43 protein-coding genes and 5 pseudogenes are annotated in these 47,132 nt (G+C 71.0%); 22 read left to right on the top strand and 26 right to left on the bottom strand.

The features are described 5' to 3' along the window. The 4 genes from JM949_RS08230 to dapE all read right to left on the bottom strand — a co-directional run. Window positions 1-1,482 (bottom strand): ATP-dependent helicase (locus JM949_RS08230; protein ID WP_203147840.1); only part of this gene is annotated, 1,482 nt, incomplete at its 3' end. Window positions 1,483-1,631: 149 nt separating this feature from the next. Continuing rightward, a complete protein-coding gene (locus JM949_RS08235; protein ID WP_203147841.1) occupies window positions 1,632-2,177 on the bottom strand; it encodes an LOG family protein in 546 nt (181 codons plus the stop codon). Beyond that, complete coding sequence (locus JM949_RS08240) at window positions 2,177-3,043, bottom strand: LOG family protein (RefSeq protein ID WP_203147842.1); 867 nt, start codon at window positions 3,041-3,043, stop codon at window positions 2,177-2,179. Before JM949_RS08240 ends, JM949_RS08235 begins: the two co-directional genes overlap by 1 nt. A gap of 380 nt (window positions 3,044-3,423) precedes the next feature. Then, window positions 3,424-4,497: a succinyl-diaminopimelate desuccinylase gene (gene dapE, locus JM949_RS08245; protein ID WP_203147843.1), complete on the bottom strand. Its 1,074-nt coding sequence runs from the start codon at window positions 4,495-4,497 to the stop codon at window positions 3,424-3,426. 76 nt (window positions 4,498-4,573) lie between these two features. On the opposite strand from dapE, the gene dapD reads away from it, so the two are divergent. Further along, window positions 4,574-5,533, top strand: a complete 960-nt coding sequence (gene dapD / locus JM949_RS08250; RefSeq protein WP_203147844.1) for a 2,3,4,5-tetrahydropyridine-2,6-dicarboxylate N-succinyltransferase — start codon at window positions 4,574-4,576, stop codon at window positions 5,531-5,533. Between the two features lie 49 nt (window positions 5,534-5,582). Here the strand turns inward: dapD and JM949_RS08255 are convergent. After that, a pseudogene (locus tag JM949_RS08255) lies at window positions 5,583-8,934 on the bottom strand (S8 family serine peptidase). 135 nt (window positions 8,935-9,069) lie between these two features. Between JM949_RS08255 and JM949_RS08260 the strand changes: the two are divergent. Then, window positions 9,070-9,627 carry a sugar O-acetyltransferase gene (locus JM949_RS08260; protein WP_309232060.1) on the top strand — a complete coding sequence of 186 codons (558 nt, stop codon included), beginning with the start codon at window positions 9,070-9,072 and terminating at the stop codon, window positions 9,625-9,627. On the opposite strand, the gene JM949_RS08265 is transcribed toward JM949_RS08260, so the two are convergent. From JM949_RS08265 to fdxA, 5 genes are read right to left on the bottom strand one after another with little or no spacing between them, the layout of a single operon-like run. Further along, window positions 9,624-10,271, bottom strand: a complete 648-nt coding sequence (locus JM949_RS08265) for a nucleoside/nucleotide kinase family protein (protein WP_203147845.1) — start codon at window positions 10,269-10,271, stop codon at window positions 9,624-9,626. The two genes, JM949_RS08260 and JM949_RS08265, sit on opposite strands and share 4 nt — an antisense overlap. After that, window positions 10,271-10,921 carry an SIMPL domain-containing protein gene (locus JM949_RS08270; RefSeq protein WP_203147846.1) on the bottom strand — a complete coding sequence of 217 codons (651 nt, stop codon included), beginning with the start codon at window positions 10,919-10,921 and terminating at the stop codon, window positions 10,271-10,273. Before JM949_RS08270 ends, JM949_RS08265 begins: the two co-directional genes overlap by 1 nt. 10 nt (window positions 10,922-10,931) lie before the next feature. After that, window positions 10,932-11,957 (bottom strand): prephenate dehydrogenase, encoded by a 1,026-nt coding sequence (locus JM949_RS08275; protein ID WP_203147847.1) that lies wholly within the window; start codon window positions 11,955-11,957, stop codon window positions 10,932-10,934. A 17-nt stretch (window positions 11,958-11,974) separates the two neighbouring features. After that, on the bottom strand, window positions 11,975-13,081 hold the full coding sequence (gene dapC, locus JM949_RS08280) for a succinyldiaminopimelate transaminase (protein ID WP_305070584.1): 1,107 nt from the start codon (window positions 13,079-13,081) through the stop codon (window positions 11,975-11,977). Further along, window positions 13,078-13,404, bottom strand: coding sequence for a ferredoxin (fdxA, locus tag JM949_RS08285; protein WP_110563518.1), 327 nt, complete (start codon window positions 13,402-13,404; stop codon window positions 13,078-13,080). The genes dapC and fdxA overlap by 4 nt, the downstream gene beginning before the upstream one ends. 78 nt (window positions 13,405-13,482) lie before the next feature. Between fdxA and JM949_RS08290 the strand changes: the two are divergent. After that, window positions 13,483-14,516, top strand: a pseudogene (locus JM949_RS08290) (GNAT family N-acetyltransferase). A 228-nt stretch (window positions 14,517-14,744) separates the two neighbouring features. Here the strand turns inward: JM949_RS08290 and JM949_RS08295 are convergent. The 3 genes from JM949_RS08295 to mshB all read right to left on the bottom strand — a co-directional run bounded on the left by JM949_RS08295 (window position 14,745) and on the right by mshB (window position 16,736). Continuing rightward, complete coding sequence (locus JM949_RS08295) at window positions 14,745-15,221, bottom strand: hypothetical protein (RefSeq protein ID WP_203147848.1); 477 nt, start codon at window positions 15,219-15,221, stop codon at window positions 14,745-14,747. 82 nt (window positions 15,222-15,303) lie between these two features. Beyond that, entirely contained in the window at window positions 15,304-15,738 is a 435-nt protein-coding gene (locus JM949_RS08300) for a hypothetical protein (protein WP_203147849.1), read from the bottom strand. A 17-nt stretch (window positions 15,739-15,755) separates the two neighbouring features. Then, window positions 15,756-16,736 (bottom strand): N-acetyl-1-D-myo-inositol-2-amino-2-deoxy-alpha-D-glucopyranoside deacetylase, encoded by a 981-nt coding sequence (gene mshB / locus JM949_RS08305; RefSeq protein ID WP_203147850.1) that lies wholly within the window; start codon window positions 16,734-16,736, stop codon window positions 15,756-15,758. Between the two features lie 87 nt (window positions 16,737-16,823). Between mshB and JM949_RS08310 the strand changes: the two are divergent. Further along, window positions 16,824-18,966, top strand: a pseudogene (locus JM949_RS08310) (prolyl oligopeptidase family serine peptidase). A 62-nt stretch (window positions 18,967-19,028) separates the two neighbouring features. On the opposite strand, the gene JM949_RS08315 reads toward JM949_RS08310, so the two are convergent. The 6 genes from JM949_RS08315 to JM949_RS08340 all read right to left on the bottom strand — a co-directional run bounded on the left by JM949_RS08315 (window position 19,029) and on the right by JM949_RS08340 (window position 26,158). Beyond that, window positions 19,029-19,898, bottom strand: coding sequence for an AraC family transcriptional regulator (locus JM949_RS08315; protein ID WP_203147851.1), 870 nt, complete (start codon window positions 19,896-19,898; stop codon window positions 19,029-19,031). 156 nt (window positions 19,899-20,054) lie between these two features. After that, the gene (locus JM949_RS08320) at window positions 20,055-21,797 is read right to left on the bottom strand and encodes an ABC transporter substrate-binding protein (protein WP_203147852.1); all 1,743 of its coding nucleotides are present in this window, start codon (window positions 21,795-21,797) and stop codon (window positions 20,055-20,057) included. Window positions 21,798-21,944: 147 nt separating this feature from the next. Continuing rightward, window positions 21,945-22,931 carry an ABC transporter permease gene (locus JM949_RS08325; protein WP_203147853.1) on the bottom strand — a complete coding sequence of 329 codons (987 nt, stop codon included), beginning with the start codon at window positions 22,929-22,931 and terminating at the stop codon, window positions 21,945-21,947. 10 nt (window positions 22,932-22,941) lie between these two features. Beyond that, window positions 22,942-23,949 carry an ABC transporter permease gene (locus tag JM949_RS08330; RefSeq protein ID WP_203147854.1) on the bottom strand — a complete coding sequence of 336 codons (1,008 nt, stop codon included), beginning with the start codon at window positions 23,947-23,949 and terminating at the stop codon, window positions 22,942-22,944. Next, entirely contained in the window at window positions 23,946-25,037 is a 1,092-nt protein-coding gene (locus tag JM949_RS08335; RefSeq protein WP_203147855.1) for an ABC transporter ATP-binding protein, read from the bottom strand. The genes JM949_RS08330 and JM949_RS08335 overlap by 4 nt, the downstream gene beginning before the upstream one ends. Continuing rightward, window positions 25,034-26,158: an ABC transporter ATP-binding protein gene (locus JM949_RS08340; protein ID WP_407664715.1), complete on the bottom strand. Its 1,125-nt coding sequence runs from the start codon at window positions 26,156-26,158 to the stop codon at window positions 25,034-25,036. Before JM949_RS08340 ends, JM949_RS08335 begins: the two co-directional genes overlap by 4 nt. A 217-nt stretch (window positions 26,159-26,375) precedes the next feature. Between JM949_RS08340 and JM949_RS08345 the strand changes: the two genes are divergently transcribed. The 6 genes from JM949_RS08345 to JM949_RS08370 all read left to right on the top strand — a co-directional run bounded on the left by JM949_RS08345 (window position 26,376) and on the right by JM949_RS08370 (window position 33,857). Continuing rightward, window positions 26,376-26,960 carry a Uma2 family endonuclease gene (locus JM949_RS08345; RefSeq protein ID WP_238432801.1) on the top strand — a complete coding sequence of 195 codons (585 nt, stop codon included), beginning with the start codon at window positions 26,376-26,378 and terminating at the stop codon, window positions 26,958-26,960. Continuing rightward, window positions 26,957-28,393, top strand: coding sequence for a TldD/PmbA family protein (locus tag JM949_RS08350; protein ID WP_203147856.1), 1,437 nt, complete (start codon window positions 26,957-26,959; stop codon window positions 28,391-28,393). Before JM949_RS08345 ends, JM949_RS08350 begins: the two co-directional genes overlap by 4 nt. Further along, entirely contained in the window at window positions 28,390-29,796 is a 1,407-nt protein-coding gene (locus JM949_RS08355) for a TldD/PmbA family protein (RefSeq protein WP_203147857.1), read from the top strand. The genes JM949_RS08350 and JM949_RS08355 overlap by 4 nt, the downstream gene beginning before the upstream one ends. A 255-nt stretch (window positions 29,797-30,051) precedes the next feature. Beyond that, window positions 30,052-30,858: a hypothetical protein gene (locus tag JM949_RS08360; RefSeq protein WP_203147858.1), complete on the top strand. Its 807-nt coding sequence runs from the start codon at window positions 30,052-30,054 to the stop codon at window positions 30,856-30,858. 12 nt (window positions 30,859-30,870) lie between these two features. Further along, window positions 30,871-32,799 carry a fumarate reductase/succinate dehydrogenase flavoprotein subunit gene (locus JM949_RS08365; protein ID WP_203147859.1) on the top strand — a complete coding sequence of 643 codons (1,929 nt, stop codon included), beginning with the start codon at window positions 30,871-30,873 and terminating at the stop codon, window positions 32,797-32,799. Then, window positions 32,796-33,857 (top strand): succinate dehydrogenase/fumarate reductase iron-sulfur subunit, encoded by a 1,062-nt coding sequence (locus JM949_RS08370; protein WP_203147860.1) that lies wholly within the window; start codon window positions 32,796-32,798, stop codon window positions 33,855-33,857. Before JM949_RS08365 ends, JM949_RS08370 begins: the two co-directional genes overlap by 4 nt. 96 nt (window positions 33,858-33,953) lie before the next feature. Here JM949_RS08370 and JM949_RS08375 read toward each other — a convergent pair whose 3' ends face one another. After that, window positions 33,954-34,394, bottom strand: a complete 441-nt coding sequence (locus tag JM949_RS08375) for a (deoxy)nucleoside triphosphate pyrophosphohydrolase (RefSeq protein WP_203147861.1) — start codon at window positions 34,392-34,394, stop codon at window positions 33,954-33,956. A 183-nt stretch (window positions 34,395-34,577) separates the two neighbouring features. Between JM949_RS08375 and JM949_RS08380 the strand changes: the two genes are divergently transcribed. The 5 genes from JM949_RS08380 (at window position 34,578) to JM949_RS08400 (ending at window position 38,238) form a co-directional block, all read left to right on the top strand. Next, window positions 34,578-34,886 carry a 4a-hydroxytetrahydrobiopterin dehydratase gene (locus tag JM949_RS08380; protein WP_203147862.1) on the top strand — a complete coding sequence of 103 codons (309 nt, stop codon included), beginning with the start codon at window positions 34,578-34,580 and terminating at the stop codon, window positions 34,884-34,886. A 119-nt stretch (window positions 34,887-35,005) separates the two neighbouring features. Further along, the gene (locus JM949_RS08385; protein ID WP_203147863.1) at window positions 35,006-35,317 is read left to right on the top strand and encodes a hypothetical protein; all 312 of its coding nucleotides are present in this window, start codon (window positions 35,006-35,008) and stop codon (window positions 35,315-35,317) included. Between the two features lie 136 nt (window positions 35,318-35,453). Then, window positions 35,454-35,816, top strand: a complete 363-nt coding sequence (locus JM949_RS08390; RefSeq protein ID WP_203147864.1) for a PH domain-containing protein — start codon at window positions 35,454-35,456, stop codon at window positions 35,814-35,816. A 223-nt stretch (window positions 35,817-36,039) separates the two neighbouring features. Next, the gene (locus JM949_RS08395) at window positions 36,040-36,771 is read left to right on the top strand and encodes a class I SAM-dependent methyltransferase (RefSeq protein WP_203147865.1); all 732 of its coding nucleotides are present in this window, start codon (window positions 36,040-36,042) and stop codon (window positions 36,769-36,771) included. A gap of 186 nt (window positions 36,772-36,957) precedes the next feature. Continuing rightward, window positions 36,958-38,238 (top strand): MFS transporter, encoded by a 1,281-nt coding sequence (locus tag JM949_RS08400; RefSeq protein WP_203147866.1) that lies wholly within the window; start codon window positions 36,958-36,960, stop codon window positions 38,236-38,238. A 54-nt stretch (window positions 38,239-38,292) separates the two neighbouring features. Here JM949_RS08400 and JM949_RS08405 read toward each other — a convergent pair whose 3' ends face one another. Both JM949_RS08405 and JM949_RS08410 read right to left on the bottom strand, forming a co-directional pair. Then, window positions 38,293-38,643 (bottom strand): ArsR/SmtB family transcription factor, encoded by a 351-nt coding sequence (locus JM949_RS08405; protein ID WP_203147867.1) that lies wholly within the window; start codon window positions 38,641-38,643, stop codon window positions 38,293-38,295. Next, window positions 38,640-39,098 (bottom strand): SRPBCC domain-containing protein, encoded by a 459-nt coding sequence (locus JM949_RS08410; protein ID WP_203147868.1) that lies wholly within the window; start codon window positions 39,096-39,098, stop codon window positions 38,640-38,642. Before JM949_RS08410 ends, JM949_RS08405 begins: the two co-directional genes overlap by 4 nt. Before the next feature lie 116 nt (window positions 39,099-39,214). Between JM949_RS08410 and JM949_RS08415 the strand changes: the two genes are divergently transcribed. Then, window positions 39,215-39,589: a VOC family protein gene (locus tag JM949_RS08415; protein ID WP_203147869.1), complete on the top strand. Its 375-nt coding sequence runs from the start codon at window positions 39,215-39,217 to the stop codon at window positions 39,587-39,589. A 236-nt stretch (window positions 39,590-39,825) separates the two neighbouring features. After that, window positions 39,826-41,481 (top strand): hypothetical protein, encoded by a 1,656-nt coding sequence (locus tag JM949_RS08420; RefSeq protein WP_203147870.1) that lies wholly within the window; start codon window positions 39,826-39,828, stop codon window positions 41,479-41,481. A 150-nt stretch (window positions 41,482-41,631) separates the two neighbouring features. Here JM949_RS08420 and JM949_RS08425 read toward each other — a convergent pair whose 3' ends face one another. Next, on the bottom strand, window positions 41,632-42,402 hold the full coding sequence (locus JM949_RS08425; RefSeq protein ID WP_203147871.1) for a class I SAM-dependent methyltransferase: 771 nt from the start codon (window positions 42,400-42,402) through the stop codon (window positions 41,632-41,634). 40 nt (window positions 42,403-42,442) lie between these two features. Here JM949_RS08425 and JM949_RS08430 point away from each other — a divergent pair, with 40 nt between their 5' ends. Further along, a complete protein-coding gene (locus tag JM949_RS08430; protein WP_238432795.1) occupies window positions 42,443-42,730 on the top strand; it encodes a hypothetical protein in 288 nt (95 codons plus the stop codon). Between the two features lie 219 nt (window positions 42,731-42,949). Here JM949_RS08430 and JM949_RS08435 read toward each other — a convergent pair whose 3' ends face one another. Then, complete coding sequence (locus JM949_RS08435) at window positions 42,950-43,570, bottom strand: GrpB family protein (protein ID WP_238432796.1); 621 nt, start codon at window positions 43,568-43,570, stop codon at window positions 42,950-42,952. A gap of 16 nt (window positions 43,571-43,586) precedes the next feature. On the opposite strand from JM949_RS08435, the pseudogene JM949_RS08440 reads away from it, so the two are divergent. Beyond that, window positions 43,587-44,149: pseudogene (locus tag JM949_RS08440) on the top strand (DinB family protein). Between the two features lie 64 nt (window positions 44,150-44,213). Here the strand turns inward: JM949_RS08440 and ychF are convergent. Then, window positions 44,214-45,299, bottom strand: a complete 1,086-nt coding sequence (ychF, locus tag JM949_RS08445) for a redox-regulated ATPase YchF (RefSeq protein WP_203147874.1) — start codon at window positions 45,297-45,299, stop codon at window positions 44,214-44,216. 83 nt (window positions 45,300-45,382) lie between these two features. Here ychF and JM949_RS08450 point away from each other — a divergent pair, with 83 nt between their 5' ends. Next, window positions 45,383-45,739, top strand: a complete 357-nt coding sequence (locus tag JM949_RS08450; protein ID WP_203147875.1) for a hypothetical protein — start codon at window positions 45,383-45,385, stop codon at window positions 45,737-45,739. Window positions 45,740-45,755: 16 nt separating this feature from the next. On the opposite strand, the gene JM949_RS08455 is transcribed toward JM949_RS08450, so the two are convergent. Next, entirely contained in the window at window positions 45,756-46,250 is a 495-nt protein-coding gene (locus JM949_RS08455) for a hypothetical protein (protein WP_203147876.1), read from the bottom strand. 139 nt (window positions 46,251-46,389) lie between these two features. Between JM949_RS08455 and JM949_RS08460 the strand changes: the two genes are divergently transcribed. Both JM949_RS08460 and JM949_RS08465 read left to right on the top strand, forming a co-directional pair. Continuing rightward, the gene (locus JM949_RS08460; RefSeq protein ID WP_203147877.1) at window positions 46,390-46,899 is read left to right on the top strand and encodes a SigE family RNA polymerase sigma factor; all 510 of its coding nucleotides are present in this window, start codon (window positions 46,390-46,392) and stop codon (window positions 46,897-46,899) included. Continuing rightward, a pseudogene (locus tag JM949_RS08465) lies at window positions 46,896-47,132 on the top strand (hypothetical protein); the annotation flags it as partial. The gene JM949_RS08460 and the pseudogene JM949_RS08465, both read left to right, overlap by 4 nt.

The raw sequence follows: 47,132 nt of genomic DNA on the forward strand, positions 1-47,132 counted from the left end.
CTGCCGCAGCCGCCGCTCGGCCAGTGGGTCGGCGCCGCCCAGCGGCGAGTGCAGCAGCGCGACGGCCGCCTCCTCGTCGAGTCGCTCCGGCTCCAGCGCGCAGCGCAGCAGAAGCAGCAGCGGCGCGACCGCCGGTTGCAGGTGCAGGGGCAGGTCCTCGCCGTGCACCACGGTGGGTACGCCGGCCGCGTGCAGCGCCCGCCGCAGGGTGGGTAGCTGCAACGCGGTGGACCGCACCAGCACCGCCATCCGCGACCAGGGCACGCCGTCGAGCAGGTGGGCCGAGCGCAGCGCGTGGGCCAGCCAGGCGGCCTCGCTGGTCGCCGAGCGGAACGTGTGCACCTCGACCACGCCGGGCGGCGCGTCCGGCAGTGGGTGCAGTCGACGGTGCGCGGCCGGACCACGCAGCCGGCGGCCCAGCCGGGCGATCGCGGCGAGCAGACCCGGCCCGGCCCGGTACGACGTGGTCAGCAGCACCTGCGCGGCCGGTGCGCCGGAAGTCGTCCGGAAGCGGTGCGGGAAGGTCGCCACCCCGGCCGGATCGGCGCCCCGGAAGGCGTACGTGGAGGAATCCGGGTCGGCGAACGCGACAAGCGACGTGCCGCCGCCGGCGATGACCGAGAGCAGCTCCAGCTGGGCGGGGTCGGTGTCGGCCAACTCGTCGAGGTACACGTGGGCGAGTCGACGACGCTCGGCGGCCAGCAACTCCTCGTCGTCGCGGAGCAGCCCGGTGGCCGCCCGGACCAGTTCGGCCGGGTCGTACGCGATCGAGCCCCGGTTGCTGACGTCGCGCAGCGCGAGGACGGCGACGTACTCCCGGAGGAAGCGGGCGGCGGCGGGCCAGTCGGCGCGGCCGAGCTTCTCGCCCAGCCGGGCCAGGTCGACCGGGCCCACGCCCCGCTCGGCGGCGCGCATCAGCAGGTCGCGTAGCTGGCCGGCGAACGCCCGGGTCCGCAGCGCCGGGCGCAGATCGGTCGGCCAGCCGACCGGGTCGTCCTCAGGCTCCTCACCGACGACGTCCAGCAGCTCGCGGATGATCAGATCCTGCTCGGGGCCGGTGAGTAGCCGAGGCGAGGGCTCACCCCGTTCGGCGGCGGCTCGGCGGAGCAACCCGAAGGCGTACGCCGGGAAGGTGCGCACCAGCGGCTCGCGCAGCACCCGGTGGCCGTCCTGGGCGATCCGGGCCTCGATGCGCTGGCGCAGTGCGCTGGCACCTCGACGACCGAAGGTCAGCACCAGGATCCGTTCGGGGTCGACGCCCTCGGCCACCCGGGCGGCGACCGCCTCGACCAGGGTGCTGGTCTTGCCGGTGCCCGGTCCGCCGAGCACGAGCATCGGCCCGTCGGTGTGCCCGACCACCTCCGTCTGCACCGGGTCGGCAAGCCGATCGCCAGCGGCGACGGGCGCGGCGCTGTCAGCGGGCGCTCCCCCGTCCCCCGGCGGCGGCCCCGCGGACCGCCGCACCAACCGGTACGCCTGCATCAGCTCATCCCATCAGACCCGTACGACACCCACCCAGACCCCACCCCACCAGACCCCGTTGATCATGAAGTTGTTGCCGCGACACGCCGACGTCGAGGGCGACAACTTCATGATCAAGGCGGCAGGACCCGGCGGTCCGGCGGGGGTGGTCAGGTTAGGCGGGACTCCAGGGCGGTCAGCGCCTCGTCCACGGAGGTGGCCACTGTCAGCAGGTCGCGGCCGGCGGTCTTGAGGAAGTGCTGGTCGGCCAGCGCGTCCAGCCAGTCCAGCAGCGGACGGTAGAACCCGTCGGTGTCGATCAGCACCATCGGCTTGGCGTGCAGGGCGAGCGTGGCGGTGGTCCAGACCTCGAACAACTCGTCCAGGGTGCCCAACCCGCCGGGCAGGGTGAGGAAGGCGTCCGACTTGTCGATCATCAGGGTCTTGCGGCTGGCCATCGAGTCGGTCACCAGCAGCTCGTCCGAGGCCAGGTCCGCGACCTCCAGATCGACCAACGACTGGGGGATCACGCCCACGGTGCGCCCACCGGCGGACCGGGCACCGTCGGCCAGCGCGCCCATCATGCCGACGCAACCGCCACCGCTGACCAGGGTGTGCCCACGCCGGGCCAGCGCAGCGCCGGTCTCGCTGGCCAGATCCAGCCAGCGCTGGTTAAGCGTGCGGGAGGAGGCGCAGAAGACGCAGATCGCCGCCATCAGGCGTCGTCCCGCGACTGCTCGGCGGCCTCTTCGGCGGCGGCCTGCTGGTCGGCGGCGGTACGCGCGACAGCCTCCTCGCGGACCGCCTCCTGCTCGGCGGAGAGCGCGGCCTCCGCCGCGACGATGTGCCGGACCGCCGCGTTGACGTCGTCGGTGAGGCAGATCAGATCCAGGTCGACCGGGCCGATCTTGCCGGTGGCGGCCATCGTGTCGCGCAACCAGTCGAGCAGCCCCTGCCAGTAGGCGACCCCCATGAGCACCACCGGGAACCGGGTGACCTTGCCGGTCTGCACCAGGGTGAGCGCCTCGAACAACTCGTCCATGGTGCCGAACCCACCGGGCAGCACGACGAACGCCTGGGCGTACTTGACGAACATCGTCTTGCGGGCGAAGAAGTAGCGGAAGTCGATGGCCAGGTCGACCCACTCGTTGATGCCCTGCTCGAACGGAAGCTCGATGCCCAGCCCCACGGAGAGCCCGCCGGCCTCGCTGGCGCCACGGTTGGCGGCCTCCATCACACCGGGGCCGCCACCGGTGATCACCGCGTAGCCGGCCCGGGCCAGCGCGCCACCCAGCTGCTCGGCCAGCTGGCACTCGGCGCTGTCCGGCCCGCTGCGCGCGGACCCGAAGACGCTTACCGCCGGCGGCAGATCAGCGAGGGTGTCGAAGCCCTCGACGAACTCGGAGAGGATGCGCAGGGCGCGCCAGGCGTCCTTGGTCTTCCAGTCGCCGCGCCCACGTGAATCGAGCAACCGCTGATCGGCGGTGCTGCTCGGGATCGCTCCTCGGCGCAGCGTGACCGCGCCGCGATGACGTTCCATTCCCGGACCGCGACCGGCCTCCCGTCCGTTGCTCTCGCTCATGGGGCAACCGTAGTGGAGCCGAACCGCTCGGGTGCGCGGGGCGCGGACGCCGAGAAATAGTTCGCGATCATGGGCAACTATTCGGCCCTCCCGCACGTCTTACTATTCACATACCGGGTATGCCCCGGCGCGCGCCTTCGGGGGAGGAGACAGCGTGATCAGTAACAGCGAGATGATCCGGATCCGTCGCCAGATGCAGCGACGGATCCGAGACGTGGTGGCCGAACGCCGCCGCACCCGGGACCTGAACCCCTCCCCCGCAGCACCCGTCCCATCCGGAGCTGATCAAGAGGTTTGCGTCGCCGACAACGGGCCCGGCTGACGCAAACCTCTTGATCACCGGCGGGGGCCGGACCCGGACGACCGGACCCGGGGGTGAGTCAGGCCGGGGCCAGCCAGCGGTGCAGGGTCGCCGCGCCGTCCCGGATCTTGCTGATCTCGACGTGCTCATCCGGGTGGTGGGCGAGGTTCGGGTCACCCGGGCCGAAGTTCAGCGCGGGGATCCCCATGGCCGCGAAGCGGGCCACGTCCGTCCAGCCCAGCTTGCCGATCGGCGCGGCGCCGACCGCCGCCAGGAACTCCTTCGCCGGAGCGGCGGTCAGCCCCGGCGCGGCGCCGGCGACCGAGTCGGTGACGGCCACCTCGAAGCCGGCGAACACCTCACGCAGGTGCGCCTCCGCCTCGGCGGGAGTGCGATCCGGAGCGAACCGGTAGTTGACCTCGACCTCACACAGGTCCGGGACCACGTTGCCGGCCACCCCGCCGTTGATCCGCACCGCGTTCATGCCCTCGCGGTAGTCGCAGCCGTCGATGGTGACCCGGCGCGCCTCGTACGTCTGGAGCCGGCGCAGCACCTCGGCGGCGGCGTGGATGGCGTTCGCGCCGTGCCAGGAGCGCGCCGAGTGGGCGCGCACCCCGGTCGTGGTGACCACCGAGCGCATGGTGCCCTGGCAGCCCGCCTCGACAATGCCGTACGTCGGCTCCAGCAGCACGGCGAAGTCCGCCTCCAGCCACTCCGGGTACGCCTGGGCGACCAGGTTGAGCCCGTTGTACCGGGACTCGATCTCCTCGGCCTCGTAGAAGAAGTACGTCACGTCGTAGCGCGGATCGGGCAGCGTCACGGCCAGGTGCAGCGCGTACGCGGTGCCGGACTTCATGTCGGAGGTGCCGCAGCCGTACATCAGGTCGCCGCGCATGGTCGACGGGAAGTTGTTGTTCAGCGGCACCGTGTCGAGATGCCCGGCCAACACGACACGCTGCGACCGACCGAGGTCGGTGCGCGCCATCACCGTGTTGCCGTGCCGGTGGGTGGTCAGGTGCGGTACGCCCCGCAGCACCTCTTCGACACAGTCGGCGATCGCCTTCTCGTTCAGGGACACGGACTCTATGTCGACCAGAGCGCGGGTCAGCTGCACCGGATCGGCGAGGACCTCGGGGGTCAGCGGGTTCTCCATGGTTCGCACGGTACCTTCAGGTCTGTCAGCGCGAGGAGTGAGCTGAGGCCAGCCGGCCGTGACGAGAGGTGTAACAGTGACGTCCGCAGATTCCGCTTGGGGCATCGGCCTGGCCACGGTCACGGCAGACGAGCAGGTGCTCGACACCTGGTACCCGACCGGCAAGCTGGGCCTGGGCGAGTTGCCGCTGGTGGCCGGCGAGGACAAGGCGGACGTGCTCGACCTGCCGCCGGCCGCGCTCGGTGACCGGTCCCTGCCCGGTCTGCGTACCGTCCAGGTGGTCACCGTGATCGGTTCGCTGGACGAACCGATCAAGGACGCCCCGGACGCGTACCTCCGGTTGCACCTGCTCTCGCACCGCCTGGTCCGGCCCAACGAGCTCAATCTGGACGGCATCTTCGGCAAGCTGGCCAACGTGGCCTGGACGTCCGCCGGGCCGTGCCCGCCGGAGCGGGTGGACGAGCTGCGGGTGATCGAGCGGGCCGCCGGTCGCCACCTGGCGGTCTACGGGGTGGACAAGTTCCCCCGGATGACCGACTACGTGGTGCCCTCCGGCGTGCGGATCGCCGACGCCGACCGGGTCCGCCTCGGCGCGCACCTGGCCGCCGGCACGACAGTGATGCACGAGGGCTTCGTCAACTTCAATGCCGGCACCGTGGGCACCTCGATGGTGGAGGGCCGGATCGTGCAGGGCGTGCTGGTCGGTGACGGCTCCGACGTCGGGGGCGGCGCCTCGATCATGGGCACGCTCTCCGGTGGCGGCACCGAGAAGGTGAGCATCGGCGAGCGGAGCCTGATCGGCGCGAACGCCGGCGTCGGCATCTCCCTGGGCGACGACTGCGTGGTCGAGGCCGGCTGCTACATCACGGCCGCCTCCAAGATCACCCTGCCGGACGGCCGGGTGGTCAAGGCCCGCGAGCTGTCCGGCGTCGACGGCCTGCTGTTCTGGCGCAACTCGGTCACCGGCGCGTTGGAGGCCCGGCCGCGCACCGGCCGGGGCATCGAGCTGAACGCCGCGCTGCACGCCAACGACTGACGAACCGTCCGGGTCCGCGGCGCTCGGCCGCGACCGGACGGGGTACGCCTCAGCGCAACCGGTACGCCTGGATGATCCGCTCGGTCACCGTGTTGCCGGCGGAGTCCCGGGCGGTGGCCCGCAGCGACGCGTACCCGGCCCCGACGGGATGCTGGACGGTGGCGGTCCAGCCGTGCCCGCCGTCCCGCACCCGGGCGGCCTGCCAGGTCTTGCCGCCGTCGTAGGAGACGTCCACGGTCAGCTTGGTCACCCGGACGGACGGCGCACCGGGCTGCCGTTGCACCTGCACCGGGACGACGAAGCTCCGCCCGGCCGGGGCGCTGCTGTCGATGCCCAGCGGTGGCGCGAAACGCACCGCCATCAACGGCAGGCGGGCCGGCGTGTCACCGGCGACGTGCCTCGACCGGAAGGTCCAGCTGGACTCCACCTCGGTGCTCAGGTCGGTGAAGCTTCGCGTGGCCGACGTGACGAGCCGGTAGTCCACCGCACCCGCCGGCACGGTGAACTCTCCGTAGCCGGCGTACTCGCTCTCGCCGACCAGCTTGCCGTTGCGCCAGAGGTCGGTTCGCCCGCTGCCGGTCAGCGAGCCGCCCGGGTGCCCGGCGGCGTCACTGAACATCGGCAGGTCGACCAGGATGGTGTCACCGGTGCGGGTGACACTCTGCTCCGGCCAGCGCGGGGTGGGGAACGACGGTGCGAACGGGGCCTGGCTCCAGGTCTCCCGCACCACCCGTCCGGCCCGGTACGCGGTGGGCGTCGAGAAGAGCACCGCCTGCGGTTCCAACCAGCCCTCGTCGTCCCGCGTTCCGAAGTAGATCTCGGACTCCCAGCGCACGCCAGTGGTGTTGTAGTACTCGACCCGCTGGCCGGGCACGACGGTGGGCAGGACCAGGGCGGAGCCGCCGACGTTGTACTCCAGGACGGGATACACGCTCCGCTCGGTCTCGGTGCCGGTGTAGCCACCGCGGAACCGGTGCACGACGGTGGCCAGGTCCCGTCGGCCATAGTCGCGGACGAACCCCGTGGGCATCCGGCCAGGGATCGCTTCGGCCAGCGCGTACAGGTACGGGCTGTTGGCCGTGTCCGGCTCGATCCACTGGCTGCTGACGGTGGCGACGAACTGGTCGGCGGAGACCGGCTTGCCGAGCTGACCGCTGGTCAGGCCGGTGAAGGTGTCCGCCCAGAGCCCGACGCCGTACGCACTGCCGTCGTCGGCGGTGAAGTTGCCGCTGAGGTCGATCAGTTGCGGGGTGGCGTTCCGGTCCGGAACGGTCATCCGTACCGGCTTGGCCCGGCGGGCGTCCACCACGATCCGGGTGTCCCGGTCGACGGTCAGTAGCGGCTGCGCCAGCAGGGACATCCCGCGCTGCTCATCCTCCGGTCCGGGCTCGAAGACGAGGCCAGTCAGGCCGTAGTGCCCCTTGGGCACCCGCACGGTGGCCACCCCGTCGGGGCTGACGAGATCCCAGTAGGCGAAGGTGTCCATGCCGAGCAGGGTGGTCCAGTGGTCCGACGTGCGCTCGCCGGCGCGGTTCAGGTGCTCCACGGTCAGCGTGTAGCTCTCCACCTCCCGGTGCACGGCCAGCGGGGTGACGGCGACCGTCGCCCCGGAGCGGGCCACGATCCGCCCGGTCCAGTAGCCGTCGGCGTCGCCGAGCCGGGTGTTCACGGTGACGGTGGTGGCGGCCGTACCGCCAGCCGGCACGGTGAGCTGGCCGGTGCCCAACTGGAACAGGCCGGCCGGCAGCGCTCGACCGCCGGGGCCAGCGCCCTCGATGGTCAGGTCCACAGTGACCGGGGCCGGACCGTCGTTGCGCCAGGTCACCGTGCGGGTGATCGGGGCGTCGTCACCGTGCGGCCAGAGCGTACGCCCGAACGAGACGCTCACCGGGTCGGTGCTGACCTGCTGGGTGATCGCGTGTGCGACGTCGACCCGTCCGGCCCCCTGCTGGTAGGCGGTCTGGTCCTGGTGCGGCTTGGCGGCGGCCATCAGGGTCGCCTTGAGCCGGTCGGCCCGCCATCCCGGGTGCTGCTGGGCCAGCAGTGCGGCCGACCCGGCCACGTGCGGGGTGGCCATCGAGGTGCCGGAGATCGTCACGTAGCGGTCCCCCACCGGGTCGCCGATGACGCCGTTGGCCGACCTGGCGGCGACGATGTCGACGCCGGGCGCGGTGATGTCCGGCTTCAGCGCGTCGTCACCGACCCGAGGGCCCCGGCTGGAAAAGTCGGCCAACTCGTCGTCGCGGTCCACAGCGCCCACGGCGAGCCCGGCGTCGGCGCTGGCCGGCGAGCCGACCGAGCCGTCCGAGCCGTCGTTGCCGGCGGCGAGACGAAGAGCGTGCCGGTCTGCGCGGTCAGGGTCTGCACCGCCTCCTCCAGCGGGTCGACCTCCGGGGTGTCCCAGCCGCTGAGGCTCATGTTGACAACGGCGGCCTTCTTCTCGACCGCGGCCCACTGCATGCCGGCGAGGATGGCCGAGTCGCTACAGCCGGTGTTCTCACAGACCTTGCCGTCCAGCAGCGTCGCGTCCGGTGCCACGCCCCGGTACCGGCCGTCGGAGGCCGCGCCGGAGCCGGCGATGGTCGAGGCCACGTGGGTGCCGTGGCCGACCGTGTCCCGAGCGTCGGTCACCTCGGTGAAGTTGCGCGCCTCGGCCACCTTGCCAGCCAGATCCGGGTGGGTGGCGTCGACGCCGGTGTCCAGCACGGCCACGGACACCCCCTTACCGGTGAACCCGGCCGCCCAGGCGGCAGGCGCACCGATCTGGGGCACGCTGTGGTCGAGGGTCACCCGGCGGCGACCGTCCAGCCAGATCCGCTCGACGCCCCCCGCCGCGCCGAGCCGGGCCGCGCTGGACCCGGTGGTGACCGTCGCCCAGACCGCGCCGAGAGAGGACTTGCCGGTGGCCAGGGCGACACCGCGAATCGCCGCCAGGTCACGGGTCACCCGGGTGCCGGGCAGCGCGGCCGGGGCACGCCGGCTGGCGCCCGTCGAGCCGTACGTCACCAGTAGCGGCAGGCTGTCCCGCTGGGCGTCGTCGTAACCGGCCTCGATCAGCCCGGTGACGTCGAAGAGTCGTCGGTCCACCCGACCCGAGCGCAGCAACGGCAGCGCGTCAGTCGGCGTCACGGAGAGGCGTCCGCGCTCGCGCTGAATGAGGAACCGCACGTCCTCGCGGCCGGCGCCGGGCTGAGCCGAGGCGCCGGTGGCGGTGACGGTGACCCGGTCACCGGTGATCAACGTGACGGTGGTCGGGCGTTTGGCGGTGGGCCCGTTCGCAGCGGCCTGTTGGCCGGTGCGCCCGTCGGGGCGGGCACGGCGGCGGCTGCGGCGGGAGCCGGCGCGGAGAGCGCCAGCGCTGACACGAGGCCGAGGGCGGCCAATCTTCTTCCCTGGAGCAACGGATCCTCCTCGTCGAGCGTTTTATGGATGGGGATCGAATTGACAACCAGAATTGCATACCGGGTATGCAAAATGAAGTCCGAGAAATGACGAACCCGCCACGAGCCGACGAGCCGCACCGGCATGATCGGGCGGTGACCGCCATGAAGGACCGGATGCTCGCCGGCGAGCCGTACCTCGCCGACGATGCCGAGATCATCGCCGACCTGGACCGGGCCGCCCAGTTGATGGAAAGCTTCAACACCAGCGCCGCCGCCGACCCGCAGGCCCGCCTGGCGGCGTTGCGCGCCCTCCTCGGCGAGGTGGGCGAGGGCACCTGGATCCGGCCACCGTTCTACTGTGACTACGGCTGGCAGATCCGCATCGGACCGCGCAGCTTCGTCAACTACCACGCCGTGTTCCTCGACGTCGCGCCGATCACCATCGGCGCCGACGTCCAGGTCGGACCGAACGTCCAGCTACTGACACCGACCCATCCGGTGGAGCCCGGCCCGCGCCGCGACAAGTGGGAGGCGGCCAGGCCGATCACCATCGGCGACAACGTCTGGCTGGGCGGCGGTGCCATCGTCCTGGCCGGCGTGACGATCGGCACGAACACCGTCGTCGGCGCGGGCGCGGTGGTCACCCGGGACCTGCCCGCCAACGTGGTAGCGGTCGGCAACCCGGCCCGGCCGGTCCGCGAACTCGACTAGGGCGCCGGCGGCTCGGGCAGACGGACCACCAGATCGGCACGATCGGCGGTCGGGGTGATCAGCTCGGCATTCGATTCGTCACTGCCCAGCGCCCAGGCGCGCGCCTCCTCCGGCGACCGACCGAACGCCTCGTGTCGGGCCGTCAGCCGACGCTGCCGCAGCTTGGCGTCCAGGTCGAGAAACCATGCCTCGTGCAGCAGCGGCCGGATCTCCTGCCAGGGAAAATCCGGCAGCAGCAGATAGTTGCCCTCGGTCACCACCAACTGGACCGACGGCGGCACCTCGATCGCCCCGGCCACCGGCTCCTCCAGCTCCCGGCGGAACTCCGGCGCGTACACCGACGTCGGCTCCAGCCGGTGCAGTCGGCGCAGCAGCGAGACATACCCGTTGGCGTCGAAGGTGTCCACCGCGCCCTTACGGTCGGCCCGCCCCAGCCGGACCAGCTGCGACTGCGCCAGGTGGAAGCCGTCCATCGGCACCAACCGGGCGGCCGACCCGACCTCGGCCACGATCCGCTCGGCCAGGGTGGACTTCCCGGCACCCGGCGCACCGGCGATGCCGAGCAGTTGTCGCGGCCCGGCCTCGGCCAGCTCCACCGCCCTCGAAATCAACTCGTCGAGGGACAGCACCCGGGCCGGCGGCATCAGCCCAGGACCGGGTCGCTGATCGTGAACCGCGCCTGCACCGCCGCCTGCACGGTCTGTGGCTGCGGGTCCAGCTCCAGCTCCGGCGGGCCACCGCCAGCGCCACCACCTCCGGCGAACGCCGCACGGGCGAACATCGGCCGGTCGACGGGCCCGGCGTCGGCCAGCTCGATCAGGGACGTGACCTGAGCGCCGAGCGCCTCCGCGTACTCCCGGGCGCGCAGCAGCGCGTCGCTGATCGCGGCGTGTCGGGCCGCGCGGTGGGCCGGGCTGTCCGGACGAAGCTCCCACCACGGGCCGGCCACCTCGACCTGGTCCTGATCGGCGAGCCGGAGCATCAGCTCCCCGAGGGGGGTGAAGTCGGTGACGGTGACGGTCGTGGTGACACTGCCGTGCCAGGCGACCACCCGCTCACCCGAGCGCCGCGTCTCCGGTCGGACCCGCAGGTCGCCGGTCTCCCGTCGGGCCACCGCCGGCCCGGAGCCGTCCAGCAGCACCCGGACGGCGGCGGCCCGCTCGGCCAACCGGGTCAGCGTCGCCTCCCGGTCCCGGTCGCGCGCCGTGGCGGTGACCGCGAACCGGGCCAGCTCGGGCGGCACCTCCCGGTACGCCTCGCCGCGCACCTGCACCACCGGACCGTCCACCGCCATGCCCCTCAGCCTAGTCAGCCACGGGCAGCCACGCGGTGTACGAAACCGTGTCCGGGTCGACCCGACACTCCGTCAGGTGCCCACCGGCGCCACCCAACTCGCGCAGCCACGTCACCTCGGCCCGCTGCTCGCCGTCGATATCGAACCTCCGCGACCGGCTGGCGAACCGCCGGTCCAGCAGTGCCGACCGGGCCGCCCTCGCCTCCGCGTAGCGCGCGACGAGCGAGGCTGCGTCGTCGGCCCGCAGCGCGTCGGCCAGCCCATCCAGGAACACCCGGACCTCGGCCAACTCGTGCAGCACCCGGTCACGGTTGGCCAGCAGCATGTTCGCGGTCCGCTCCGCCGGTGTGCCGGCGACCCGGGTGCCATCGGAGAAGCTCCCCGCGGCCAGCGCCAGCACCGCGTCACGCAACGGCGCCCGCTGCGTCGCACCGGCCAGCGCACCAGCCAGCAGGTGCGGCACGTGCGAGGCGAGCGCGGCCACCGAGTCGTGCGCCGGCGCGGACATCGGCACGACCCGGGCGCCGAACACCTCCACCAGCAGCCCGGTCAGCCAGCGGAAGGGGCCCGTCGCGACAGCCGCCGGGCAGAGCACCCAGGCGGCGCCGGCCAGCAGGGTCGGTGACGCGGCGGTCAGGCCGGCGGACTCCGCGCCGGCCATCGGATGCCCGGGAACGAACCGGTCGCCGAGCCCGAGCCGGTCGGCCGCCTCGGCCACCTCGACCTTGGTGCTGCCGACATCGGTCAGCACGCAGCCGGGCGCGGTCAGCTCGACCATCCGGGCCAGGGTGGACGGCAGGGTGGGCAGTGGGCCGCAGAGGAAGATCAGATCCCGGCCGACCACTGTCTCTTCGAGCGTGGCCGGGGCGAGCACGCCCCGCAGCCGCGCGCGCTCCCGGGTCGCCGGGTCCGGATCCCAGCCGACGACGTCCAGGCCGGCCTCGGCCAGGCGCAGCAGCACCGAGCCACCGATCAGGCCGGTGCCGAGCACGGCGGCCCGCACCCTGGCGTACCGCCCGGTCCCGCCGTCGGTCATCGCCAGGCCGCCCGGGGTCAGGCCCGCAGCCGGCCGGCGACCGCCGCGACATGCTCGTCGGACTCGGTCAGCGCGACCCGGACGTACTGACCGGCGGTCGGGCCGTAGAAGGTGCCAGCGGCGACCAGGATGCCGCGGCGGGCCAGCCAGTCGACCGTCTGCCAGCAATCCTCGCCCCTGGTCAGCCAGAGGTAGAGGCCCGCCTCGGAGTGCTCGACGGTGAACCCGGCACCGGTGAACGCGGCGGCGAGCACCTCCCGGCGGGCTCGGTAGCGCTCCCGCTGCTCCTCGGCGTGTCGCTCGTCCTCCAGTGCCGCGACCATCGCCGCCTGCACCGGCGCGGGCACGATCATCCCCGCGTGCTTACGGACCTTGAGCAGCTCGGCGACGAGCGCCGGGTCACCGGCGACGAACCCGGCCCGGTAGCCGGCGAGGTTGGACCGCTTGGACAGCGAGTGCACGGCGAGCACCCCCGCGTAGCTGCCGCCGCTGACCTGCGGAGACAACACCGAGACCGGCTCGGCCGACCAGCCGAGTGGCAGGTAGCACTCGTCGCTGGCGACCACCGCGCCACGTTCGCGGGCCCAGTCGACCACCTTGCGCAGGTGCGCGGCGGGCAGCACCCGCCCGGTCGGGTTGCCGGGCGAGTTGACCCAGACCAACCGGACCCGCGAGGTGGGGCCGACCGAGGTGAGCGAGTCGGAGCGTACGACTGTGGCACCGGCCAGCCGGGCGCCGTCCTCGTAGGTGGGGTACGCGACCGACGGCACCACCACCACGTCACCCGGACCGATGCCGAGCAGGGTGGGCAGCCAGGCCACCAGCTCCTTCGAGCCGATGGTCGGCAGGACACCGAGACCGTCGACGCCGGCGCCACAGGCCCGGGACACCCACGCCGCGATGGCGGCCCGCAGCGCCGGAGTCCCGGCGGTCAACGGGTAACCGGGAGCATCGGACGCGTCAGCCAACGCCCGGCGGATCACCTCGGGCACCGGGTCGACCGGCGTGCCCATGGAGAGATTGATCAGCCCCTCCGGATGCGCCGCGGCCAGGGTGGCCGCGGCGTCCAGAGAATCCCAGGTGAACTCGGGCAGCCGCGACGAGACCGGCGCGGACCGGTTCAGTGGCCCTCGCCGCGCGGCGGCTGCGCGGCGACGAAGGTGGCGTCCTTCTCCACCTTGCCGACCTTCGAGGCACCGCCGGGCGAGCCCAGCTCCTCGAAGAACTCGTAGTTGGCGCCGGTGTAGTCCTTCCACTGCTCCGGGACGTCGTCCTCGTAGAAGATCGCCTCCACAGGGCAGACGGGCTCACAGGCACCACAGTCGACGCACTCGTCGGGGTGGATGTAGAGCATCCGGTTGCCCTCGTAGATGCAGTCGACCGGGCACTCCTCGATGCATGCCTTGTCGAGCACATCCACGCACGGCTCGGCGATGATGTAGGTCACCGGTATCTCCTCCGCAAGACACGCCGCGATCTCCCGCGACGGTAAGAGCCTAGTATCTCGCCGGGGAGGGGGTCGATCGTGCTCCGACAGCAGGATGTGGGACACCGAATCGTGGTCCGCCGGATTGTGGGGATTCGCGAAGGCCGCCCCCTGTTCTCCGATGCCCTTGGTGAGCTGGTCGAGCTGAGCGAGACCCATCTCACTCTGGCGACCGCGCAGGGTCAGCTACGAGTTCCGGTGGCACAGGTGCACCGCGCCAAGCGCGTACCGCCGACCCGGCGACCGACCGCCGCGGCCGTGGCAGCGCTGGAACGGGCCGCCGACGAGGCCTGGCCGGCACCGACCCGCGGCCGGCTCGGCGACTGGCTGCTCCGGTCGGCGCAGGGCTGGACCGGACGGGCCAACTCGGCGCTGCCGATCGGTGACCCGGACCGGCCGCTGGCCGCCGCCGTGGACGCGGTCGAGCGTTGGTACGCCGAGCTGGGCCAGCCAGCGCTGATCAACACGCCGTTGCCGCTCGCCGCACCGGTCGGCACCGAACTGGACGCCCGCGGCTGGGGCGTCCCGCCCACCGACGCTGGTACAGACCGCGCCGCTGCCCCTGCCGGCACCGGCGTCCGCCGCAGCCGCACCCGGCCCGACCGCCGAGCCGAACGGTTCGACCGCCGGCCACTGCGGCGTCGGCGGTGGGCGGGTCGGCGGATGGGGCGACGCGGTCGTCGAGCTGGCCGCCACGCCGGGCGAGGAGTGGTTGACCATCGCCGCCGGGCGCAAGGGCGGCCTCCCGGAGGCCGCCGACACGTGCTCACCGCCGTGGACCAGGTCCGCTTCGCCCACGTGTACGCCGACGGCACGCTGGTGGCGGTCGGTCGAGGCACCGTGACCGGTCAGGGCCGCTGGGTGGGCCTCAGCCTGATCGAGGTGCTGCCGGCGGCCGCCGGCAGGGGCTGGCCCGCCGGGTGATCCAGGAACTGACCGCCTGGGGTGCCTCCAGCGGCGCGACGCACGCGTTCCTCCAGGTCGAGCAGCGCAACGAAGCGGCGGTCGCGCTCTACCAGCGGCTCGGCTTCACCACGCACCACACCTACCTGACCCGGGTCGCCCCGCACTGACCCCGGCCGCGCCGCACTGACCCCGACCGCGCCGAACTGACCCGGGCCGGACGCTGTCGGTCAGGCAGGGTGATCCACTCGACATTCAGGAAAACGCAGCATCCACGACGCCGGGAAGCCCCGATATCAAGGAAACCGAGTCGATCAAGACCCGCGCCCGACCGGCCGACCAATCCGACCGGCCAGTCCAGTCGGCCAATCCGACCGGCCGGCCTGGGCGGGCGGTGGTCAGCGGCGGACGACGCGGCGCGGCTTGGCCGCCTTGACCTCGGCGTACCGCTTGAGTTGCTGAGAGCGGTAGTCCCGGCCGAGCGCGGTGAGCACCAGGTAGCCGATCAACACCCCGGCACCGGTGGCGAGCAGGTAGAGCCAGATCTGGGCGAAGAACGTCGGCGCCCCGCCAGCGAACGGGTTGTGACCGATCAGCAGTGGCCCGACCAGCACGGTCAGCAGCATCGCCACCGGCACCACCAGGGCGATGTCGGCGCCCCAACCCGCCACTGGCCGGCGGTGGCCCCAGCGGAAGACGACCACGGCCAGGATCAAACCGATCACCGCGAACATCGCCAGCGACACCCGATCCGCAGCGGTGTCGGCAGCGGCGTCCTCACCCTCGAAGCCGAACCGGATGATCAGTCGGGCGACCACGTTGACCGCGAACAGTGCCGCCACGAGCACCCCGACGTCCCGCCTCCGTCTGTCCATCGCCCGACCTCCTGCCGTACGCCCCGTCGCGGGGCTCGCATCCCTGGCAGGAATATCTACCACCCTTACCTGGGTGACGTCATCAGCCACCGAGCGTGGGCGGCGGGGCGAGGATCTGCCGGAAGCCCATCACCGCGAAGGTCATCGCGCCGGCCACGATCATGGCCAACCCGACCCAGTTGTCGCCGGCCAGCAACAGGTCGCCCTCGTCGGTCCGGACGGCGGCGACAGCCATCAGCGCGAACCACGGCACCGCCGGCAGCGCCACCGCCCACCGGCGACCCACCGCCTCGTACGCGAACCAGCTCAGCACGATGTTGGCGCCGATGGCGAGGAGCGCCGAGACGCCGACCAGGTAACCGCCGACGCGGACCGTGGCGAGCAGCAGCTCCAGCACCCCGGTGAGCACTCCGGCGAGCACCACGACGATCGCACCGGCCAGCCGTAGCCCCAGGTCCAGCACTCGCGGCGGTGGCCCCGCCGGGGGCGGGGCGTTCTGGTCCTCCACGACCGTCATCGGTGCGGCGGGCACTGTCACCGGAGACCCGCCGCCGTGACCGGGGACCGGTCCGGGGCGGTCTCGACCGGGGACCGGTCCGGGGCGGTCTCGACCGGGGACCGGTCCGGGACGGTCTGCGTGGGCAGCCCGGCGAAGAGGTCGTCCTCCCAGCCGTACGGCCCGGTGCCCGGGCCCTTCTCGCCGATCGCGAGGGTGAAATATTCCACGCCCATGAACTCGCCGCCGAAGTTGCCGGCGATCGAGTAGAGCCAGGAGTTGGCCGGGATCTGGGTGGCGTGCGCCTTCATCGCGGCCTCCTTGGCGGTGTGCTGGTCGGTGCCGTCGATCCGGGCGGCGATCTCGGCGTCCGGGGTGCCGAAGGGCAGGTCGGCGATGTCCTCGATGCCGCCGAACGGGTTGTCGGCGGACTCGGCGAAGTGCGTCATGCCGGCCTCCAGCACGCTGAGCGGCATGGCCGTCCAGTAGACCTTGAGCGGGGCGCAGCCCTCGGCCGTGGCCAGCTCGACCGCACGCATCGCCACCCGGTGGGCCTGGATGTGGTCGGGGTGGCCGTAGAAGCCGTTCGGGTCGTAGGTGATCAGCACCTGCGGGCGTACCTCCCGCATGATCTCGACCAGCTGCCCGGCGGCCTCGTCGAGGTCGGCCTGCCAGAAGGCCCGGGGGTGCTCGTTGGTCGCGAGCCCCATCATCCCGGAATCGCGGTAGCGGCCGGCGCCGCCGAGAAAGCGGTGGTCGGTGACGCCGAGCGCGGCGCACGCGGCGGCCAGCTCGGCGATCCGGTACCCACCGAGCTGGTCGGCCTCGGCGGCGGCGAGCTGGGCCAGCGCGGGCAGGTGAACCTCGCCCTCCTCGCCCAACGTGCAGGTCACCAGCGTGACGTGCGCGCCGTCCGTGGCGTAGTGGGCCATCGTCGAGCCGGTGCCGATCGACTCGTCGTCAGGGTGCGCGTGGACCAGCAGCAGGCGGCGGTCGGGCAGCGTCGTCACGACGGTCACTCTAACCGGCGGTCCTCCTCCGGCCGGTGCTGACGCGTCCGCCCAGGTCGCCCACATCACCCTCCCGACCGCTCTACGATTTGCCGTGTGGACTTTCCGGAGCTGGCCGCCCGCACCCGCCGGTTCAGCCACGGCGCGCCACGCGCTGTCTCGGTGGCCGAGGACGGCTCCCGGGTGATCTTCCTACGCTCCGCCGGTCCCGAGGATCCGGCGGACGCGCTCTGGCTGCTGGACGTCGACACCGCCGAGGAGCGGTTGGTGGCCGACCCGGCCGCTCTGCTGGGCGAGGAGGGGGACGTCAGGTCGCTCAGCCCCGGTGAACGCGCACTGCGCGAGCGGCTGCGGCTCAGCGCCGACGGCATCGGCTCGTACGCGCTGGACGCGGCCGGCCGGGTGGCGGCGTTCGCGCTGGCCGGACGGTTGTTCCGGGCCGATCTGGTGCACGGCGACGTGGTGGAGGTGGCCACGTCGGCCCGGTGCTGGACCCTCGTCCGGACCCGAACGGGCAACGGCTGGCGTACGTGACCGACGCGGCCGACGGTGTGCGCCGAGGCGAGCTGCGGGTGATCGACGCCGACGGCACCGACACCCTGTTGGCCGGTGAGGACGCCGGGGTGAGCTGGGGGCTGGCCGAGCACATCGCGGCGGAGGAGTTCGGCCGGTTCCGGGGCTACTGGTGGGGGCCGGACGGTCGCTCGGTGCTCGCCGCCCGGGTCGACGAGTCCCGCCTGGAGCGCTGGCACCTGCACGACCCGGCCGACCCGGCCAGCGTGCCGACCGCTGTCGCGTACCCCCGGGCCGGTGGCCCGAACGCGGAGGTCAGCCTGCACCTGCTGGACCTTGACGACGGCTGGGTCGACGTGCACTGGGACCGGGAGACCTACCCGTACCTGACCGGGGTCAGCTGGGGTGAGGGCAGCCCGCTGATCACCGTGCTGCGCCGGTCGCAGCAGCACGGGCTGGTCCTGGCGGTGGACCCTCGGACGGGCGAGACGCAGGTGCACGCCGAGCTGGCCGACCCGCGCTGGGTCGAGCCGATCACCGGCACGCCGGCCCACCTGCCGGATGGCCGGGTGCTGGTCGGCGGGGAGTTGGCGCACGACGGGTACGACGCGCGGTGCCTGTTCGCCGACGGCACCCTGCTCACCCCGCCGTCGCTGTACGTGCGGCGGTGGTGGGTCGGCTGCCGTCCGCCGCCGGCCCGGCCGACCTGCTGGTGGAGGCGAGCGACGGCGAGCCGAGCGAGCGGCACCTGTTCCGGGTCCGTACCACCATCGGCGGTGGGGTGGACGCGCGCCGGCTCACCACCGACTCGGGCTGGCACACGGCCGCCGTGGGCGGGGACACCGTCGCGGTCGGGGTCGCGTCGCTGGACCACGCCGGGGTGCGCTGGACGGTGCGCCGGGGCGATCAGGAGCTCGCCGAGCTGCGGTCGTTCGCCGCCACCCCGCCGTATTCTCCGCTGCCGCTGCTGGAACGGGTGACCGACCGCCGGCTCCCGGCCGCGGTGCTCTACCCGGACAACCACGTGACGGGCCGGCGGCTGCCGGTGCTGCTGGACATCTACGGCGGACCGGGGCACCAGGAGGTGGTGGCCGCCCGGGCGGCCTGGTTGGAACGGCAGTGGTGGGCCGACGCCGGGTTCGCGGTGGTCACCATCGACAACCGGGGTACGCCGGGGGTGGCGCCGTCGTTCGAGAAGGCGATCCACCGGCGGATGGCCGATGTGATCCTGACCGACCAGATCGACGCGCTGAGCGCGCTCGCCGCCAAGCATCCGGACCTGGACCTGGGCCGGGTGGGGGTGCGCGGTTGGTCGTTCGGGGGGTGGCTGGCCGGGTTGGCGGTGCTGCGCCATCCTGAGCTCTTCCGGTGTGGCATCGCCGGTGCGCCGGTGACCGACTGGACGCTGTACGACACCGCGTACACCGAGCGTTATCTGGGGTTGCCGGAGGACGGCATGGACGTCTACGCGCACCATTCGCTCGTCGAGTTGGCCGCCGAGCCGGTCACCGGCCCGGACCAGGCCCGCCCGTTACTGCTGGTGCACGGTCTGGCCGACGACAACGTGGTGGCCGCGCACACGCTCCGGCTCTCGGCGGCGCTGCTGGGCTCGGGCCGCCCGCACGCGGTGCTGCCGTTGGGCGGAGCCACCCACCTGGCCGCGAACGGCACGGCCGAGCGTCTGCTCCCACTGGAGCTGGACTTCCTCCGTACCCATCTGGGGTGACCGCCCGGGCCGGGGATCCTGGACACCTGCCGTCAGCCGCGGTCAGACGTCCGCGCGGTCGGTCACGCCGGCTCGACGGGCAGCCACAGTTCGCAGGTCGCGGTGCTGAAGTCGGCCGCGCGGTCGAGGATCGCCACCATCGAGGGGCCGGGTCGCAGTCGCCACGGGTTGGACGGGAACCACTCGGTCGCGGTCGCCGCCCAGGTCGTCTGTAGCGCCTGCGGGTGAGGTCCGGAGGTGTGGAAGACCGCCCACTGGCCGGCCGGTACCTCGATGGCGTCCAGGTCGTCGGGGACCGGCGTGTCCCGGGACACCGCGACCCCGTGCAGGTAGGTCAGTTCGCTGCCCTCGGTGGCCTCGGCGTCGACGTCGTCGCTGACCTGGAGCAGCCCGCCGGGTTCGGTGTCGCTGAGGGCCTTGAGCCGGAGATGCTCCTCTGCTGGCAGCCCGGTGATGTGCCGCTGGATGTGCGGGTTGACGCCCTGGTGGATGAGTGGAACCCGGGCCGCGTGCCCGACCAGCCGGAACGCGGGGCGGTCGACGATGCGGGTGTTCATGGGGGTGCTCCCTTCGACGGTCAGGCGGAACCTGAGCTGCGGTTGTGTGCGAAGGGGGCCTCCGTGGCGGCGTACCTCACCGGGGCTGGCACCGTGGACCGCCCGGAACGCACGGCCGAACGCCTCGGTCGAGCCGTATCCGTGCCGGACGGCGATGCTCAGCAGATCGCCCTCGCCGCGAACGACGTCGGCGGCGGCGACGGTCATCCGGCGTCGGCGCACGTACTCGGAGAGCGGCATTCCGGCCAACGACGAGAACATCCGGCGCAGGTGGTACTCGGTCGTGCCGAGCGCCCTGGCCGCCGCGGTGACGTCGAACTCCTCGGTGAGGTGCTCTTCGACCTGGTCGACGAGCTGGTTGAGTGCGGCGATCACGAGGCCTCCCTTCGACGTCAAGCCTGACCGAAGGACCCTGCCCGGCACCCGACCGTAGCGGTCCGATCCGATCAGGTGCCCGGCCTCTCCAACGACGACAGGGGTCCCCTCCCGACGGCGTTGTCGGGAGGGACCCCTGTCTGTCTGCGGTGTGCCTTACGGCTTGACGTGCGCGTTGACGAACGACGGGTAGCCGAAGACGCTGGAGATGAAGATCCCGCCGGCCTTGGACCCGTGCACGTTGTAGGCCACGTCGACGTAGAGCGGCACCACCGGGGCGTGCTCCTTCATGATCCGCTGGTCGAGCTTGGCCCACTCCGGACCCTGGTCGGCCGGGGGCAGGGCGAGGATGCGGTCCATCTCGGCGTTGATCGCCGGGTCGTTGAAGTAGGACTGGTTGCTGTTGCCCTCGGCCTTGATGGTGCGACCGTCGTAGAGCACCGGCAGGATCGACGCCCCGCTCGGCCAGTCCGCCGCCCAGTTACCGATGTACAGGTCCCAGGGGTTGTCCTTCTTCTTGATCTCGTCGAGCTTGGCGTCGTCCGAGATGTTCCGCAGCGTGATCTTGAAGCCGGCGCGCTCCAGGTTGGCCTTGAGCTGGGCGCCCTGCTGCTGCTCGGTCGAGTTGTCGGCGACACCGAGGACCAGCTCCGGGGTCTGACCGCCGAGCAGCTCCTTGGCCTTGGCGACGTCACCGTTGGGGCCGGCCGGGTACGCCTCGTACGCCTGGTAGCCGATGGTGGCCGGCGGCATCAGCGTGGTCAGCGGGGCGGCGACGTTCTGGCCACCGAGCGCCTTGACCATGCCTTCCCGGTCGATGGCGTAGTTGAGCGCCTGGCGGACCTTGAGGTCCTTGACCCGCTGGTTGTTGATGACGAGCTGGTTGGCGCTCGGCGTCGGGGAGAGGATGCTGCGCGACTTGAGCGAGGTGTCCCCGGCCACCTTGGCGACCAGCGAGGCGGGCACGGTGTTGAAGGCGAGCGCGCTCTGGTCCGCGCCGTTGTCGGCGATCACCCGGTTGTTGGCGGCGTCCGCGGTCGGGCCGAAGCTCCAGACGAACTGGTCCGGGTACTGGTGCCGGACCGGGTCGGTGTTCGGGTCCCAGTTGGGGTTGCGGTCCAGGGTGAGCTGCACGCCGACCTGGTTCTTGGCGACCTTGTACGGGCCGGACGAGAACGGCTGCTTGTCCAGGTCGATGCCGGTGTCCTTGTCCGCCGGCAGCGGCGCGGTGGTCGGCAGCGAGACAGCGAACGGCAGGTCACAGCGGGGCTTGGCGAACTCGAAGCGCAGCGTCTTGGCGTCCGGGGTGCTCAGGCCGGGCGGCAGGGACGTCTTGTTCTTCTTGAAGTCCCACTTGGTGTCGAACTGCGGGCTGTCGGCCAGCCACTCCTGGAGGTAGGTCGGGCCGCCGGAGAGGTCCGGGTCGAAGGAGCGGGCGATGCCGTACGCGATCTCCTTGGAGGTGATCGGTCGGCCGTCCTCGAACTTGACCCCGTCCTTGACGGTGAATTCCCAGACCTTGCAGTCGTTGTTGACGTTCTTGCCCGGCGTCTCGGCGAGGTCACCGACGAGGACCAGGCCGCCCTTGCCGTCGTCCTTCCAGGTGGTGAGGTAGCGAGACCAGAGCGGGTTGGCCATCAGACCGGCGAAGGAGTACGTCCGCTGCGGGTCGAGGTGGGAGATCGGCGACTCCCGGATGACGCTGAAGGTGCCACCCTTCTGCGCCCCGCTGACCTCGGCCGCCGGACCCTGCGAGTCCTTGGGGTCGGTCGCGATGACCCCGGTCTGCTTCCGCTCGCTGTCCACGGTGGTGCCCTCGCCCGTGTTCTTCGAGCACGCACCCAATGCCACCACCAGGGCGATCGCGCCGCCTGCGGCAGCCACCACGCGTGGTCTCATGAAGTACCTCCTTCACCCATGTGTCGTGCGGTTTCGTCGGGGCGAGAACCGCCGACGTCCCGAGGATCGTAAGGAAGAAAACCTGCAAGTTGTGTAACAGTTGTCGATAAATTTCGCCACCGGCCGGGCCCTGGACACCGCCCCTGTTCAGCGCAGCCGGACCCGCGGATCGATGGCGGCGTAGAGCAGGTCCACCAGCACGTTCGCCAGCACCACGAAGACCGCGGCGATCAGCACGGTGGCCATGATGGTGGGAAGGTCACCCGAGCGCACCGCGTCCACCGCCGTACGCCCCAACCCCTGGATGCCGAACGTCGTCTCGGTGATCACCGTGCCACCGAGCGCCCCACCGACGTCCAGCCCGGCGATGGTGACCACCGGGGTGATCGCCGCGCGCAGCGCGTGCCGCCCGTACACGGTGGGTTTGGCCAGGCCCTTGGCCCGCGCGGTCCGGACGAAGTCCTCCGACAGCGTCTCCAACATCTGCGCGCGGGACAGCCGCGCGTAGATGGCCGAGAAGAGGAAGGCCAACGCCACCCAGGCGAGCACCAACCCGCTGGCCCACTTCGCCGGGTTCTCGAACAGGGACGTGTAGCTGGGCACCGGCAGCAGCCGCAGGTTGTAGACGAAGACCATCAGCAGCACCGCGCCCACGAAGTAGAGCTGCAACGACGCGCCGGTCAGCGAGAAGCCGATGGCGGCCCGGTCCAGCCAGGTGCCCCGACGCAGCGCGGAGATCATGCCGAGCCCCACGCCGAGCAGCAACCAGAGGATCGCCGCCGGGATCACGATGCTCAGCGTCACCGGCAGCACCCGGGCGATGGTGTCCGAGACGGCCTCGTTGGTGACGTACGACCAGCCCAGGCAGGGCGCGTCGCACCGGCCACCCTGGGCGCTGCCCAGGTCCCGGCCGGTCACGATGCCCTTCATGTAGCCGGCGTACTGGCTGATCAGCGGGTCGTTCAGGCCCAGGTCGTCGCGGACCCGCTCCAACCGCTCCGGGTTGCAGTTCTTGGAGCAGATGCTGCTCACCGGGTCGCGCGGCAGGGCGAAGAACATCAGGAAGGTCAACACACTCACCGCGAACAGGGTCAGCGTCGCCGAGAAGAGTCGCTTGAGCAGAAACCGCGCCATGGGGTACCCCCTACCGGGACGACTTCGGGTCGAGCGCGTCCCGCAACGCGTCGCCGAAGAGGTTGAAGGCGAACACCAGCGCGAAGATCGTGATGCCCGGGAAGAACACGTACGCCGGGTCGGTCTGGAGGTAGTCCAGACTGTCGTAGATCATCCGGCCGAAGCTCGGCGTCTCGTCACTGAGCCCGACGCCGATGAACGAGAGCGCCGCCTCGCTGGTGATGAACTGCGGCACCGCCAGCGAGAACGACACCAGGATCGGCGCCCAGATGTTCGGCAGCAACTGCCGGAAGAGCATGTGTCCCAACCCGGCGCCGCTGGCCTTGGCCGCCTCCACGAACTCCCGCTCGCGCAGCGCGATGACCTGCCCGCGGACCAGCCGCGCGGTGCCGGTCCAGCCGAAGATGGCGAAGACGGCGATCAGCACACCCACCCCGAAGGCGGACGACACCTGCCCCCGCTCGCCGTAGAAGCGCAGCGTGATGGCGGGGGTGAGCGCCAGCGCGATGATCAGGAAGGGCATCGCCAGGGTCAGGTCGGTGATCCAGTTGATCACCGCGTCGAGCCAGCCACCCAGGTAGCCGGCGAGCGTGCCGAGCGCGACGCCGATCGTCGCGGTGATCAGCGCGGCGGCGAGGGCGATGAACAGCGAGGTGCGCAACCCGTAGATCAGCCGGACGAAGATGTCCCGGCCCAGCCCCGGCTCCAGCCCGAACCAGTGGTCACCGGTGACGCCGCCGGCGTACCCCAGCGGCATGCCGTTGCCGTCCAGCAGATTCTGGAACTGCTCCCGCGGCCCGACCCCGTAGGCCATCTCGATCAGCGGGGCGGACAACCCCAACACCATGAAGAACACCAGGAGTACGCCGCTGACCACTGCCGTCCGGTCACGGCGCAGCCGCAGCCAGGCGAGCTGCCCGGGTGAGCGGCCGACGACGCCCTTGGCCGCCGGACCGTCCCCGTCCGCGCCGGACTCGATCTCGGCCAGCGCCACACCCTCCACCGGCGACAGACTCACGGCCGCACCTCCTCGACGATCGGGGCCGCCGACTCCGCCGACTCCGGACTCGTGCCGGCCGCTTCCCCTTCGGGACCTGGGCTGGCCGCTTCCCCTTCGGGACCTGAGCTGGCCGCTTCCCCTTCGGGGAAGTGGCACGCGGCGGCCTGGTTGCCGCCGTCGCGGGGGACCAGCGCGGGCTGCTCGGTGGCGCAGATGTCCTGCGCCTTCCAGCAGCGAGTGCGGAACCGGCAGCCCGAGGGTGGGTCGAGCGGGGTGGGCACGTCACCGGTCAGCCGGATCCGGCCGGCCGGGCCGAGCTGGGTGACGTCCGGGATCGCCGAGAGCAGCGCCCGGGTGTACGGGTGTTGCGGGCGCTCGTAGATGTCCGCCCGGTCGCCGATCTCCACGATCCGACCCAGGTACATCACCGCGACCCGCTGGCAGAAGTGCCGGACCACGGCCAGGTCGTGCGCGATGAACACGAAGGCCAGGCCGAGCTCCCGTTGCAGGTCGCGCAGCAGGTTGACGACCTGGGCCTGGATCGACACGTCCAACGCGCTCACCGGCTCGTCCGCGACGATCAGCCTGGGCCGCAGGGCCAGCGCCCGGGCGATGCCGATGCGCTGGCGCTGCCCGCCGGAGAACTCGTGCGGGTACCGGTTGTAGTGCTCCGGGTTCAACCCGACCAGCTCCAGCAACTCCTGCACCCGGGCCTTGATGCCACCCGGCGGCTTGATCCCGTTGACCTGCAACGGCATCGCCACGATCCGGCCGACGGTGTGCCGGGGGTTCAACGAGGCGTACGGGTCCTGGAAGATGATCTGGAGTTCCTGGCGCAGCGGGCGCAGCTCCCGGCGGCCGGCGTGGGTGATGTCCCGGCCCGCGAACTCGATGCTGCCGCTGGTCGGCTCCAGCAGTCGCACCAGCATCCGGCCGGTGGTGGTCTTGCCGCAGCCCGACTCCCCCACCAGGCCGAGCGTCTCGCCCGGACGCACGTCGAAGTCGAGCCCGTCCACCGCCCGCACCAGACCGCTGGCGCGCAGTCCCTGACGTACCGGGAAGTGCTTGGTCAGCCCGCGTACCCGCAGCAGTGGTTCGTCGGTCATCGGGCCACCCCCACGGATGCGACGTCCTCGGTGTAGAACGCGGTGCGCTCCTCGACGCTCAGGTGACAGGCGACCAGGTGGCCGTCCGCGCCGGCGTCGCCATCCACGCCGGCCGGGCGCAGCTCGGGCACCTCGCTGCGGGACCGGCTGCCGACCCGGTCCGCGTACCGGCAGCGCGGGTGGAAGGCGCAGCCGGACGGCAGGTTGATCAGGCTGGGCGGGTTGCCCGGGATGGGCAGCAGGTCCGCGTCCGCGTCGCCGTGCAGCGACGGCACGCTGGAGAGCAACCCCCAGGTGTACGGGTGTTGCGGCGAACGGAGCACCTGCTCGACGCTGCCCCGCTCGACCGCGCGCCCGCCGTACATGACCAGCACGTCGTCGGCGACCTGGCCGACCACCCCGAGGTCGTGGGTGATCAGGATGATCGCGGAGTGGAACTCGGCCTGGAGGTCGGCGAGCAGGTCCAGGATCTGCGCCTGCACGGTGACGTCCAGCGCGGTGGTCGGCTCGTCGGCGATCAGCAGTGCCGGGTCGTTGACCAGGGACATCGCGATCATCGCCCGCTGACGCATGCCGCCGGAGAACTCGTGCGGGTACTGGTCGAAGCGGCGGGCCGGCTGCGGGATGCCCACCCGGTCCAGCATGTCCACCGCCCGCTGGCGGGCTTCGCGCCGGTTGGCCTTCGGGTGGTGCACCCGGTACGCCTCGGCGATCTGCCGGCCCACCGTGTAGTAGGGGTGCAGCGCCGACAGTGGATCCTGGAAGATCATCGCCATGTTCCGGCCGCGCAGCCGGCGCACCTCCTCGTCGGGGAGGCCGACCAGCTGCTGACCCTCGACCGAGATCTCCCCGGTGATGGTGGTCCTTCTGGGGTCGTGCAGGCCGAGGATGGCCAGCGAGGTGACGCTCTTGCCGGAGCCGGACTCACCGACGATGCCGAGGGTGCGGCCCCGCTCGACGGCGAACGACACCCCGTCGACCGCGCGTACCACCCCGTCGGAGGTGTCGAACCGGACCCGGAGGTCCCGCACCCGCAGGTAGGCGTCCTGGTCGGAGCGTTGTGCCGGCACGGCGGGTCGGTCGTCCGGCGCACCGGACGGCACCGCTTGCGAGCTGTCCACGGCCACCTCCCTCAGCGACGAAGAGAACTTACAACAAAGTCCCGAGGGTGAAAATAAGCTACAAAGCCGGCACGTGTCAGCGGGCCCGAGCGTAACGAGTCCGCATCGGCCCCGCACCCCCGTCACCTCGCCCATTCATGGCCTTGAACGCACTCAGGTGCGATCATTGGACCCGCGACCAGCAGAAGATGTGCCCTGGCACGAGGTGGAGGTGACGATGACCGCGTCGGTGTTCAATCACGAAGGCCCGTGGACCGAAGAGGAGTACCTCGCCCTCGGCGAGACGCAGCAACGCGTCGAACTCTTCGACGGGAGCCTTCACGTGACCCCAGCCCCCACCCCACGGCACCAACGAATCTCCCGCAAGCTCGGCAACATCCTGGAAGCCGCCGCGGAGGCGGCCAATCTTGAGCTGCTGGAGACGGTGAACGTCCGGCTCCGGCCAGGTCGAATACCGATTCCCGATCTCGTGGTCACCAACGCGATCGATCTCGACGAGCCCAACATCGAGTCAACTGACGTGCGACTGGTCTGCGAGATCATCTCGCCAAGCAACGCGTCCACCGACAAAGTCCTCAAGATGCACTACTACGCCGCAGCCGGCATTGAGTGGTATCTGCTGGTGGAGCAGGGGACGGGCGCCATGCGCCTCTACCAGCGGCAGGGCGGCCACTACGTGGAGCGGGCAACTACGAAGCGCGGCGAGGTTCTGGAACTGACCGAGCGGTCCGGGCCACGATCCGGCCGGAGGATCTCGTCCCCTGACGGGTGTCGGTCGGCTGGCCTACTGTCGGTCGCATGACCGAGTTCGACGCGGCCACCGCCGCCGTCCAGGCCGCCCTCGACGCCGGCGCGCGGTACGCCGACGCGCGGGTGATGCACCGCCGCTACGAGTCGATGACGGCACGCAACGGTGACGTGGAGGAGTTGACCCAGGACGAGAGCATCGGGCTGGGCGTCCGGGCGCTGGTCGGGGCGAGTTGGGGCTTTCACGCCGTACCCGATCTGTCGGACGCCGCCGCCCGCGAGGCCGGCCGGCGCGCGACGCGGACGGCGATGGCGAGCGCGCGGGTGCCCGGCCCCCCGGTCGACCTGGTCGCGACCGAGCCGGTCACCGCGAGCTGGGCCTCCGGTTGCCAGCTCGACCCGCTCGGGGTGCCGCTGTCGGACAAGGGCGACCTCCTCGTCGCCGCGACCCGCACGATGGCCGAGCACGGCGCGGACCTGGCCGAGGGCCTGTACCAGATCTGGGACACCGCGAAGTGGTTCGTCTCCAGCGAGGGCCACCGCATCGACCAGCGGATCCGCGAGTGCGGCGCTGGCATCTCGGCCACCTCGATCGGCGACGGTGAGACGCAGCGCCGCTCCTGGCCCAGCTACCGGGGGCAGTACGGCACCACCGGGTGGGAACTGGTCGAGTCGCTCGACCTGACCGCGCACGCCGCGCAGATCGCCGAGGAGTCCCGGGCGCTGCTCACCGCTCCGCTCTGCCCGGCCGGTGAGACGGACCTGATCCTCGGCGGCGAGCAGTTGGCCCTACAGATCCACGAGTCGGTCGGGCACGCCATCGAGCTGGACCGGATCCTCGGCTGGGAGGCCGCGTTCGCCGGCACGTCCTGGCTGGACCTGGCCCAGCTCGGCGCGCTGCGCTACGGCTCCGAGCTGATGAACATCACCATCGACCCGACGATCCCGGGTGCGTTGGGCAGCTTCGGCTTCGACGACGAGGGCTCACCGGCGGTCAAGCGGGACGCGGTCCGCGACGGTCGTTGGGTGGGGGTGCTCGCCGGTCGGGACTCGGCGGCGATGGCCAACCTCGACTACGGCGGCAGCGTACGAGCCGACGGGTGGGCCCGGCTGCCGATGGTGCGGATGACAAACGTCGGCCTGGAACCCGGCCCGCACACCCTGGACGAGATCATCGCGGCCACCGACGACGGCGTGCTGATGGATATCAACCGGTCCTGGTCGATCGACGACAAGCGGCTCAACTTCCAGTTCGGCTGCGAGATCGGCTGGGAGATCAAGAAGGGGCGGCGCGGACGGATGTTGCGCAACCCCACGTACACCGGGATCGGCCCACTGTTCTGGCGCTCGATGGACATGCTCTCCAGCGAGACGGTTCCCTGGGGGACACCCAACTGCGGCAAGGGCCAACCCGGCCAGATCGGGCACACCGGCCACCCGGCGGCGCCGGCCCGGTTCCGCAACGTCCGGGTGGGGGTGTCGGCGTGAGCGCGAGGAGTGAGCTGGAGCTGGCGGGGCAGGTCGTCGAGCTGGTTCGCCGTCTCGGTGGGCCGGCCGCGCAGGCCGAGGCGGTGGTGACCCGGGCGGACCTGGCGCTCACCCGGTTCGCCAACTCGGCCATCCACCAGAACGTCTCCGAGTCGACCGCCGAGGTCCGGCTGCGGCTGCACATCGACGGCCGGACGGCCGCCGGCAGCGGCAGCGTGGTCACCGCCGAGGGGCTGACCTCCCTGGTGGAGCGCACAGTGGCCGCAGCGCGGCTCTGCCCGCCCGACCCGGGTTGGCCAGGGCTGACCCCGCCCACGCCGACGCCGGACGCGCCACCTGTCGACGAGGCCACCGCGCACGCCGAGCCGGACCAGCGGGCCGACCGGGTCCGGACGTTCGTGGCCGCCGCCGGGGGTCTCAGCACCGCTGGCTACTGCCGCACCGCACACCGCTCGTCGGCGTTCGCGAACTCGGCCGGGCACACCGGGTACGGCCGCTCGGCGGAGGCGGCGATGGACGGCATCGCCCGCCGCGACGGCGCGGACGGGGTGGCCCGGCGCTACGCCGCCCGGCTGTCCGACCTCGACGGCGCCGAGCTGGGCGCGCAGGCGGCGGCGAAGGCGCAGGCCGCGGCTGACCCGGTCGAGCTGCCGCCGGGGCACTACGAGGTGGTGTTCGAACCGGCCGCCGTGGCGGACCTCCTGCAGAACCTGTCCTGGTACGGCTTCAACGGCAAGCGGTACGCCGAGCGGCAGTCCTTCGCCGAGCCGGGAGCGGCCCAGTTCGACCGGGCGGTGACCCTGGTGGACGATCCGCTGGGCACGTCGGGGCTGCCGTTCGACGCGGAGGGCACCGCCCGAGGGGCGCTGACCCTGGTCGAGGCGGGCACCACCCGCGCGGTGGCACACGACCGACGGACCGCCGCCGAGGCGGGCGCGGAGTCCACCGGGCACGCGGTTGCGGGTGGCACCACCTGGGGCCCGATGGCGCGCAACCTGCGGCTGTCCGGCGCGCCGGCGGGGCCGCCCAGCGCGACGGGCCGGAGCACCACCGGCACGGCGGCGGGCGCGGTGGTCGACACGGACACCGCCGCCCTGGTCGCCGGGGTTCGCCGCGGGCTGCTGGTCACCGACCTCTGGTACACCCGGGTGCTCGACCCGAAGAGCCTGGTCGTCACCGGGTTGACCCGCAACGGCGTGTGGCTGATCGAGGACGGCACGGTGGTCCGGGCGGTCCGCGACCTGCGGTTCACCGAGTCGTACCCGCGGGCGCTCGGGCCGGGGGCCGTGCTCGGGCTGGGCGCGCGGACGGTGCGCCAACCGGATCGGGTGGACGGTACGTGGTGGGCGGCGCCGTCGCTGCGACTGGCGTCGTGGCACTTCACCGGGGGTGCCTCCGGCTGACCGGGCAGTGACGTTCTTAACAACGTGCATCGATCGGCGCGCCAGGGCTTTCCCGCCGGCCGGACACACGGGACACTCCCTTGCGCGGACGGCCCGCAGAGATCGGCGTAACGTGTGTCACTTAGCTGCGTCGGTCGATCCGGCGTGGCCGTTGGTGTGCGCATGACGTGGCAGCGGGTGCGGGTTTCGCCGGTCCGTGTGCCGACCGGAGAGAGACCAGCCGGCCCCTACGGGCCCGTCGAGGAGACGACTCGAATGACTTCAACGGCAACGAGGCCGCGGGGAGCGCGGGCACGCGCCGCCATCGCGGCGAAGACGTTGCGTACCGACCGATGGTGGTTCGCCCCGCTGATCACCGTGGTCGGGCTCAGCGCCTGGGTCGCGTACGCGACGGTCCGGGTCTTCATGCACAAGTGGTACTGGGTCGAGGACTTCCACTACCTGACGCCGTTCTACTCCCCGTGCGTGACCGAGCGGTGCGTCGAGGGCGCCTCGCACTTCGGTCGGTTCCTGCCGGGTTGGTGGATCATCCCGGACGCCGCGCTGACCCTGCCGTTCCTGCTGCTGTTCCGGCTCACCTGCTACTACTACCGCAAGGCGTACTACCGGTCGTTCTGGCTGTCGCCGCCGGCCTGCGCGGTCCCGGACGGGCACAAGGAGTACAGCGGTGAGACCCGTTTCCCGCTGCTCGGCCAGAACCTGCACCGCTACTTCTTCTACGCCGCCGCGATCATCTCGCTGATCAACACGTGGGACGCGATCCTCGCCTTCCACTCGCCGAAGGGCTTCGGCTTCGGGCTGGGCAACATCATCCTGCTGCTCAACGTGGTGATGCTCTGGGCGTACACCATCTCCTGCCACTCCTGCCGGCACATCATCGGCGGCCGGCTCAAGCACTTCTCCAAGCATCCGGTGCGATACCGGGCCTGGACCGGCGTCTCCTGGCTGAACGTCCGGCACATGCAGCTCGCCTGGATCACCCTCGGCACCCTGGCGCTCACCGACTTCTACGTCATGGCACTCGCGGCCGGGTGGTTCTCCGACCTGCGGTTCATCAACTAAAGGGCCCCTGACATGACCACTACCACTCGCATCGCACGACACCACTACGACGTCGTCGTCATCGGGGCCGGCGGCGCCGGCCTGCGCGCGGCGATCGAGGCCCGACTGGCTGGCAAGAAGACCGCGATCATCTCCAAGTCGCTGTTCGGCAAGGCGCACACGGTGATGGCCGAGGGTGGCGCGGCCGCCGCGATGGGGAACGTGAACAGCCGGGACAACTGGCAGGTGCACTTCCGCGACACCATGCGCGGCGGCAAGTTCCTCAACAACTTCCGGATGGCCGAGCTGCACGCGAAGGAGTCGCCGCAGCGGATCTGGGAGCTGGAGACGTACGGGGCGCTCTTCGACCGCACCAAGGACGGCAAGATCTCGCAGCGCAACTTCGGCGGCCACGAGTACCCGCGCCTGGCGCACGTGGGTGACCGGACGGGTCTGGAGCTGATCCGCACCCTGCAGCAGAAGATCGTCTCGCTCCAGCAGGAGGACCAGCGGGAGTTCGGCTCGTACGACGCCCGGATCCGGGTCTTCTCCGAGACGACCATCACCGAGCTCATGCTCGACGGTGACCGGATCGCCGGCGCGTTCGGCTACTACCGCGAGTCGGGCGAGTTCATCCTCTTCGAGGCGCCGGCGGTGGTGCTGGCCACCGGCGGCGTCGGGCGCTCCTACAAGGTCACCTCGAACTCCTGGGAGTACACCGGGGACGGGCACGCGCTGGCGCTGCGCGCCGGGGCGACGCTGATCAACATGGAGTTCCTCCAGTTCCACCCGACCGGCATGGTCTGGCCGCCGTCGGTGAAGGGCATCCTGGTCACCGAGTCGGTACGCGGTGACGGTGGCGTCCTGAAGAACTCCGACGGCAAGCGGTTCATGTTCGACTACGTCCCCGACGTCTTCCGCAAGCAGTACGCGGAGACCGAGGAGGAGGCGGACCGCTGGTACACCGACCCGGACAACAACCGCCGTCCACCGGAGCTGCTGCCCCGCGACGAGGTGGCCCGAGCGATCAACAGCGAGGTCAAGGCCGGTCGGGGCTCCCCCGCCGGTGGTGTCTTCCTGGACATCGCGAGCCGGCGTTCCTCCGACGAGATCCGCCGCCGGCTGCCGTCGATGTACCACCAGTTCAAGGAGCTGGCCGACGTCGACATCACGGCCGAGCCGATGGAGGTCGGGCCGACCTGCCACTACGTGATGGGTGGCGTCGAGGTGGACCCGGACTCGGGCGCTGCCTTCGGCCACGTACGCGGGCTGTTCGCCGCCGGTGAGGTCTCCGGTGGCATGCACGGCTCCAACCGGCTGGGTGGCAACTCCCTGTCCGACCTGCTGGTCTTCGGCAAGCGGGCCGGTGGGCACGCGGCCAGTTACGCCGACGGGCTGGACGCCCGGCCGAGGGTCGCCGTGAACGCCGTCGAGGCCGCGGTGGAAACCGCGCTCGCGCCGCTCCAGCGGGACACCGGCGAGAGCCCGTACACCCTTCAGCAGGACCTCCAGGCGGTCATGGGTGACCTGGTGGGCATCATCCGCAGGGAGGGTGAGCTGGCCGACGCGCTGGTCCGGCTCGCCGAGCTGCGTGAGCGGGTGGCCAAGGTGAGCGCGGCCGGCGGCCGGCGCTACAACCCGGGCTGGCACCTGGCTCTGGACCTGCGCAACATGCTGGTGGTCTCGGAGTGCACCGCGAAGGCGGCGCTGGAGCGGCAGGAGTCGCGCGGCGGGCACACCCGGGAGGACTACCCGGCGATGGAGCCGAAGTGGCGGCAGGTCAACCTGGTCTGCTCGCTGGACGGGGACACCGTGCAGCTGACCCGCAAGCCGCTGCCGAAGATGCGGCCGGAGCTGATCGGCCTCTTCGACCGGGCCGAGCTGGCCAAGTACCTCACCGACGAGGAGCTCGCCGACTTCGACGCCCTCGTCGCCGACGCTGGAGAGGCGGACAACCGATGAGCGCGAAGCGTCAGTTCCGGATCTGGCGGGGTGACGAGACCGGCGGTGATCTGCAGGACTACATGGTGGAGGTGAACGAGGGCGAGGTCGTTCTCGACGTTATCCACCGCCTCCAGGCCACCGACGCGCCCGACCTGGCCTGCCGGTGGAACTGCAAGGCCGGCAAGTGCGGCTCCTGCTCCATGGAGATCAACGGCAAGCCGCGGCTGGGTTGCATGACGCGGATGTCGACCTTCGGCGACGACGAGACCGTCACGGTCACCCCGCTGCGCACCTTCCCGGTCATCCGAGACCTGGTCACCGACGTCTCGTTCAACTACGTGAAGGCGCGGGAGACCCCGGCGTTCGCGCCTCCGGCGGACGTGGCTCCGGGTGACTACCGGATGCAGCAGGTCGACGTCGAGCGCTCGCAGGAGTTCCGCAAGTGCATCGAGTGCTTCCTGTGTCAGACGGTCTGCCACGTGGTCCGCGACCACGAGGAGAACAAGCAGGCCTTCTCCGGCCCCCGGTACTTCATCCGGGCCGCCGAGCTGGACATGCACCCGCTGGACACCAAGACCGACCGCAAGGAGTACGCGCAGGCGGAACAGGGCCTCGGTTTCTGCAACATCACCAAGTGCTGCACCGAGGTCTGCCCCGAGCACATCAAGATCACTGACAACGGGATCATCCCCATGAAGGAACGGGTCGTCGACCGCAGGTACGATCCCCTTGTGTGGCTAGGTAGCAAGATCTTCCGTCGGGGCGAGACGCCCCAGACCAGCGTGACCACCGCCCGTCCGGGCACGGCGACGTCGGGCTCCGCCCGGGGTGGGCTGCACTCGCACTCGGGTGGCTCGCACGATCCGCGGGCTGAGGCGCAGGCGCAGCGCGGCGTCAACTGGGACCGGGAGGTGCCCCACCCGACCGCTCCGGCGGTCGACGACCGGGGCAGGCTGCCGCTGACCGAGCTCACCTTCGACCGGGCCGCCGCGCCGTCGCCGTTCGGCGACGACGTGACCTTCCCGCTGCCTCCGGAGCACCTCAACTTCGCGCACCCGGAGCAGGACAAGCACTAACCACCCGAACAACAGCGGGGGCCGTGGCAGCAGCCACGGCCCCCCGCCCCATTCCCAGGCCGGCGGTCCGGGTGCGGGTAGGGGTGGGGGGGTTGGTTAGGGGGTTTTGAGCAGGGGGCGGAGGGCCGCCACGATGGGGGCGTCGGCGGGGAGCCAGGTGACCGAGTCCAACTCGTCCACGGTGAGCCAGCGGAGCGCCTCGTGCTCCAGCGCCTGTGGCTGGTCGTCGCCGAGCAGGCGAGCGGCGTACACCTTGAGCACCGAACGGCCGTGCGCCATCCGGACGTTGCGGCCGACCCGCTCGCCGATCTCGACGCGTACCGCCAGCTCCTCGGCGCACTCGCGGATCAACGCGTCGGTCTCGGCCTCCCCCGGCTCGACCTTTCCGCCCGGAAACTCCCACATGCCCGCCACCTCGGGCGGCGCGGAACGCGCACAGGCGAGCACCCGCCCATCCCGGATGATCGCCGCGCCGACGATCACCTTCAGGTCCCGTCGTTCGGCCTGCCGGCCGCCATTCGCCCGTTCGGTCTGCACGGCCGTCCAGGGTGCCAGATCAATCGGCGGTTTGGGTACCGTAGCCGTCCGCTAGGCCAACAAGACACGGAAGTGTGGGCGTGGACACCCCCTCCGGGCAGCGAGAGACTAGGAGACACCGACAAGACACGGGATGGCGACGATTTGGCCACAAGCCGGCAACGGCGCTTGGGGGGTGCGGTGATGCGCGTGCTGTTCAACAGCAGGGCCAAGCACGACTACCTTGCCGACGCGTTGACCTTGCTATCTGGTTGGACACGCGAGGGCGAGCAGATCCGACGGACGCTCGTGATCGACGATACCCAACACGCCGCACTAACTGAACGGGTCAAGGTCGTCGCGGATGCGCTGCATCTGCGACCCGAGATCAGCCGCCGGTCCGACAGCACCCAGATCCGGGTCGGGCACGGCAACGGCGAGCCGCTGACCGAGGGCGAGGTCCTGTTGGCCGCTCGCATCGAGGACGCCTACCGGGCGGTGACCGAGTCCTGAGCGGCGACCGAGAAAACATTGAGGTTTCGCTGAAAGGCGCAGGGGTAGGAGTTTGGTGCGAGAGCAGACAAGGCTCTCGCACCGGATGAAACCCCAGATTGCGCCTTTCAGGAGCCGACATGACCACCCCCACCCAGAACCGCGCCAACGACCACGTCGAGCACGACGTCCGCCGCGTCCACCATCGCGGTGCCGAGACCAAGCCGTCCTGGAAGACCAGCGAGCTTGTGATCTACGTGCTCGCGGTCATCGGTGTGCTGATCGCATCGAACGCCGTGGGCGACGGTGCCGCGAACGACGGGGGCGACTACTTCGCCGCCGACAAGGCCTGGTGGTTCATCACCCTGCTCACCATCGGCTACCTGGTGAGCCGGGGTCTGGCCAAGGCTGGCAGCCGCAGCGCCGACCACGACCCGCGTAGCGACCACTGACCACCCTTGTGAGCCCCGCGCTTTCGTCCTCGGACGGAACCGCGGGGCTCACGCGTGGGAGCAGACTCCCGGGTACGCGACTGCGTAGTCCTCGTCCGCCCCGGGAGGTTGGCACCGGTTTCCTAGCCTGGGACGCATGGCGAACATCGCGTACGACCGCAAAGAGCAGGTCCAGCAGATCGAGAGCGGCCTCCTCGACGGCGAGCAGATCATCGCCGTCTACGACGCCGTCGGCACCGGCACCGGTTTCATCGGGTTGACCGACCGCCGCGTGATCATCCAGGACCGCTCCTTCGTCGGGAAGCGGTTCGCGATCACCAGCATCCCGTACTCGAAGATCACCAGCGTGAGCGTGGTCAGCAACAAGTCCTGGGGTGGTTCGTTCTTCTCCACCGGCGCCATCGCCATCCACGTCGGCACGCACACCTACGAGGTGGAGTTCCGTGGTGCGCAGAAGAGCCACCACGTGCACAACGTGATCCTGCACCACATCTCCTGACCGCACATCCCGCTGCGGGCCCGGCCGGCGTAATTGCCTTGCCGGGCCCGTGGCGTCTCTGGTGTCCTCGATCGACAGCCGCGCGAAGGGAGCAGCCACCATGCCCAACACAACGAGGTCCCCCGAACCCACCGTCATCCGACCTGAGGAATCGAGACTTCGTGAGCACTACCGTTCCCCTGGCGCTGCTGGGCGCCACTGACCCCAACCCCGGAGGCCGCTGATGTCGGTCTTCGACGATCCCGGCCTCTTCGGCCGACTGTGGGCCGCCGACTACGACGGCCCGGGCAACCCGGACCCGATGCCGGCGGTGGACTTCCTGGCCGACCTGGCCGACGGCGGTCCGGTGCTGGAACTGGCGATCGGCACCGGCCGGGTCGCGCTGCCGCTGGCCGAACGCGGCCTCGCCGTGCACGGCGTCGAGGCGTCCGAGGAGATGGTCGCGCACCTGCGGGCCAAGCCCGGCGGTGAGCGGATCCCGGTGGCCATTGCCGACATGGCGGACGTACCGGTGTCCGGTGAGTTCCGGCTCGCGTACCTGGTCTTCAACACGCTGTTCAACCTGGTCGACGCCGACCGGCAGGCGGACTGCTTCCGCAACGTCGCCCGGGTGCTGTCGCCGGGCGGCGCGTTCGTCATCGAGACGTTCGTGCCGGACCCGCGCAGCTTCGACGCGGACGAGCGGGTGCAGGTACGTGAGGTGACCGAGGACTCCGCGACGATCCGACTGCACAAGTACGACCGGCCGGCGCAGCGGTTCATCCGGCAGACCATCACCTTCGACGGTGCCGGTGTGCACCTGAAGCCGTTCGCCATGCGATACGCCTGGCCGCACCAGATCGACGAAATGGCGCAGCAGGCCGGGCTCCGGCTCACCGAGCGGTACGCCGACTGGCACCGGCGTCCGTTCCAGGCCGACAGCCCGGCGCACATCTCCGTCTACCGGGCGGAGTAGCGGCGGTTGATCGACTCCGGTTCCCGGGATCCCGCGGTGTCGAGGTCCCCTTACCCCCCGATTTCAAGGAACCGGAGTCGATCTCCGTGCGCCTGAGGTGAGATCCGGCCACGTTGCGCCGTGAGCGGATTCTGCTGGTAGCAGCCCGCTCTGGTCAACGAGGATCGCGCCGGGTGAGCTGGCAGCATGCCAACCGACGCCGCCCGCTTTCCACGCTCCTCGCCGTACTGGCCGGTGGTCAGTCACCCTCAGCTCCGGCGCGTCCTGCCCGGGCTCGCCGTGTCCGCGTTGGGTGACGGCATGGCGGTGGTCGCGGTGACGTGGCTCGCCATCCAACTCGCCCCGCACAGTCAGCGCGGCACCTGGATCGCGCTGGCCATGGCGGCGTACACCCTGCCCAGCGCGGCCGGGACTGTCGTCTTCAGCCGGTTGCTGCGCGGGCGCGGCGGCGCGCAGCTCGCCGGGTGGGACGCGATCCTGCGGGCCTCCGCCCTCGCCGCGATCCCCCTCGCGTACCTCGCCGGCGTGCTCACCATTGGGCTGTACGTGGTCCTGCTGGCCGCGTCGGCGCTGCTGCACTCGTGGGGTTCCGCCGGCCGGTTCACAGTGATCGCCGAGCTGCTGCCGCAGCGACACCATCTGCCGGCCAACGCCGTACTCAGCACCATCGGAGGGTTCGCCACCATCGTCGGCCCGCCACTGGCGGGCATCCTGATCAGCTGGTCGGGGCCGGTGTGGGTGATCGCCATCGACGCCGCCACCTTCGCCGCGCTGGCCCTCACGTACCGTCTCGCCCTTCCCGCCGACGGCGGACCCGCAGGGTCCGAGCGGGACGCTTCGCGAACGGCCGGCTTCGCGGTCATCCGCCAGAACCCCGCCCTGCTGGGCCTGCTGACGCTGAGCCTCGGGTTCTTCTTCCTCTTCGGACCGGTGTACGTGGCGATGCCGATCCACATCACCGACGACCTGCACGCGTCCGCGACGCTGCTCGGCGCCTACTACACAGCGTTCGGCATCGGCGGCCTCGCCGGAGGTCTGGTCGCCGGTTACCTTCGCCACTGGCCACTGCGAGCCACCACCATCGGCATCGTCGTCGCGTTCGGCGTCGCCATGCTGCCGCTCGGCCTGGGCGCACCCGTCGGCGTGTCGTTGCCGGCGTTCGCCCTGGCGGGCCTGATCTGGGCACCGTACATGTCCACGTCGATGGCGCTGTTCCAGCGCAGCACGTCGACAGCCCAGCTGCCCGCGGTGCTCGCCGCGAACGGTGCCATCCTCGTGCTGGCGGTGCCACTGGGCACCATGCTGGGTGGGCCGCTGGTGGGTGCCGTCGGCCCCCGACCGGCGCTGCTGCTCTGCGCCGTGGCGATCGTGGCCCTCGGCCTGATCGCCGGGGGGTCCGCGATCTCTCGTCGGAGCGCGCGAACCCCCGGCGATCCGGCCGCCACCGAGATCAGTGCCAGTCGCTGATGCTGACGTCGTCCGGCGCCGGCCGGCCATGCCCCGCCAGGACGTTGACCATTGTCATTCTCCTTCGTTGTTGGTGCGGGTGCGCTCGATCGCCTCGGCGATCCGCTTGATCCGACGGAGTCGGGCGTCCCAGGTGGAGCCCACCGCCGACAACTGCGCGACGGCGCGGGCGAGCTGCGCCTCGTCGACCTGGTAATGACGCTCCCGACCGGCCGACTCGGCGTGGATCAGCCCGACCCGGTCCAGGACGGCCAGGTGCTTCGAGACAGCCTGGCGGGTGACGGGTAGCCGCCTGCTCAGCGACGTCGCGGTGCCCGGTCCGTCGGAGAGCAGAAGATCGATCATCGTACGACGGGTGGGGTCACCGATCGCCGACCACAGCTCGTCGTCGATCGCCGTACTCACGGGGTGGAGACCAGCCGCGTGACGTACGCGCCCAACCTGGGCAGGTAGAGGTCCCACCCGTTCTCGTGGTCCTGGTACTGCGCCTCCAGGACGGCGATCTCCCAGCCCATCTCGCGGAACCCAGTCTCGGTCATCCTGATCTGCGTCCCCGTGCCGTCGGGGATCAGGTCGAAGGTGACGAGCAGGGCCGGTCCACTGCGGTCCGGCTCGGTGAAGCACCACCGGAAGGAGAATCGCTTCGGCCGGTCGACCTCGACGACGGCGAGCGCGACGGTCGTCGTCTCGCCGGTGTCGGCATTGCGCCACACGAGTTCGCCGGGCGCGCCCGCGACCGACTCGAACCGCGCGTCGTCGGGCCACCACTCCCGCATGTGCTCGGGCTGACTGACCACCTCGAAGACGACCTCGGGGGACGCGTCGACGTGGATGTCGCGTTCGATCATTCCCTGTTCCATGACCCACAACCTTTCGCAACCTTTGGTTGCATTGAACCTATGACAGTCCGCGCCCTCGCGCAACCTTTAGTTGCATGTTGCGGTTCGCGTCGTACCCGGGGCGCACAATGCCGTGCATGTCTGAGCCATCGCCACAACGGCACCACGCCATCGACTACGTCGAGTTCACGGTGACCAACCTCGCCGAGGCCAAGCGCTTCTACGCCGACGCGTTCGGCTGGGAGTTCAACGACTACGGGCCCGCGTACGCCGGCATTCGCAGCCCGCACGGCGACGCCGCGCCCGAGGTCGGCGGTCTCCGCGAGGATCAGGCCGTCCGGGCAGGCGGTCCGCTGGTGCTGCTCTACTCGGCCGACCTCGACCGCTCCGTCCAGGCCGTGCAGGAGGCCGGCGGGCAGGTGGTGAACGGGCCGTACGAGTTCCCCGGTGGCCGCCGGTTCCACTTCACCGACCCCAGCGGCAACGAGCTGGGCGTCTGGGCCGAGCGGTAGGGGACGCGGACCCGTGCACACCCTGTTGGTGGCCGTGCACCCGGAGCCCGGGTCCGAGGCCATCTCCGTACCGCCGGACGAGCGCGAGGGAGGCGCTCCCGGAATCGGGTCCAGTGTGTAACGCCGTTCGCCGGACTGCCGCCTAATCCCATGACGCGACGATCTTGTCGCGGGCCCGCACCGGCCCTGCCGGCGACAGCGGGCTTCACGGGGTTACCACCGAAAGGGGACCGCACGTGCGATTCCGCACAGTGATCGGCTCAATCCTGGCATCAACGACGGCCGCGGCAGTCGGCCTCGTCGCCACCACCGCACCCGCCGCTGCCAGGGACAGCGTCACCCTGATCCAAGGCGTCACCGGCGTCGTCGACACTGTTGCGGCCGGCGGTCGGGTCTTCATCTCGGCGAACGACCGCATCGTCGTGGCCGACAGCAGCGGCACGTTCACCGGCAGCATCACCGGCCTGGCCAACCCGACCGGCCTCGCCGTCACGCCGGACGGCAACCGGGTCTACGCCGCACTCTCCGGCTCGAACGAGATCGCCGAGATCAATGCGGCCACCCTGGCCGTCGTCCGACGGATCAGCCTGGCCGACTATCCGTCCCCGGCGAACCTGTCTCTCGACGGTGACCAGCTCTGGGTCGGCTACGGCATCAAGAACGACTTCGTCGGCGGAGTCCTCGGCCTCGACCTGTCAGTGCCGTCGCCCACGCCCGTCCAGGTCGCCACGCGGATGTACGGCGCTCCCCTGGTCGCCGGCGCCGGCACCACGGTCTTCACCGCCGAGGCGGGCATCACCCCCGCGAGCCCTCGGGTGTACGACGTCAGCACGGTCCCGGCCACGCTGCGGGGCGTCATCGACGGCGCGGACAACGACCTGTTCAGCCTGAGGGACCTCACCATCACGCCGGACGGCACCCGAGCCATCTCGGCGTTCGCCACCGCCGGCTTCGACGTCTGGGACACCACGACCCTGACGAAGGTTCGGAGCTACGGATCGAGGGCAGACGCCCCGGGCTCGGCGGGCGCGATCGCGCTCAGCCCGGATGGCGCGCACGTCGCCACCGCCCTGTACGGCTCGGGCTACGGTCCCTACGCGGAGGTGTACGACGCCGCCACGGGGTCGAAGACCCTCCAGAGCCAGATGACCTACAAGGGTGATCTGGTCAGCGGCAGCCTCTCCGTGCTGGGCAACGACCTCTACGCCCTGCTCAGTGACTGGCCGTACAACCGCTACTACCTGTGGCGGGTGGAGGGCGCCTTGTTGCCGACGTCCACGCTGAGCCTGTCGGCCACCACCACCGCGACCGCGTTGGACCCGTTGACCATGACGGGCCAGCTCGCCGTCCCGGACGGTTCCGCTCCCGGCGCGCAGCCGATCGAGATCACCCGTACGCTGCCCGACGGCACCACCGCGACCCTGCCCGGCGTCACCACCGCCGCGGACGGCACCTTCGTCGTCACCGACAACCCACCCGTCAGCGGCAGCGTCAGGTACACCGCCGTCTGGGACGGTAGCCCCGCCTTCCGCTGGTCACAGACCACGACCACGGTCAACGTGGCCCAGCATCCCACCTCGCTGGTCGTCACCGGACCCACGACGGCAAACACCGCCAAGCCGCTGAGGCTCACCGGTCAGATGAGCACCGCCGGCAACGTCCCCACGCCGGCCTCCGGGAAGATCGTGGTGTACCGGGTCTACACCAACAAGAACGGCTCCGTCGGGGCCGACCTGCCGCTGGTGCCGATGGCCGCCGACGGCTCGTTCACCATCACCGACACGCCCCCGGTGGGCGGTCAGTACACGTACCACGTCCGCTTCGATGGGGACGCCACCTACGCGTACGCCTACACGAGCCGGGATGTCACGGTCCGGGGCGCGGGCAGCTGAGCCACCCGACTCGGTAGCGCCGACGGCCCGGCGAGGACGGCACTGTGGAGAGCGCACCGATGCGCTCTCCACAGTGCTCGGTGACGGCAACGGGCCCACCGTCCCGCTGGCGACCGGCACCTGAGCCCGCAGGTGTAGCGCGAACGGCCGTCACTGCCGCCGAGCGCGCAGCACGCCGGTCAGCATCGGCAGGGCGAACTCACCCTCGGCGGTTTCCGACCTGCTCCCGAGGAAGGCGCGAATCCGGCCGAGCACTGCCTCCCGGTCCGGATCCGGCATGACAAGCATCCCCGCCCGGGTCGCCAGTGTCGCGACGAGAGAGTCGGCGGTACGGCGCTGCGCGTGCGGAAACTCGGCCTGCTCCGGCGACCCGAAACCGGCGACCAGACCGGCGCTCGGGGCGAGGAGGTCCGCCGTCGCCGTGCGCCAGCGGCCCAACGTGTCACGCGGGCCGATGGCCGCGCTCCCGCTGACCCGCTCGAGTTCGGCAACCCAGTCGATCCGGTCGTCCAGGACGTTCCACAGCCCGGCCAGGACGCCTCCGGGTGCGAGGACCCGGGCGATCTCCGGCCCCGCGACGGCCATGTCGAACCAGTGCAGGGCGTTGCCGGCCAGCACGGCGTCGACTGACGCGTCCGGCAAGGGGATGGCCTCGGCGCTACCCGTCAAGGCAGGGACGGCCGGCAGTGCACGGCGCAGCTCGGTGAGCATCGCCGGGTCGGGCTCGACCGCGACGACGTCCAGGCCCGCCGCGCGAAGTGATGCGGACAGCTTGCCGGTGCCGGCGCCGAGGTCGAGCACCCGTGAGCCGGGCGCGACGTCAAGCGCCCAGCACACCGCGGCCTGCGCGTAGTCCGGGCGATGCTCGGCGTAGGCGGCAGCCGCGGCACCGAACGACGATCGGAGCATCTGTTCCGTCATGCGGTCAACCTATCCCGGCCGCTGGACATCGACTGGGACCATGACCACCGTGACGATCGTGCGGAGCTGGTGGCGCTTGCGCTACCCCGCCTACCTGCTCGGCGTGGTGGCCGGGATGGTCATGATGTGGCTGCCCGTCAAGACCTTCAACGACAACGGCGCCTGGGAGGACCGGCTGCGGGCTGAGGGTGTGCCGGTCGAGGCGGTCATCCACGAGACGGTGCACAAGAGACGCATCAGCAACACGATGCATCTGCGCTACCAGGTGGGAGGGGCGTCATCGGGGCGGCGGGTCTGGTCCTGTCCGGCACGATGCTGGCCGCCGTGACCGGCCGCTTCCTCGGACGACGACGCGACCGTCGACAACGTGGCTGGCAGCGGCAACAACGAGAACAGCGCCGCCGACAGTTCCTGAACGCCAGAGGCGGAACGAAGCGCAAGCCGAGCCGCCGCTGAACGGACCCCCGACCCCGGCGAGCAGACCGGCCAGCAGTGAGCGATCAGCCGCCCGGGGCGGACGGCTGAGCCGAGTCATTCTGGGTAGCCGTCAATCCGAGCCGGGTAGGGACCGTTCGCTGGCTTCCGCGAAAGTGCCTGCGAGGATCCGGTCGATGAACTCGTTCTTCGCCAGGCTGTAGTCACCGGCTCGGTGGACCGTGTCCCGCGCGAGGCTCCGCTTGGTCGCGGCGTAAAGCTCCCGGTCGTCCGGATGCGAGCGCAGCCAGTCGCGGAAAAGCCTGTGCCTGATCGGTTCGGGCGCGCCCCGTGGCCAGACGTGGAGATTGATGTCTTCCGCCGGGCCAACCAGCATCCGATGCCCGTGCCACCACGGCTCGCGGAGAACGAGTCGGTACCCGATCCCCTCAAGGGCGGGGATGTAGCGGGACTCGTCCGCCGTGTCCTCAAGCAGGAGGTCGATGTCGATGATGGGCTTGGCGGCGAGGCCCGGCACCGACGTGGATCCCACATGTTCGGTGGTGAGGATCAGGTCGCCCAAAGCCTCCGTGAGCGAGCACCTGGCAGCGGCGTATCGAGCAGCCCAGGCCGGGTCGTAATCCTCGATGGTGATCGACTGCCAGCTCTTCGGAGCCTCTCCTACCAAGCCGGCAGCTACCTGCTCAGGCGTTGCGTGGAAGCGCTGGACAACCTCCTGCGGGTACTCGGCCAATCCAACCTCCAAAAGGATCGAAGTCGGCCAGGATACGACACGGGTCTTGGATCGCTGGCGCAAGAACCTGCGGCCACGGCTGGAGGGTCTTACCGACGAGGAGTACTTCTGGGAGCCGGTGCGCGGCTGCTGGACCATCCGCCCACGGGGCACGTCGGCCGCGCCGATATCGGAGGGTTCGGGGGAATGGACGATGACTACGTGTTCCCCGGCCCGGTGCCGGCGCCAGTGACCACGATTGCCTGGCGGCTGGCGCACATTATCGTCTCGTGTCTGGGCTATCGGGTTGGCTGGTACTTCGGCGGCCAGAACGTCGACACCGAGACATTCGCCTACGCGGGGACCGCTGACGAGGCGCTGAAACAGCTCGATGAGATGTATGGGAGATGGCACGCGGGGGTTCGCGACCTCTCGGACGCTGACCTGGAGAATCCGCCCATGGTGGGTCCCGAGCGGTTTCCCCTGGAGAACAGGATCCTGCACGTCAACAGGGAGTTGATCCATCACGGGGCCGAGATTTCCCTGCTACGCGACCTCTATCGCTGGCAGGACGGAGCCGTCCCGCGCCGCGAGCTGTGACGAGGCATCCGGTTGTGCCCCAGGGCCAGGCGTCAACGTTCTGACCTGCGGGACCGGGCTGGATTCAGACGTTGAAGCGGAACTCCACGACGTCGCCGTCCTGCATGACGTACTCCTTGCCCTCGATGCGGACCTTGCCCGCCGCCTTGGCCGCCGCCATCGAACCGTGCTCGACCAGGTCGTGGTAGGAGACCACCTCGGCCTTGATGAAGCCGCGCTGGAAGTCGCTGTGGATGACACCCGCGGCCTCCGGCGCGCTGGCGCCGATCGGGACGGTCCAGGCGCGCGCTTCCTTGGGGCCGGCGGTGAGGTACGTCTGCAGGCCGAGGGTGCGGAAGCCGACCCGGACCAGCTGGTTGAGGCCCGGCTCGTTCTGGCCGATCGACTCCAGCAGCTCGCGGGCCTCCTCCTCGGGCAGGTCCACCAGCTCAGATTCGATCTTGGCGTCCATGAAGACGGCCTCGGCGGGGGCGACCAGGGCACGCAGCTCGTCGAGGAACTCCTCGTTCGCCAGCTCGGCCTCGTCGACGTTGAAGACGTACAGGAAGGGCTTGGTGGTGAGCAGGTGCAGCTCGCGCAGGTGCTCCAGCTCGATCTTGGCGGCGGCGGCCCCGGAGTAGAGGGTGGTGCCGCCGTCGAGCACCTCGATCGCGGCCTTCGCGGCGGCGACCGCGGCGGCCCGGTCCTTGCGGAGCTTGGCCTCCTTCTCCAACCGGGGCAGCGCCTTGTCAAGGGTCTGCAGGTCGGCCAAGATCAGCTCGGTGTTGATCGTCTCGATGTCGTCGGCCGGGGAGATCTTGCCGTCGACGTGCACCACGTTCGGGTCGGAGAAGGCCCGGACCACCTGGCAGATCGCCGACGCGTCCCGGATGTTCGCCAGGAAGGCGTTGCCCCGGCCCTGCCCCTTCGACGCGCCGCGAACCAGGCCGGCGATGTCGACGAACGACACCGGGGCCGGCAGCACCTTCTGCGAGGAGAAGATCTCGGCCAGCTTGCCCAGCCGCTCGTCGGGCAGCCCGACCACGCCGACGTTGGGCTCGATGGTGGCGAACGGGTAGTTCGCCGCCAGCACGTCGTTCTTGGTCAGCGCGTTGAACAGCGTGCTCTTGCCGACGTTGGGCAGGCCGACGATGCCGATGGAGAGACTCACGACCAGCCAGCTTACGCGGGTGCCGACCGGCCAGGTCCAGGCGGCTCCGATTCGGGCGGCCCCGGGGCTGGCAGGGTGGCAGGGTGGCAGACGTGCGGACGACGTTGCAGTTCCTCATCATGGTCGACGGCCCGCTGACGGCGGCGGAACTGCTGGACCTGATCCGCAGCCGGCTGCCCGACGCGGTGCCCTACCGACGCGACTCGGTGGACGTGTGCGGCAACCTGTTGGAGATCAACCCCAACGAGGACGCCGACCGGCGGCTGGCCGCCACGGACGAGGACGACTACCTCTACTTCCGGTGGCGGGTGGAGCTGACCCCGATGGACGACACGATCGACGAGAGACACCAGATCGGTCTCGCCCGGGAGCTGCTGCGGGCGATCGAGGGGCCCCAGGCGCGGGCGACCGTGTGCGCCGCGTTCGAGGACCGGGTCTGACCGGAAACGGGCACGCCTACCCGGGGCGGCGTTGGCGGGGCAGCTCGACCTCGGGCCACAGACCCGGCGCCGGGCGGTCGGCCGGCGGCAGCTGCGTGGCGGCGGCGTGGGGCAGGGTGAACCGGTCGGCGGCGGCCGGACCGGCGGCGGCCGACTCGCGCAGCATCCAGCGCACCTCGTCGGCGGTCCAGCCCAGGCTCGGCCGGGCGGCGATCTCTCGGATCAACCGCCGGCCGACGCTGGTGTCGTCGTCGTAGAAGCGCATGCACCGGTGATGCGTCCACATGCCGAGCGCCCGCAGCGCCGCGTCGTCGAGCGAACGGACCAGCCGCCCGCAGGCGGTGTCGGGAAAGGGACGCCGGGCGTCGCTGGCCCGGTCCCGTTCGATGGCGCCCACGGCGGCCGGCGCGACGGCCCGCATCCGGCGGTAGAAGGACTGCGCCACCGCGCGGGGCAACGGCGGGTACGCACCCGGTGTCGACGCCGCCGCCCAACCCGCCACGCTCGTCATCCCCGCACCCCTTCTTCAGTTGGTGGCCGGACCGTACCCGCCACGACCGACACTTCCGGGCCGAAAAACCCCGCCGAATCGTGGATAGCGACGATGACCTGGGGCGTCTGTACGGGTGACAACGAAACGGGGGTGGTGGGTGGACGAGGACGAGCGCGCCCGACTGGCCGAGTTCGTCGGCAGCCGGACTCCGGCGCTGATGCGTGTGGCGTACCTGCTGACCGGGGACCGCAACGCCGCCGAGGACCTGCTCCAGTCGGCGTTGGCGCGGACCATCCCGAAGTGGGGAACCATCCGGCACGCCGATCCCGAGGGGTATCTCCGCGTGGTGATGTACCGCGAGCAGATCAGCTGGTGGCGGCGGTTTCGCCGGTGGCGGGAGACACCGCTCAACCCGGCGGACGAACCGGTCCGCGCCGACCCGAGCGGCGGCTCCGACCTGCGGTTGGCGATGCGCGCCGCGCTCCGTCACCTGCCCCCGGCGCAGCGGGCGGTGGTGGTCCTGCGCTACTACGAGGACCTACCGGAAGCCCGGGTGGCTGAGCTGCTGGGCTGTTCGGTGGGCACGGTACGCAGCCGTACCCACCGGGCGGTGGGACGGCTGCGGGCGCTGCTGCCGGAGGCCGAAATGCTGGAGGTACGGCGATGACCGAACCTTTCGAGCACCTCATCCGCTCCACCCTCACCGACCTGGCCGAGGAGGCACCGATCGTGCATGACCAGTTGAGCCGAGCGGAACGGCGGGTGCGCAACCGACGCCGAGCCACGGTGACGGTGGGGGCGGTGAGCACGCTCGCGGCGATCCTGATCGCCACGCCGCTCGCCCTGGCCGCGACCCGCTCGGACGAGCTGCCGCCGGCCGCGCCCAGCCCGGTCGCCCCG

The sequence above is a fragment of the Micromonospora tarensis genome (assembly GCF_016803395.1).
In the GTDB taxonomy this organism is placed as follows: Bacteria; Actinomycetota; Actinomycetes; order Mycobacteriales; family Micromonosporaceae; genus Micromonospora; species Micromonospora tarensis.

Coding starts and splice junctions, on each gene's coding strand:
- JM949_RS08235 (WP_203147841.1), bottom strand. CDS start 2,177: ATGGCGGCGATCTGCGTCTTCTGCGCCTCCTCCCGCACGCTTAACCAG.
- JM949_RS08240 (WP_203147842.1), bottom strand. CDS start 3,043: ATGAGCGAGAGCAACGGACGGGAGGCCGGTCGCGGTCCGGGAATGGAA.
- dapE (WP_203147843.1), bottom strand. CDS start 4,497: ATGGAGAACCCGCTGACCCCCGAGGTCCTCGCCGATCCGGTGCAGCTG.
- JM949_RS08265 (WP_203147845.1), bottom strand. CDS start 10,271: ATGCCGCCGGCCCGGGTGCTGTCCCTCGACGAGTTGATTTCGAGGGCG.
- JM949_RS08270 (WP_203147846.1), bottom strand. CDS start 10,921: ATGGCGGTGGACGGTCCGGTGGTGCAGGTGCGCGGCGAGGCGTACCGG.
- JM949_RS08275 (WP_203147847.1), bottom strand. CDS start 11,957: ATGACCGACGGCGGGACCGGGCGGTACGCCAGGGTGCGGGCCGCCGTG.
- JM949_RS08295 (WP_203147848.1), bottom strand. CDS start 15,221: ATGGACAGACGGAGGCGGGACGTCGGGGTGCTCGTGGCGGCACTGTTC.
- JM949_RS08300 (WP_203147849.1), bottom strand. CDS start 15,738: ATGACGGTCGTGGAGGACCAGAACGCCCCGCCCCCGGCGGGGCCACCG.
- JM949_RS08320 (WP_203147852.1), bottom strand. CDS start 21,797: ATGAGACCACGCGTGGTGGCTGCCGCAGGCGGCGCGATCGCCCTGGTG.
- JM949_RS08325 (WP_203147853.1), bottom strand. CDS start 22,931: ATGGCGCGGTTTCTGCTCAAGCGACTCTTCTCGGCGACGCTGACCCTG.
- JM949_RS08335 (WP_203147855.1), bottom strand. CDS start 25,037: ATGACCGACGAACCACTGCTGCGGGTACGCGGGCTGACCAAGCACTTC.
- JM949_RS08345 (WP_238432801.1), top strand. CDS start 26,376: ATGACCGCGTCGGTGTTCAATCACGAAGGCCCGTGGACCGAAGAGGAG.
- JM949_RS08350 (WP_203147856.1), top strand. CDS start 26,957: ATGACCGAGTTCGACGCGGCCACCGCCGCCGTCCAGGCCGCCCTCGAC.
- JM949_RS08360 (WP_203147858.1), top strand. CDS start 30,052: ATGACTTCAACGGCAACGAGGCCGCGGGGAGCGCGGGCACGCGCCGCC.
- JM949_RS08365 (WP_203147859.1), top strand. CDS start 30,871: ATGACCACTACCACTCGCATCGCACGACACCACTACGACGTCGTCGTC.
- JM949_RS08370 (WP_203147860.1), top strand. CDS start 32,796: ATGAGCGCGAAGCGTCAGTTCCGGATCTGGCGGGGTGACGAGACCGGC.
- JM949_RS08380 (WP_203147862.1), top strand. CDS start 34,578: ATGCGCGTGCTGTTCAACAGCAGGGCCAAGCACGACTACCTTGCCGAC.
- JM949_RS08385 (WP_203147863.1), top strand. CDS start 35,006: ATGACCACCCCCACCCAGAACCGCGCCAACGACCACGTCGAGCACGAC.
- JM949_RS08390 (WP_203147864.1), top strand. CDS start 35,454: ATGGCGAACATCGCGTACGACCGCAAAGAGCAGGTCCAGCAGATCGAG.
- JM949_RS08395 (WP_203147865.1), top strand. CDS start 36,040: ATGTCGGTCTTCGACGATCCCGGCCTCTTCGGCCGACTGTGGGCCGCC.
- JM949_RS08400 (WP_203147866.1), top strand. CDS start 36,958: ATGCCAACCGACGCCGCCCGCTTTCCACGCTCCTCGCCGTACTGGCCG.
- JM949_RS08410 (WP_203147868.1), bottom strand. CDS start 39,098: ATGGAACAGGGAATGATCGAACGCGACATCCACGTCGACGCGTCCCCC.
- JM949_RS08415 (WP_203147869.1), top strand. CDS start 39,215: ATGTCTGAGCCATCGCCACAACGGCACCACGCCATCGACTACGTCGAG.
- JM949_RS08425 (WP_203147871.1), bottom strand. CDS start 42,402: ATGACGGAACAGATGCTCCGATCGTCGTTCGGTGCCGCGGCTGCCGCC.
- JM949_RS08430 (WP_238432795.1), top strand. CDS start 42,443: ATGACCACCGTGACGATCGTGCGGAGCTGGTGGCGCTTGCGCTACCCC.
- JM949_RS08455 (WP_203147876.1), bottom strand. CDS start 46,250: ATGACGAGCGTGGCGGGTTGGGCGGCGGCGTCGACACCGGGTGCGTAC.